Origin of the sequence: uncultured Aliiroseovarius sp. (assembly GCF_947497285.1) — a bacterium.
Lineage (GTDB): Bacteria > Pseudomonadota > Alphaproteobacteria > Rhodobacterales > Rhodobacteraceae > Aliiroseovarius.
In genome coordinates this window covers 112,299-168,913 of sequence record NZ_CANMFT010000002.1, presented here as the reverse complement: position 1 = coordinate 168,913, position 56,615 = coordinate 112,299, and the positions used below count along the sequence as shown (strand labels likewise).

At 60.0% G+C, this 56,615-nt stretch carries 51 protein-coding genes and 5 tRNA genes (2 of these 56 cut by a window edge); 28 read left to right on the top strand and 28 right to left on the bottom strand.

Annotated features, from left to right (window positions below; translation table 11 throughout):
* The 3 genes from rplI to Q0864_RS04275 form a co-directional block, all read left to right on the top strand.
* Window positions 1–342, top strand: partial view of a 50S ribosomal protein L9 gene (gene rplI, locus Q0864_RS04285; RefSeq protein ID WP_298566475.1) — the 3' portion only. It extends 288 nt beyond the left edge of the window; 342 of the gene's 630 nt are visible here — the last part of the coding sequence; its start codon lies off the left edge, out of view; it ends in the stop codon at window positions 340–342.
* A gap of 171 nt (window positions 343–513) precedes the next feature.
* The gene (locus Q0864_RS04280) at window positions 514–1,476 is read left to right on the top strand and encodes a zinc transporter ZntB (RefSeq protein WP_298566474.1); all 963 of its coding nucleotides are present in this window, start codon (window positions 514–516) and stop codon (window positions 1,474–1,476) included.
* A gap of 117 nt (window positions 1,477–1,593) precedes the next feature.
* Window positions 1,594–2,091, top strand: a complete 498-nt coding sequence (locus Q0864_RS04275; protein WP_298566472.1) for a lytic transglycosylase domain-containing protein — start codon at window positions 1,594–1,596, stop codon at window positions 2,089–2,091.
* 83 nt (window positions 2,092–2,174) lie between these two features.
* On the opposite strand, the gene tig is transcribed toward Q0864_RS04275, so the two are convergent.
* Entirely contained in the window at window positions 2,175–3,506 is a 1,332-nt protein-coding gene (tig, locus tag Q0864_RS04270) for a trigger factor (protein WP_298566470.1), read from the bottom strand.
* A 21-nt stretch (window positions 3,507–3,527) separates the two neighbouring features.
* Window positions 3,528–3,612: transfer RNA gene (locus tag Q0864_RS04265), tRNA-Leu, on the bottom strand.
* A gap of 270 nt (window positions 3,613–3,882) precedes the next feature.
* On the opposite strand from Q0864_RS04265, the gene Q0864_RS04260 reads away from it, so the two are divergent.
* Window positions 3,883–4,410: a Hint domain-containing protein gene (locus Q0864_RS04260; protein ID WP_298566469.1), complete on the top strand. Its 528-nt coding sequence runs from the start codon at window positions 3,883–3,885 to the stop codon at window positions 4,408–4,410.
* Here the strand turns inward: Q0864_RS04260 and Q0864_RS04255 are convergent.
* The gene (locus tag Q0864_RS04255) at window positions 4,391–6,034 is read right to left on the bottom strand and encodes an NAD(P)H-hydrate dehydratase (RefSeq protein ID WP_298566468.1); all 1,644 of its coding nucleotides are present in this window, start codon (window positions 6,032–6,034) and stop codon (window positions 4,391–4,393) included. The genes Q0864_RS04260 and Q0864_RS04255 overlap by 20 nt on opposite strands.
* Window positions 6,035–6,201: 167 nt before the next feature.
* On the opposite strand from Q0864_RS04255, the gene Q0864_RS04250 reads away from it, so the two are divergent.
* On the top strand, window positions 6,202–6,540 hold the full coding sequence (locus Q0864_RS04250; protein ID WP_248363468.1) for a P-II family nitrogen regulator: 339 nt from the start codon (window positions 6,202–6,204) through the stop codon (window positions 6,538–6,540).
* Window positions 6,541–6,579: 39 nt separating this feature from the next.
* Window positions 6,580–7,986 carry a type I glutamate--ammonia ligase gene (glnA, locus tag Q0864_RS04245; RefSeq protein ID WP_298566465.1) on the top strand — a complete coding sequence of 469 codons (1,407 nt, stop codon included), beginning with the start codon at window positions 6,580–6,582 and terminating at the stop codon, window positions 7,984–7,986.
* Between the two features lie 553 nt (window positions 7,987–8,539).
* Here glnA and Q0864_RS04240 read toward each other — a convergent pair.
* The 3 genes from Q0864_RS04240 to Q0864_RS04230 all read right to left on the bottom strand — a co-directional run bounded on the left by Q0864_RS04240 (window position 8,540) and on the right by Q0864_RS04230 (window position 10,803).
* Window positions 8,540–8,800, bottom strand: coding sequence for a hypothetical protein (locus Q0864_RS04240; RefSeq protein WP_298566464.1), 261 nt, complete (start codon window positions 8,798–8,800; stop codon window positions 8,540–8,542).
* A gap of 261 nt (window positions 8,801–9,061) precedes the next feature.
* Window positions 9,062–9,841 carry a DUF3445 domain-containing protein gene (locus tag Q0864_RS04235; RefSeq protein ID WP_298566463.1) on the bottom strand — a complete coding sequence of 260 codons (780 nt, stop codon included), beginning with the start codon at window positions 9,839–9,841 and terminating at the stop codon, window positions 9,062–9,064.
* 71 nt (window positions 9,842–9,912) lie between these two features.
* Window positions 9,913–10,803 (bottom strand): endonuclease/exonuclease/phosphatase family protein, encoded by an 891-nt coding sequence (locus Q0864_RS04230; protein ID WP_298566461.1) that lies wholly within the window; start codon window positions 10,801–10,803, stop codon window positions 9,913–9,915.
* Between the two features lie 126 nt (window positions 10,804–10,929).
* Between Q0864_RS04230 and Q0864_RS04225 the strand changes: the two genes are divergently transcribed.
* The 12 genes from Q0864_RS04225 to Q0864_RS04170 all read left to right on the top strand — a co-directional run bounded on the left by Q0864_RS04225 (window position 10,930) and on the right by Q0864_RS04170 (window position 22,674).
* Entirely contained in the window at window positions 10,930–12,144 is a 1,215-nt protein-coding gene (locus tag Q0864_RS04225) for a bifunctional alpha/beta hydrolase/OsmC family protein (RefSeq protein ID WP_298566459.1), read from the top strand.
* Between the two features lie 107 nt (window positions 12,145–12,251).
* Entirely contained in the window at window positions 12,252–13,301 is a 1,050-nt protein-coding gene (gene alr / locus Q0864_RS04220) for an alanine racemase (RefSeq protein WP_298566457.1), read from the top strand.
* Entirely contained in the window at window positions 13,298–14,083 is a 786-nt protein-coding gene (locus Q0864_RS04215) for an ABC transporter permease (RefSeq protein WP_298566455.1), read from the top strand. The genes alr and Q0864_RS04215 overlap by 4 nt, the downstream gene beginning before the upstream one ends.
* The gene (locus Q0864_RS04210; protein ID WP_298566453.1) at window positions 14,080–14,826 is read left to right on the top strand and encodes an ATP-binding cassette domain-containing protein; all 747 of its coding nucleotides are present in this window, start codon (window positions 14,080–14,082) and stop codon (window positions 14,824–14,826) included. Before Q0864_RS04215 ends, Q0864_RS04210 begins: the two co-directional genes overlap by 4 nt.
* 131 nt (window positions 14,827–14,957) lie before the next feature.
* Window positions 14,958–15,395: a paraquat-inducible protein A gene (locus Q0864_RS04205; RefSeq protein ID WP_298566451.1), complete on the top strand. Its 438-nt coding sequence runs from the start codon at window positions 14,958–14,960 to the stop codon at window positions 15,393–15,395.
* A 40-nt stretch (window positions 15,396–15,435) separates the two neighbouring features.
* Window positions 15,436–16,803, top strand: a complete 1,368-nt coding sequence (gene radA, locus Q0864_RS04200; RefSeq protein ID WP_298566449.1) for a DNA repair protein RadA — start codon at window positions 15,436–15,438, stop codon at window positions 16,801–16,803.
* Between the two features lie 52 nt (window positions 16,804–16,855).
* Window positions 16,856–17,419: a CvpA family protein gene (locus tag Q0864_RS04195; protein ID WP_298566447.1), complete on the top strand. Its 564-nt coding sequence runs from the start codon at window positions 16,856–16,858 to the stop codon at window positions 17,417–17,419.
* 216 nt (window positions 17,420–17,635) lie between these two features.
* Window positions 17,636–19,087, top strand: coding sequence for an amidophosphoribosyltransferase (gene purF / locus Q0864_RS04190; protein WP_298566787.1), 1,452 nt, complete (start codon window positions 17,636–17,638; stop codon window positions 19,085–19,087).
* Window positions 19,088–19,148: 61 nt separating this feature from the next.
* A complete protein-coding gene (locus Q0864_RS04185) occupies window positions 19,149–19,802 on the top strand; it encodes an SDR family oxidoreductase (RefSeq protein WP_298566445.1) in 654 nt (217 codons plus the stop codon).
* Window positions 19,803–19,916: 114 nt separating this feature from the next.
* Window positions 19,917–20,714, top strand: coding sequence for a 5'/3'-nucleotidase SurE (gene surE / locus Q0864_RS04180; protein WP_298566444.1), 798 nt, complete (start codon window positions 19,917–19,919; stop codon window positions 20,712–20,714).
* Window positions 20,711–21,364, top strand: a complete 654-nt coding sequence (locus tag Q0864_RS04175; protein WP_298566442.1) for a protein-L-isoaspartate(D-aspartate) O-methyltransferase — start codon at window positions 20,711–20,713, stop codon at window positions 21,362–21,364. The genes surE and Q0864_RS04175 overlap by 4 nt, the downstream gene beginning before the upstream one ends.
* Window positions 21,365–21,495: 131 nt before the next feature.
* Window positions 21,496–22,674: a LysM peptidoglycan-binding domain-containing protein gene (locus Q0864_RS04170; RefSeq protein WP_298566440.1), complete on the top strand. Its 1,179-nt coding sequence runs from the start codon at window positions 21,496–21,498 to the stop codon at window positions 22,672–22,674.
* Window positions 22,675–22,750: 76 nt separating this feature from the next.
* On the opposite strand, the gene Q0864_RS04165 is transcribed toward Q0864_RS04170, so the two are convergent.
* The 4 genes from Q0864_RS04165 to Q0864_RS04150 form a co-directional block, all read right to left on the bottom strand.
* On the bottom strand, window positions 22,751–24,709 hold the full coding sequence (locus Q0864_RS04165; RefSeq protein WP_298566438.1) for a bifunctional 2',3'-cyclic-nucleotide 2'-phosphodiesterase/3'-nucleotidase: 1,959 nt from the start codon (window positions 24,707–24,709) through the stop codon (window positions 22,751–22,753).
* 166 nt (window positions 24,710–24,875) lie between these two features.
* Window positions 24,876–26,333 (bottom strand): ribosome biogenesis GTPase Der, encoded by a 1,458-nt coding sequence (gene der / locus Q0864_RS04160; RefSeq protein ID WP_298566436.1) that lies wholly within the window; start codon window positions 26,331–26,333, stop codon window positions 24,876–24,878.
* Between the two features lie 48 nt (window positions 26,334–26,381).
* On the bottom strand, window positions 26,382–27,725 hold the full coding sequence (locus Q0864_RS04155) for a PQQ-like beta-propeller repeat protein (RefSeq protein ID WP_298566434.1): 1,344 nt from the start codon (window positions 27,723–27,725) through the stop codon (window positions 26,382–26,384).
* Between the two features lie 70 nt (window positions 27,726–27,795).
* Entirely contained in the window at window positions 27,796–28,431 is a 636-nt protein-coding gene (locus Q0864_RS04150; RefSeq protein WP_298566432.1) for a hypothetical protein, read from the bottom strand.
* 268 nt (window positions 28,432–28,699) lie between these two features.
* Here Q0864_RS04150 and Q0864_RS04145 point away from each other — a divergent pair, with 268 nt between their 5' ends.
* Both Q0864_RS04145 and Q0864_RS04140 read left to right on the top strand, forming a co-directional pair.
* Window positions 28,700–29,893 (top strand): efflux RND transporter periplasmic adaptor subunit, encoded by a 1,194-nt coding sequence (locus Q0864_RS04145; RefSeq protein WP_363317601.1) that lies wholly within the window; start codon window positions 28,700–28,702, stop codon window positions 29,891–29,893.
* Window positions 29,890–33,714: an efflux RND transporter permease subunit gene (locus Q0864_RS04140; RefSeq protein ID WP_298566428.1), complete on the top strand. Its 3,825-nt coding sequence runs from the start codon at window positions 29,890–29,892 to the stop codon at window positions 33,712–33,714. The genes Q0864_RS04145 and Q0864_RS04140 overlap by 4 nt, the downstream gene beginning before the upstream one ends.
* Before the next feature lie 106 nt (window positions 33,715–33,820).
* Here the strand turns inward: Q0864_RS04140 and Q0864_RS04135 are convergent, their stop codons facing one another.
* Window positions 33,821–35,650 carry an ABC transporter ATP-binding protein/permease gene (locus tag Q0864_RS04135; protein ID WP_298566426.1) on the bottom strand — a complete coding sequence of 610 codons (1,830 nt, stop codon included), beginning with the start codon at window positions 35,648–35,650 and terminating at the stop codon, window positions 33,821–33,823.
* Between the two features lie 93 nt (window positions 35,651–35,743).
* Between Q0864_RS04135 and Q0864_RS04130 the strand changes: the two genes are divergently transcribed.
* Window positions 35,744–36,067: a metalloregulator ArsR/SmtB family transcription factor gene (locus tag Q0864_RS04130; RefSeq protein ID WP_298566424.1), complete on the top strand. Its 324-nt coding sequence runs from the start codon at window positions 35,744–35,746 to the stop codon at window positions 36,065–36,067.
* A 45-nt stretch (window positions 36,068–36,112) separates the two neighbouring features.
* On the opposite strand, the gene Q0864_RS04125 is transcribed toward Q0864_RS04130, so the two are convergent.
* Entirely contained in the window at window positions 36,113–37,246 is a 1,134-nt protein-coding gene (locus Q0864_RS04125) for a LysM peptidoglycan-binding domain-containing protein (protein WP_298566422.1), read from the bottom strand.
* Between the two features lie 109 nt (window positions 37,247–37,355).
* Between Q0864_RS04125 and Q0864_RS04120 the strand changes: the two genes are divergently transcribed.
* Window positions 37,356–37,934, top strand: a complete 579-nt coding sequence (locus tag Q0864_RS04120) for a TIGR00730 family Rossman fold protein (protein WP_298566420.1) — start codon at window positions 37,356–37,358, stop codon at window positions 37,932–37,934.
* Here the strand turns inward: Q0864_RS04120 and rarD are convergent.
* The 6 genes from rarD to Q0864_RS04090 form a co-directional block, all read right to left on the bottom strand.
* Window positions 37,877–38,791: an EamA family transporter RarD gene (rarD, locus tag Q0864_RS04115; RefSeq protein WP_298566418.1), complete on the bottom strand. Its 915-nt coding sequence runs from the start codon at window positions 38,789–38,791 to the stop codon at window positions 37,877–37,879. The genes Q0864_RS04120 and rarD overlap by 58 nt on opposite strands.
* 122 nt (window positions 38,792–38,913) lie before the next feature.
* Window positions 38,914–39,513 carry a superoxide dismutase gene (locus tag Q0864_RS04110; RefSeq protein ID WP_298566417.1) on the bottom strand — a complete coding sequence of 200 codons (600 nt, stop codon included), beginning with the start codon at window positions 39,511–39,513 and terminating at the stop codon, window positions 38,914–38,916.
* Window positions 39,514–40,117: 604 nt separating this feature from the next.
* Window positions 40,118–40,675, bottom strand: a complete 558-nt coding sequence (locus Q0864_RS04105; protein ID WP_298566415.1) for a sarcosine oxidase subunit gamma family protein — start codon at window positions 40,673–40,675, stop codon at window positions 40,118–40,120.
* Window positions 40,668–43,685 carry a sarcosine oxidase subunit alpha family protein gene (locus Q0864_RS04100; protein WP_298566413.1) on the bottom strand — a complete coding sequence of 1,006 codons (3,018 nt, stop codon included), beginning with the start codon at window positions 43,683–43,685 and terminating at the stop codon, window positions 40,668–40,670. The genes Q0864_RS04105 and Q0864_RS04100 overlap by 8 nt, the downstream gene beginning before the upstream one ends.
* Window positions 43,682–44,005, bottom strand: a complete 324-nt coding sequence (locus Q0864_RS04095) for a sarcosine oxidase subunit delta (RefSeq protein ID WP_298566411.1) — start codon at window positions 44,003–44,005, stop codon at window positions 43,682–43,684. The genes Q0864_RS04100 and Q0864_RS04095 overlap by 4 nt, the downstream gene beginning before the upstream one ends.
* A 142-nt stretch (window positions 44,006–44,147) precedes the next feature.
* The gene (locus Q0864_RS04090) at window positions 44,148–45,395 is read right to left on the bottom strand and encodes a sarcosine oxidase subunit beta family protein (protein WP_298566409.1); all 1,248 of its coding nucleotides are present in this window, start codon (window positions 45,393–45,395) and stop codon (window positions 44,148–44,150) included.
* Window positions 45,396–45,607: 212 nt separating this feature from the next.
* Here Q0864_RS04090 and ccmI point away from each other — a divergent pair, with 212 nt between their 5' ends.
* From ccmI to Q0864_RS04070, 4 genes are all read left to right on the top strand, one after another.
* Window positions 45,608–46,897, top strand: a complete 1,290-nt coding sequence (gene ccmI, locus Q0864_RS04085) for a c-type cytochrome biogenesis protein CcmI (RefSeq protein ID WP_298566407.1) — start codon at window positions 45,608–45,610, stop codon at window positions 46,895–46,897.
* Window positions 46,894–47,358: a Holliday junction resolvase RuvX gene (ruvX, locus tag Q0864_RS04080; protein ID WP_298566405.1), complete on the top strand. Its 465-nt coding sequence runs from the start codon at window positions 46,894–46,896 to the stop codon at window positions 47,356–47,358. Before ccmI ends, ruvX begins: the two co-directional genes overlap by 4 nt.
* Window positions 47,358–47,591 carry a DUF1289 domain-containing protein gene (locus Q0864_RS04075; protein WP_298566403.1) on the top strand — a complete coding sequence of 78 codons (234 nt, stop codon included), beginning with the start codon at window positions 47,358–47,360 and terminating at the stop codon, window positions 47,589–47,591. The genes ruvX and Q0864_RS04075 overlap by 1 nt, the downstream gene beginning before the upstream one ends.
* 68 nt (window positions 47,592–47,659) lie before the next feature.
* Window positions 47,660–48,040 carry a hypothetical protein gene (locus tag Q0864_RS04070; protein WP_298566401.1) on the top strand — a complete coding sequence of 127 codons (381 nt, stop codon included), beginning with the start codon at window positions 47,660–47,662 and terminating at the stop codon, window positions 48,038–48,040.
* A 40-nt stretch (window positions 48,041–48,080) separates the two neighbouring features.
* Here Q0864_RS04070 and ispG read toward each other — a convergent pair whose 3' ends face one another.
* The 3 genes from ispG to hemA form a co-directional block, all read right to left on the bottom strand.
* Complete coding sequence (ispG, locus tag Q0864_RS04065; RefSeq protein ID WP_298566399.1) at window positions 48,081–49,205, bottom strand: flavodoxin-dependent (E)-4-hydroxy-3-methylbut-2-enyl-diphosphate synthase; 1,125 nt, start codon at window positions 49,203–49,205, stop codon at window positions 48,081–48,083.
* A gap of 117 nt (window positions 49,206–49,322) precedes the next feature.
* A complete protein-coding gene (locus Q0864_RS04060; protein ID WP_298566397.1) occupies window positions 49,323–50,627 on the bottom strand; it encodes a helix-turn-helix domain-containing protein in 1,305 nt (434 codons plus the stop codon).
* A 113-nt stretch (window positions 50,628–50,740) separates the two neighbouring features.
* Window positions 50,741–51,964, bottom strand: coding sequence for a 5-aminolevulinate synthase (gene hemA / locus Q0864_RS04055; RefSeq protein WP_298566395.1), 1,224 nt, complete (start codon window positions 51,962–51,964; stop codon window positions 50,741–50,743).
* A gap of 268 nt (window positions 51,965–52,232) precedes the next feature.
* On the opposite strand from hemA, the gene Q0864_RS04050 reads away from it, so the two are divergent.
* Window positions 52,233–53,609 carry a M20/M25/M40 family metallo-hydrolase gene (locus tag Q0864_RS04050; protein WP_298566393.1) on the top strand — a complete coding sequence of 459 codons (1,377 nt, stop codon included), beginning with the start codon at window positions 52,233–52,235 and terminating at the stop codon, window positions 53,607–53,609.
* 45 nt (window positions 53,610–53,654) lie between these two features.
* On the opposite strand, the gene Q0864_RS04045 is transcribed toward Q0864_RS04050, so the two are convergent.
* The 5 genes from Q0864_RS04045 to Q0864_RS04025 all read right to left on the bottom strand — a co-directional run bounded on the left by Q0864_RS04045 (window position 53,655) and on the right by Q0864_RS04025 (window position 55,096).
* Complete coding sequence (locus Q0864_RS04045) at window positions 53,655–53,888, bottom strand: RND transporter (RefSeq protein ID WP_298566391.1); 234 nt, start codon at window positions 53,886–53,888, stop codon at window positions 53,655–53,657.
* 83 nt (window positions 53,889–53,971) lie between these two features.
* A tRNA-Asp gene (locus Q0864_RS04040) sits at window positions 53,972–54,048 on the bottom strand.
* A 138-nt stretch (window positions 54,049–54,186) separates the two neighbouring features.
* Window positions 54,187–54,263 (bottom strand) — tRNA-Asp (locus Q0864_RS04035).
* An 81-nt stretch (window positions 54,264–54,344) separates the two neighbouring features.
* Window positions 54,345–54,941, bottom strand: coding sequence for a histidine phosphatase family protein (locus Q0864_RS04030; RefSeq protein ID WP_298566389.1), 597 nt, complete (start codon window positions 54,939–54,941; stop codon window positions 54,345–54,347).
* Window positions 54,942–55,020: 79 nt separating this feature from the next.
* Window positions 55,021–55,096, bottom strand: a tRNA-Val gene (locus tag Q0864_RS04025).
* Window positions 55,097–55,331: 235 nt separating this feature from the next.
* On the opposite strand from Q0864_RS04025, the gene Q0864_RS04020 reads away from it, so the two are divergent.
* The gene (locus Q0864_RS04020; RefSeq protein WP_298566387.1) at window positions 55,332–56,333 is read left to right on the top strand and encodes a GlxA family transcriptional regulator; all 1,002 of its coding nucleotides are present in this window, start codon (window positions 55,332–55,334) and stop codon (window positions 56,331–56,333) included.
* A 90-nt stretch (window positions 56,334–56,423) separates the two neighbouring features.
* On the opposite strand, the gene Q0864_RS04015 is transcribed toward Q0864_RS04020, so the two are convergent.
* Window positions 56,424–56,498, bottom strand: a tRNA-Val gene (locus Q0864_RS04015).
* Between the two features lie 20 nt (window positions 56,499–56,518).
* Window positions 56,519–56,615, bottom strand: partial view of an HU family DNA-binding protein gene (locus Q0864_RS04010; RefSeq protein WP_298566385.1) — the 3' end only. Its footprint extends 353 nt past the window's final position; 97 of the gene's 450 nt are visible here — the last part of the coding sequence; the start codon falls outside the window, past its right edge; its stop codon occupies window positions 56,519–56,521.

Below are 56,615 nucleotides of genomic sequence, written 5' to 3'. Positions count from 1 at the left end.
GACGCCGCTGACGTCACCACCGAAGCCGGTTTCACCGTCGACAAGAAGCAAGTCGCACTGAAAGCCCCGATCAAGGATCTGGGCCTGCACAGTGTGCACGTGGTTCTGCACCCCGAAGTCGAAGTCGAAATCGAATTGAACGTCGCACGTTCGATCGAAGAGGCCGAACTGCAAGCCTCGGGCAAGTCCATTCAGGAATTGGCTGCTGAAGCCGAAGCCGAAGCTGAATTCGAGATCGGTGAACTGTTCGACGACATCGGCGCCGCTGCGTCCGAAGACGACGATCTGGCTGAAGCTGTCGAAGAAGAAGCCGCGCCCGCAGAGGCTGAGAAAGAGGACTAATCCTCTTTTCATGCTAACACCGAAGGCCGCCCTGATTGGGGCGGCCTTTTGGTTTTCTAAGCGCCGCTCGTGTGTCGCGTCTTGACTGTCCTGCGTCTCAATCGAACAAATATCTTCGCAAGTCCACGAAGGCTTTTGCAATAGGGGTTGGTTCGGCAATAAGCTAGTTCTATGGACAGCAAATCTATCAAGCCCATCGCCGCATTTGCATTTGAAGGCAACTCACTACGGCCAATCGAAGATGATTGGCCCAGCATCGACGCTGTGCAGGGCTACCGTTGGTTGCACTTCGCTTTGGATGATCCGGCAACGGCGATATGGGTCAACGAACACCTGCCCGATATCGCCGCACGGGCATTGTTGCAAAGCGAAACCCGGCCCAGATGCGAACGCCTGCAGGGCGGCTTGATCCTGAACTTAAGAGGCGTCAACCTCAACCCACAATCCGATCCTGAAGATATGGTATCGCTTCGCATGTGGGTGACAGAAAGCGCAATCGTGTCGGCGCGGCTGCGCAAGGTCTGGGCCGTCGATGCCATTCGCGAAGCCGCCGAAGATGGTATCGCACCGGCAACGGTTGGGCAGTTTCTGGCAGAACTCACCAATGGGCTTACCAACCGGATCGAAGCTGTTTCTCTTGCGCTGGAAGACGAAACCGATGAGATGGAAGAGACCACCTCAGAAGGAAGCACGCTTGCCCCGGATCAGCTCGCCAAGCTGCGCCGCGCGGTGATAAAAATGCGCCGTTTCATCAACCCGCAACGCGACGCCATCGCGAATCTGGCTGCAATCGAAGGGTGGATCTTTGCGCCGGACGAACTGGCACAGTTGCGCGAAACCAGCAACAGAACACGGCGCATCGTAGAGGAACTTGACGCCACACGGGACCGCCTGACGACGATTCACGATCACGTCGACGCAAACCGGGCCCACGCCCTCAGCCGCAATAGCTATGTTTTGTCGGTCGTCGCGGCGATCTTTTTGCCGTTGGGGTTCCTAACGGGCCTGTTCGGCGTGAATGTCGCCGGAATGCCGGGAACCAGCGCACCGATGGCGTTCTGGCTTCTGGCCGGTGTTTCAGCGCTCTTGGGGATCGCTTTGTTCCTGATCTTCAAATTCGCCAAGTGGTTATAGCGGGCCGCCAAGGAAAGACAGGGATACGCCGCTGTTACCCTAACGCCAACCAGCACCCTTTCGCCCATTTCGAAACAGCCCCTACCCACGCGTTTCTGTCCGTCTTACAGTCGTCGCATGAAACATCACACGCGCCGTGCGCTCCTTTTTGCCGTCCCCGCCTTGGCGCTTTCTGCCTGCATGGGCCGTGACAGGTCTGAACGTGCCTCCAGCACCAATGCGGGTAAACGATTCAACCCACCCCTTTACCCCAACGAAACGCCTGAACTTCGCGCGCTTATTAACAAATGGGCGGACCACTATCAGATCCCGCGCGAGTTGGTGCACCGGCAAGCCGTGCGCGAAAGCACGCACCGTCCGTCAGCGCGCAATGGGCCATATTGGGGGCTGTTGCAGATCCTTCCACAGACGGCACGAACAATGGGGCATCGCGGCCCGGCCAAAGAGTTATTGAACCCGGACGTGAACCTGAAATACGCCGGCAAATACCTGCGCGGCGCCTATATCGTGTCAGGTGGCAATATCGACGGAGCGATGAAATGGTATGCGAGGGGCTACTACTACGAAGCCAAGCGTAAGGGGTTGTTGGTCGAAACGGGCTTGAGACCCGGCTAGATCTTTGCCCAGACCATCGATGCCCCAAAACAAAAAAAGGCCGCCCAATCAGGCGGCCTTTTCTTTGATCGGCGTGGCCGGTCTTATTCTTCTTCCAAAGCCTCAACAGCCTTTTGAAGATCGTCCTTGGACACTTCTTTTTCCGACACTTTGGCCAGTTCAAAAACATAGTCGATGACTTTGTCTTCAAACAGCGGCGCCTGGATTTGCTGACGCATCTGCGGGTTTTGCTGAACGAATTCAAAGAACTGACGTTCCTGACCGGGGTATTGGCGCGCTTGGTTCATGACCGCTTGGGTCATCTCGGCGTCGGACACTTCGATCTCGGCTTTTTGGCCCAGCTCGGCCAGCAAAAGGCCAAGGCGGACACGGCGACCAGCCAGTTTGACATGTTCCTCGGTCGGCTCGACTTCCGGGTGGTCATGACCTTGAACGTCCGGGTTTTCTTCATGCCACAATTGGTGGGCAATCTGTTTGGCTTCTGCATCGAGCAGCGACGGCGGCAGGTCGAAATCAACCAGCTTGTCCAACTCGTCCAGCAGGCCGCGCTTCATCACGGCACGCGCCGCACCCGAAAACTCGGCTTCCAGACGCTCGCCGATCTGACCCTTCAGGGCCGCCAGATCGTCCGCGCCAAACTTCTTGGCCAGCTCGTCGTTAAGCTCTGCGGCAACAGGCTCCTTGACCTCTTTCACTTTGCATTCAAAGACAGCGTCTTTGCCCGCAAGGTTCTCCGCACCGTATTCGGCCGGGAAGGCCACTTTCACGTCAAGCGCGTCGCCAGCTTTCACGCCAACCAGCTGCTCTTCAAAGCCCGGAATGAACGACCCTGAGCCCAGCACCAGCGGGTAATCTTCCGCCGCACCGCCGTCGAACGCTTCGCCGTCAACTTTACCAAGGAAGTCGATCACAACCTGATCGCCATCTTTGGCTTTCGAGCCCTTCTTGCGGTCTTTGAAATCCTGCGCGGTTTCAGCAAGGCTGCCCAACGCTTCTTCGATGTCCGCGTCACCAGCTTTGACGACCAACTTCTCAAGCTTGATCTTCTTCAGGTCGACCTCGGGAATATCGGGCAGAGCTTCATAGCTCATCTCGACCTCAACGTCGTCGCCTTCTTTCCAATCTTCGTTGGTCATCTTCACGTCGGGCTGCATCGCAGGGCGGTCGCCGCTGTCCTCGAAATGCTTGCTCATCGCGCCGTCAACGGCTTCTTGCATGGCTTCGCCCATCAGGCGTTGACCAAACTGCTTTTTCAGCAGAGCCATCGGCACTTTGCCTTTACGGAAGCCCTTCATTTCGACTTCGGGCTGCGCCTCGATCAGCTTTTCGTTGACTTTTGCGTCCAGATCAGAGGCCGGAACCACAATCTTATAGCCGCGTTTCAGACCTTCGTTCAGGGTCTCGGTGACCTGCATCATCTTGTCCTTTTCCATTTCTGGTGCGGGTGAAGGGACTCGAACCCCCACGCCTCGCGGCGCCAGAACCTAAATCTGGTGCGTCTACCAATTCCGCCACACCCGCAAAAAACCGTGGGCAGCCCGCGCCAAATCGGAGGGGCCGCCCAAATTCGCGCCCTTCTAGCACCGGTATGGACGGGATGCGAGAGGAAAAACGCCCGCTTTGGCCATTGATCAGCGGCAATTCGCGACGAAATGGCCACAGTGATTGCAGCGATCTGCCCCAAGACCCCGTTGCCCACCAGAAAACAGGTGATTTCGCCCACCAGCTTGCTAGCCTGCCGGTAATGAGCAGAGCCCAACAACCGGGCCACAGACGAAGGCAGGACGACCTATGACACCCATCTCCTTTTCAGGGGGCGCGGTGGCTGGATATGTGCGCAGCACATGTCCAACCGCTGGTATTGGCCCCGGCGCATTGGTGCGCACCTTGCACGGCAATCGCGCGATCGAAACACTCTCCCCCGGCGACCGCATCCTCACCTCTGATGGCACCCGCGCGCGTCTTGCCTCTGTCAGTCGCCATGTCGCCCCTGCCCGCAAGCTGTGTCGCATCTCGCCCAATGCGTTGGCCGCGGGGCGCGCGCGCACCGACCCCAACCCTGTTGTCCTATCAGATCAGCAGCATGTGATGGTGGACGGCTGGATGGCGCGGGCTATGTTTGGACACGACCGGGCGCTTGTGCCCGTCTCCGCCATCACAGACGGAGAACTGATCCGCCACATGGATCTGGACGCCGAACTGCCCCTGTTCCAGCTGCATTTTGATACACCGCAGTTGGTCCGCGTCGGAGGGCTGAACGTTCTTTCCTCACCCGCCCACCAGCCAGAGACCGAGACGCCTAAACACCCAGCTTTCTAAACACCTCTGGCAGGGCCTCTGGCAAATCCTCGGCAATCAACCCCGGCCCGAAGGTCAGCGCGCATTCCACATGCAGCCAAGCGGCGCTCTCAGCCGCTTGTATCGGGTTGAAACCACGGGCGAGCAGCCCGGTGATGAACCCCGCCAGCACGTCGCCAGATCCGGCTGTCGCCAACCAAGGCGCGGACCGCTCATAGGCGGCTGAGTTGATCGAACACCGCCCATCCGGCGCTGCAATCACCGTATCCGGCCCCTTGAACAGCACGACGCACCCTGCCCGTGCAGCGGCCTCGCGCGTCGCGTCGACCTTGGAATAGGCAGGTCCTTTGGTCTCGGGGGCGTTGAGCTTGTCAGATATATCCGGGAACAACCGCGCGAACTCGCCCGCATGGGGTGTCAGCACGCAGTTTTCATGCAGCATGCTGAAAAGCTCGGCTGGGCTGTCCGCATAAGCCGTCAACGCATCCGCATCCAGCACCGTCGCCCGCTTGGCCGCCAGCGCCACCGGCACCAACTTCCGCGCCCGCTCTTGCCCCAATCCGGGGCCAAGACAAAGTGTATTGAGCCGCTCGTCCGCCAAAACGGCCTCAAGCGTCGGGGCATCCCCAACAGGCGACAACATAATGGCATCCAACCGCGCTGCGTTTTCCTGAAGCGCGCCAGGTGTCGGCGCGACGGTCACAAGCCCTGCCCCGATACGCAACGAACCACGTGCCGCAAGACGCGCCGCGCCGCCTTTGCCAGAAGAGCCCGCAAGGATGAGGGCGTGGCCGTGGGAGTATTTGTGGGTGTTGCTCTGTTTGCCCAACGAATTAGGCCGCTCGACCAATTTGACGATCTCGCCCGGTGGAACCGCCGGGCAATCCCCGACCGCCCCCCCGGGCGGGGATTGCATCCCCCCCCGCGGCCGGGGACTGCCCTCAAGTCCGATCGATTTGACTACAACCTTGCCACAAGCAGCAGGTCCAAAAACGCGAACGTGCCCTACCTTCTTACTATGGAAAGAAACTGTGAGGTTTGCGATTATACAATCCTCAATCGGATCACTGTGAGTATACCCCGGGTAATATCCAGTATCTGATGAAAGACCGCTGGGAATATCGATGGCGACAACACGTCCAACACCAGCTTTCTTACGAAACTGCTTTGCTACAATGTTCAAATCGTCCTGCACGACCGGCAGATCGCCAAAATGACGCATCAGACCGGTTCCTAAAAGGGCATCTACATACAGAGCGACATCTTCCCGAGTCTCGTTTTGATCATTGAATACGCTTGTATCGGCGCTAGTACCCGACACGGAACCAATGGAGAGCCACCGTTCATAGTTCACCCGCGCATCCGGCGGTAACTTCTCGGCGTCCCCATACAGGAACACCCCCACCTCCCAGCCCCACTCTTTCAGAAGCCGCGCCACAACGAACCCGTCGCCACCGTTGTTCCCCGGCCCGCACAGCACCACCGCCTTGTGAGAGGTCTTCGCCAGCTCAGGCCATTCCTCGAAAATGGCTTCAACCACGCCCCTACCCGCGCGCTCCATCAGTTCCAGCCCGGTGACCTCGCCTGAGTCGATTGCAGCTTGCTCGATGGCCCTCATCTGGGCCGCTGTCAGCAATTCACTCATGGATCACCTTTCGTCACATGCTCAAATCTTGAACCAACTGCCTAAATTTTGTGCAGTTGCCCGGAAATCGGTCAGATGGGACCGCCCTGCGTCAGCCTATCCAATTGTCCCGCCCTTGGGAAAGTGGTCTTTGAGTCGCGACACGCATGAGCCAAATGGGGGATGCAATGAAAAAGATCGAAGCCATCATCAAGCCGTTCAAGCTGGATGAAGTGAAAGAAGCGCTTCAGGACATCGGGGTGCAAGGCCTTTCGGTGATCGAAGTGAAGGGGTTTGGCCGTCAGAAAGGCCACACAGAGCTTTATCGCGGCGCGGAATACGTCGTCGACTTCCTGCCCAAAGTGAAGATCGAAGTCGTTCTGCCCGCCGATCAGGTGGACGAAGCCATCGAGGCGATCGTCGAGGCTGCCAAGACAGATAAAATCGGTGACGGAAAAATCTTCGTCACCCCCGTAGAACAAGCGATCCGCATCCGCACCGGCGAAACCGGTTTGGACGCGGTTTGACACAGTCCCAGTTAAGATAAGAACCAGAGGATAAGAGACATGAGCGTTAAAGACGTACTCAAACAGATCAAGGAAGACGACATTGCCTATGTCGACATCCGTTTCACCGATGTGCGCGGCAAGCTGCAGCACGTGACCGTGGATTGCGACCTTGTCGACGAAGACTTCCTTGAAGAAGGCTTCATGTTCGACGGCTCGTCCATCGCGGGTTGGAAGTCGATCGAAAACTCAGACATGAAGCTGATGCCCGATCTGACCTGCACATACATCGACCCGTTCTATGCGGAAAAGACCCTGTGCATTCACTGCTCGATCGTCGAGCCGGACACCGGTGAAGCCTACGGTCGTGACCCGCGTGGCACCGCCCAGAAAGCCGAGGCTTACCTGAAAGCCTCTGGCATCGGCGACGTCGCCTATATGGGTCCGGAGGCCGAGTTCTTCCTGTTTGACGATGTCCGCTTCTCGAACACCATCAACAAGGTCTCGTTCGAAGTCGATGCGATTGATGCGTCGTGGAATTCGGACACCGAATATGAAATGGGCAACACTGGCCACCGCCCGGGCCTGAAAGGCGGCTATTTCCCGGTGAACCCGATTGACGACGCGCAAGACCTGCGGTCGGAAATGCTGACCACGATGAAACAGCTTGGCATGAAGACCGACAAGCACCACCACGAGGTCGCGTCGTGCCAGCACGAGCTTGGCTTGATCTTCGACACCCTGACCAAACAGGCCGATGAACTTCAGAAGTATAAGTATGTGATCCACAACGTGGCGCACGCCTACGGCAAAACGGCGACGTTCATGCCCAAACCGATTGCGGGCGACAACGGCACCGGGATGCACGTGAACATGTCGATCTGGAAAGACGGCAAGCCGCTATTCGCGGGCGACAAATATGCCGACCTCAGCCAGGAAGCGATCTGGTTCATCGGCGGCATCCTGAAGCACGCCAAGACGCTGAACGCTTTCACCAACCCGTCGACCAACAGCTACAAGCGCCTGATCCCCGGTTTTGAAGCCCCCGTCCTGCGCGCCTATTCGGCCCGTAACCGGTCGGGTTGCGTCCGCATCCCGTGGACGGAAAGCCCGAAAGCCAAGCGCGTGGAAGCCCGCTTCCCCGATCCGGCCGCAAACCCCTATCTGTGCTTTGCAGCGCTGCTGATGGCGGGCCTTGACGGCATCAAGAACAAGATCGACCCGGGCCCCGCACAGGACAAAAACCTCTATGACCTGCCGGCAGAAGAGCTGGAAGGCATCGACACAGTCTGTGCATCCCTGCGCGAAGCGCTGGACAGTCTTGCGGCGGATCACGACTTCCTTCTGGCCGGTGACGTGTTCACCAAGGATCAGATCCAAGGCTATATGGACCTGAAATGGGAAGAGGTTTACGTCTACGAACACACACCCCACCCAGTGGAATACCAGCTTTATTACAGCTGCTGATCCACGCGCGGCACTTCAATTGAAAGGGCGCCCATGCGGCGCCCTTTTTGCGTGCGCACCCCGGCACCCCACCACCCTGAATTGTGGCGACCACCGCCAAATCTTCTGCGAAAATGCCACAATCTTTCCCAACAAATCTCATGCTCTGTGTGCAGCTTGCGAGGTGTCAGGATTACTACGGGAAAGAAATGAACATGGGCTTGATGACATCACAAAGCGACTACCGCAGTTCTGCGAAAGAAACTCGCCAGGCCGAGCTTCGCTTGAACGATGCCTTCCGTCAGGTCGGGTCTAAAGACGCACCAAACAAGGGCGCTGCACAGACCGGACTTCGGCGGTGGATGCAAAGCATTTTGAAAACCAATCAGGCTCCGGCAAAATAAGCGGCTCTCACCGCGTTCGCCATACGATGCGCGAACCGCTCAAGACCCGCAGGTCAACTGCCACCGCGCGATTGGCTGCGCCAAAGCTGTGAAGGCTTGAACCACAAGACAACAAAAAACGGGCCAGTTCGCGACTGGCCCGTTTTTGGCATTCTAGAACAGTGTGTCGCCTAGCCTTTGCTGGCTTTGTAGGCATCCACCTGACGCTGACCTTCTTCGACGCAATAGGCGTTCGCTTCTTCGGTGGTCATTCCATCAGGCGCCGCAATCGCGCGATCCCACATCACGCGCTTGGGGGTGTAAAGCTGACAGGTCACAACACCTTCCGGCGTCTCAAGCTTGACGGGGATGGTTTCATAGCCGGCCCGATCAAAGCAACCTGACAAGATAGTTGCGGATGCAACCGCGAGAACGGAGATTTTGAGCTTCATCATCTACCCTACTTTCATTCAACAATAAAATGCACCTCGTTGCGAGGTGTCCGATCAGACCAACCCGTGCAAAACCACGCGCGTGACCGGATTTCGGGCGGATCATATTGCTGCTGTCAAAATCTACCATGAACAAAGCGGTCATCTCGACCCGAAGTTTAAAACCGATGCGAACAGGCAACGCACCGCTCTCATGAGGCGAATTTCGCCTACCTGCAGGAGAATATCAGCGCGCCAAAACCCATCGTTTGGCGAAAGCGCCTAGTTGTGCAGCCCCGGCACCTGGATGTTCAACTGCCTAAGTCGCGCATCTGACAGCACATATGTATGGATCGAGAACACGACTGCATCCGTCACCGGCAACCGCCGCATTCCTTGACGCTCAACACGCAGCCATTTTGGCCCCTCGCCCGACCCGTCGCGACGGTCCTCTTCGGTTCTGGGTTGATGAAGCTCCGGGTCGTCATAGAGCAGATGATTGGCGCGCCACATCGGGCGCTGGGTCCGTATGCCATCAAACAACCGCTGAACCCGTCGGGCGATGTCGTCCGTATACGCAGCGACCGGTTTGTGAATGCGCAGCATTGGTCGCATATATTTCTGCGCCAGCGACCAACTAGCCGGAAAACACAGGATGGCACCGGTCAGCACATGCTCGTCGCCTTGCTTTTGCATGATGACAAAGTCTTCCTGCACCAATGCCCCACAGGTCAGAAGGGGCGCGCGCTCGTCTATCTTGACCACCCGCCCGTCGGGACAGCGCACCTCGGTCCTTGAGACCTGAAACCCGTCCGTATTCGCGAGCTCGTCCAACACCGTTTCAAGAAGCTCGCGCGCCGCGGCCCGCGCATCAGATGACAGACGATGCACAGCGTCTTGATGGTCGCGCATAAGTGTAACCCGATAGGCCATCTGCGCCGCATAGGCATCGTCTTGGATCAACCATTCGCCCGGCGCGGTCGGGTTCAGACCCGGCAACCGGTTCAGGCGGGTGTCCTCCCACGGGCGTATGGGAAGGTCGTTCTGACAGATTTCCACCATCTGCGGCCTCGTTCTCATGCGCCCTGCAGCATCTGCGCGACAACACGCAAAGGCAAGCTCGACGCGCGCGCTTAGTTGAAAGGAAGCGCGAAGCGTGCAAACAGGCCATAGTGATCAGATCCGAGACGCGGCAACCGCTGGACGATCCCCTCTCCTTCGCTGACAAAAATATGATCAATCGGCACACGCATCCAGCCCTTCAGCTTGGTCAAAGTCACGTGGGGCGGCCCGATCCGCATCGTGTTGCTTGCCATGGCGACATTGCGCAGCGCGTCGCTCCAAGGCACCATGTTGAAATCACCACCAATCACCATCGGTCCCGACATTTTCGCAAGCCGGGGCAAAAGACGCGCCAGATGGGCGGGTTGGCTGTAGGGCCATGGCCAGTGCAGATGGATCGACACCACCCAGACCGGGCCTTTCGGGGTGGTGACCTGCATAGCGGCAAGCCCGTCAGCTTCGGCACAGAACCCAGACCCTTCGACAATCGGCCAACGCGACGCGACACCGACCCCGCCAACCGTGGCAAAGGGACAGAATTGACGCGCGCCATAGGTTGCCCCCAACGTGTCAAACAGCGCCATATTCGCCCCGCTCACCTCTTGCAGGGTCAGAAAATCCGGACGCCGCTTCATAACGTCGTCCCCCAGCAGCTTGGGATCTTCCACACGGAACCGCATGTTCTTTTGATACACGCTCAGGTCCATCTCGCTTGCGGCATTCAGAACACCGTTCATGCGCAAGATTGGACCCAGAGCAAGGGTTGCGACCGCAATTGCGAACACGGCCAGCTTGCGCGCCGAAACCAGCCAGAGCAGGACACCCAGCGCCAACAGACCAGCGGCCAGTTGCGGGCGAAACACCGCGAAACTGTCCCCTGCCGGGTGGTGGTGGCCAAGATAGCCCACACCGACCGCGAACAGCAGCACCACCAGCAAGATTTTCAGACCGCGCTCTATCATGCGCTCTTGATACGCCTTCCTTCGAAAAAGGGAACATTCCATCACCTGTGCGTGAGCAACGCTCCGCCGACCTTGTGAGGCTGCGCCAAGACACCCAATGTGCAACTCACATCGTCTGGAGGCCCAATGACCACTGAAAAATTCACCTTCACCGGCCATGGCGGCCATTCGTTGGCTGCGCGACTGGATCTGCCGGATGGCCCACATCTGGCCACCGCGCTGTTCGCGCATTGCTTCACATGCGGCAAGGACATCATTGCAGCCCGCCGGATCGCGGCCCGTCTGGCCGGGCTTGGCATCGCCGTTCTACGCTTTGATTTCACCGGTCTGGGCCATTCGGGCGGCGAATTTGAGAACACCCATTTCACCTCAAACGTCCGCGATATCGAACACGCGGCCAAGGCGCTGTCCGATCGCGGCATGTCGCCCAGCCTGTTGATCGGGCATTCGCTGGGTGGGGCTGCCGTCATCATGGCTGCGGCCAACCTGCCCAAGACCAAAGCGGTGGTCACGATCGGCGCCCCTGCAGACCCGGCCCATGTGGTGAAGACCTTCGAAGACGCCGTGCCCCGCATCCGGTCAGAGGGCGTGACCCAAGTCTCTGTGGGTGGGCGGCCCTTTCAGGTCGGGGTTGATTTTCTCGACGACGTGACCACAAGCAAGCTGGAGGAAACGCTCTCCTCGTTTCGGCCGGCGCTGCTGGTGCTTCATGCACCCCGCGACGCCATCGTGTCGATCGACAATGCCGCGCGCATCTTCACCGCAGCGAAGCATCCAAAAAGCTTTGTGACTCTGGATGACGCAGATCACCTGATCACGCGTCCGCAAGACGCGGAATACGTGGCCGAAGTGATCGCGGCATGGGCGGCAAGATATGTGCGCCTTGCAGCCCCTGCCCCCCCGCCGGGCGCGCCCGAAGGGGTCGTGCGCGCGACCGAGGCCGACCCCCGCGGGTTTTTGCAAGACATTCAGTCCGGCCCCAGCCATCACACACTGGCAGACGAACCCTTGGCCTATGGCGGAACCAACAAGGGCATGTCGCCCTATGGTTTCTTGGCAGCCGGCCTTGCCGCTTGCACCTCGATGACCATTCGTATGTATGCACGGCGCAAGGGCTGGGCGCTGGATCATGTCTGGGTCGATGTCAGCCACGAAAAAGTGCATGCACAGGACGCAGAAACAGGCACGCGCGACCGGATCGACAGGTTTCACCGCGCCATTCACCTTGATGGCACATTGGATGAAAAACAGCGGACCCGCTTGTTGGAGATCGCAGACCGCTGCCCGGTTCACCGCACATTGGAAGGGTCAAGCAAGGTCCAAACGACATTGGTGGACTGACTGCCAACGCGCGACCTCAACGACACGCGACGGGGAAATCCGCGTGGCACTGCTTGCGACAGGCTTTTTGCCTTGACCTGAGCCACACGCACGTCAAAAACCCCCTCATGAGTACGGGTAGACTAACGATTGATCTTGACGCCGTGGCCGCCAATTGGCGGGCGCTCGATGCAAAAAGCGACCAAGGTGTGCAAACAGCCGCCGTGGTCAAAGCCGATGCCTATGGGCTGGGCGTCGGAAAAGTTGCACGTGCCCTTGCTGCAGCCGGTGCGCGACGGTTCTTTGTTGCGGTGGCCGAAGAAGGCGCCGCGGTGCGCGAAGCGCTTGGCCCAGGGCCAGAGATCAGCGTTTTTGCCGGGCATATGTCTGGCGACACCGACATGATCCACGATCTGGGTCTCGTGCCGATGCTGAATTCCGTCGATCAGCTGACGCGCCATTTTGAAGCCCTGCCGGGCCATCCGTTCGGTGTGCAGCTTGATACCGGAATGAACCGCCTTGGCCTGGAACCGGCAGAATGGGCCGCCTTGCGGGAACTGGTTCTGGCACAGGGTCCGCGTCTTGTCATGAGCCACCTGGCTTGCGCGGATGAACCCACGCACCTGATGAACCGCCAACAGCTTGATGCGTTCCATGAAATGACCGACGACGTGGACGCGCCCCGCAGCCTCGCGGCGACCGGCGGCATTCTGATGGGGCCTGACTACCATTTCGACCTGACCCGACCCGGTATCGGTCTTTACGGTGGTTTGCCCTTCGACAAGGCCCAGCCCGTCGTCTCGCTCGACTTGCCTGTGGTGCAAATTCGCGACGTGGCTGCGGGCGAAAGTGTTGGGTATTCTAACACCTGGATCGCCGAACACCCGACCCGCGTGGCCACGGTCAGCGGCGGTTACGCAGACGGCCTCGCCCGGCACGTATCAAACAAGGCGGTCATGTTTCATCAAGACACGCCCTGCCCAATCCTTGGCCGCGTGTCCATGGACCTGATCTGCGTCGATGTCACCCACCTGAGCGAGACACCCAAGGCTCTGACCATACTGGGCGACCACCAAAGCGTTGATGATCTGGCTGACGTGGCGGGCACAATCGGTTATGAAGTCCTGACACAACTTGGCGCGCGTTATGCCCGCTATTACGCGCGAGGTCGCGGATGAAGCCGATCACATACCCTCTGGCGGCTCTTGGCCGTGCCACGCTGGGCTTTTTGGCCATGGTGGGGCGCGTCGCGATTTTCGCGGGCCAGTCGCTTAGCCATATCGTGCGCCCTCCCTATTATCCGCGCGAGTTTCTGAACGCGCTTTTGAATATTGGCTATTTCAGCCTGCCCGTGGTGGGCCTCACCGCGATCTTCACCGGCGCGGCGCTTGCCTTGCAAATCTACTCGGGCGGCCAGCGGTTCTCGGCCGAGGCCGTGGTGCCGCAGATCGTTGCCATCGGCATGGTGCGTGAACTTGGCCCAGTGCTGGTGGGCCTGATGATTGCCGCGCGTGTCACCTCCTCCATTGCGGCCGAGATTGCGACGATGAAAGTGACCGAGCAGATCGACGCCCTTGTCACCCTGTCCACGCACCCGATGAAATACCTGACTGCGCCCCGTGTGCTGGCCGCAATCCTTGTCGTGCCGGCCCTTGTGGGCATCGGCGATATCATCGGCATCATGGGCGGCTATATCGTGGGCACCAAGCAGTTGGGCTTCGCGCCCGGCGCTTATCTGACCAACACGTGGAACTTCCTTGAAACCGCTGACATCGTGTCGTCCCTTGTGAAAGGCGCGGTTTTCGGGTTCATTGCCGCTGTGATGGGCTGCTATCACGGAATGAATTCCGGACGCGGCGCACAGGGTGTGGGCCGGGCCACCAAAACCTCGGTCGAGGCCGCTGCCATCCTGATCCTTGCCGCCAACTTCCTTCTCACCAGCTTCTTCTTTACCTCATGATTGAATTATCAAACGTCCATAAGGGGTTCGGCCCCAAGCAAGTTCTGGCAGGTGTCAACCTGACCATTCCGCGTGGCGAAAGCATGGTGGTGATCGGCGGCTCAGGCACCGGGAAATCGGTGCTTCTGAAATGTATTCTTGGCTTGATGACACAAGACAGCGGCACCATCACGCTGGATGGCGAAGACACACTGAAAGCCGAACGCGACGCGTTTCTGGCCCGCTTCGGGATGCTGTTTCAGGGTGGCGCGCTGTTTGACAGCCTGCCCGTCTGGCAAAACGTCGCCTTCCGCCTGCTGCGCGGATCATTGGCCCGCCCGTGGCCCGAGGCACGCGAGATCGCGGTCGAAAAGCTGCGCCGTGTCGGCCTGACCCCGGATGTGGCCGACCTGTTCCCCGCTGAGCTTTCGGGCGGGATGCAAAAACGCGTCGGCCTTGCCCGCGCCATCGCCGCCGAGCCTGAGATTATCTTCTTTGACGAACCCACCACCGGCCTTGACCCCATCATGTCCGGCGTCATCAACGACCTGATCCGCGAGATCGTCGTCGAAATGGGCGCCACCGCCATGACCATCACCCACGACATGTCATCCGTGCGCGTGATCGCCGACAAGGTCGCGATGATACACGGGGGAAAGGTGCAGTGGACGGGACCGGTTGCGGATATGGACGCCTCGGGCGATCCCTACCTGACGCAGTTCATTTCGGGCAGTGCCGAGGGGCCGATTGAAGCGGTGCGGTAGGGAAAGACGCCCGGCAGGCCTGCCGGGCCGCGCCGACCCGCCCCCATGGGGCGGCGCGATTGCGCCACCCCGCGTGTCTTTGCACCCCTCTGTCGCTCTTTGAAACTCACCAACGCGGACGGCACTTCCCCATGCTCAAATACCTCAACCTTGCCCTCCTCATCGCCTTCCCCATCGCATGGTTCGCCCCGCTCATGCGCGCGGGTCTGAACCTGCCGCTCTTTGGCCTCACGGAAGTCAGCGTGATCTCGGGCCTGCAAGCCCTATGGGACACAGACGTGATCCTTGCGCTGCTCGTCACCTTCTTCGCGGTTTTTGCGCCCATCATGAAGGTGCTTGGCCTCGCGCTGATCCAGTTCGGCATGATGCGCCGCAAGATGCTGCCGATCTTCAACGTCTTGGGCAAATTGGCGATGGCAGACATCTTCCTGATCGCGCTTTACATCGTGATCGTGAAGGGTGTCGGCATGGCGAAGATTGAAACCGGCTGGGGCCTTTATCTGTTCACCACCTGCGTTCTGGCCTCCATCGCGATCAGCTTCACGGCGGCCAAACGTCAGCGGGCCTGACACCTCTTGCACACCCCTGCGCCGTCAGGCAAAAAGCCCCATGGCAAAAGCTCAAAAAACCTTCACTTGCAACGCCTGCGGCGCGTCCTCGTCCAAATGGTCGGGGCGGTGCGAGGCGTGTGGGGAATGGAATTCCATCGTTGAAGAGGTGCCGCTAAGTGCCGGACCTGCCTCAAAATCCTTGGGTAGCAAGCGCGGATCTCCAATCACTCTGACAAACCTGTCCACCGAAGAAGCCCCGCCCCCACGCACCGAATGCGGTATGGCAGAGCTTGACCGGGTGCTGGGCGGCGGTCTAGTGCCCGGATCGGCCATTCTGGTCGGCGGCGACCCCGGTATTGGCAAGTCCACCTTGCTTCTGCAAGCCGCCGCAAAGTTTGCGCACGCTGGCCTGCCCACGATCTATGTCTCGGGCGAGGAAGCGTCAGCGCAAGTGCGGATGCGCGCACAGCGTCTGGGTCTGACCGATGCCCCGGTCCGCCTGGCCGCCGAGACCAATCTGCGCGACATCATGACGACGCTGGACACCGAACGCCCGGCGCTGGCGATCATCGATTCCATTCAAACCATGTGGGCCGACCACGTGGACAGTGCACCGGGATCGGTCAGCCAGGTGCGCACCGCTGCGCATGAGCTGACAACCTTCGCCAAAAAACGCGGCATTTCGGTCGTTCTGGTCGGACACGTCACCAAAGACGGCCAAATCGCTGGCCCCCGCGTGGTCGAACATATGGTGGACACGGTGCTGTATTTCGAAGGCGAGCGCGGCCACCAGTTCCGCATCCTGCGCGCCGTCAAGAACCGCTTTGGCCCGGCTGATGAGATCGGCGTGTTCGAGATGACAGGCAAAGGCTTGGCCGAAGTTCTGAACCCCTCGGCCCTGTTCTTGTCCGACCGCGAAGACCCCGCCCCCGGCTCGGTTGTTTTTGCCGGTATCGAAGGCACGCGCCCTGTGCTGGTCGAATTTCAGGCCCTTGTCGCGCCCTCCTCCCTCAGCCAGCCGCGCCGGTCGGTTCTGGGCTGGGACAGCGGGCGCCTGGCGATGATCTTGGCCGTGCTGGAAGCGCGTTGCGGCATCCCGTTTGCCGGGCTTGACGTCTATCTTAACGTCGCAGGCGGCATGAAGATTTCCGAACCGGCTGCCGACCTTGCTGTGGCGGCGGCGCTACTTTCCGCGCGCGAGGACGCCGCAATCCCGAAAGAGACTGTGGTTTTTGGCGAAATCAGTCTATCAGGGGCGTTGCGCCCCGTGGGACAGACCGAAAATCGGTTGAAAGAAGCGCAAAAACTTGGTTTTACCGCCGCAATCGCGCCCACGCGCAGCAAGATCGGCTCGGGCTCCGGGTTGAAGATACAAAAGATGGCGGACCTGACCGGGTTCGTTGGTGAGATTTTCGGGGCCGGTTAGCCCCTCGATAAAGGACGGTTACGGACTATTTCCCGGACCGAAGTGAGACGACATGGAAGGCTTTACCTTGATTGACGGGATCGTTGCGGCGGTCATCCTGATTTCGGCCATTCTGGCCTATTCGCGTGGGTTCGTGCGCGAAGGCATGTCCATCCTCGGGTGGATCGCGGCGGCCGTTCTGGCCTATATCTTTGCGCCGCGCGCCCTGCCTCTGGTCAAGGAAATCCCGGTCCTGAAGGACTTCATCGCCGACAGTTGCGAATTGTCGATGATCGCAGCCTTCGCAGGTGTGTTTGCACTGGCGCTGGTGATCGTGTCGATCTTCACACCGCTCTTTTCCTCTGCCGTGCAACGATCGGCACTTGGCGGTTTGGATCAAAGCCTTGGTTTCGTTTTCGGCGTTCTGCGCGGGCTTTTGTTGGTCGCCATTGCGTTGGTCGTTTATGATCGGATCGTCACCACGGACACCATTCCGATGGTTGATGACAGCCGCACCGCCAAGATCTTTGCGCGCGCGCAAGATAAGATCAACGAACAGATCCCCGAGGATGCGCCGGGCTGGATCGTCGGTAAATACGAAGAGCTGGTTGGCGCCTGCGCAGGACCTGCACAGTAACCAACGCAGGCTTGCCGCGACGGAACGAAAAACGCGCCTGACCCGGCGCGTTTTTTTGCGTTTGGCCGCATAACCAGCCACGCAGCGTTGCCGAAAACCATCACAGTTGCCAGATAGTTTCGTGACAGATCGTGGACTGTCGATTAAGACGGGGCCAACGCCACGGAATCGGAGTTCGCTGCCATGTCCGACACCTCGCCCAACGACACGCCTTCCATGCCGCCTGCGCATCCTTTTGACGATGATAAGTTGAAAGAAGAATGCGGCGTATTTGGCGTCGTTGGCATGGTGGATGCCGCAAATTTTGTGGCTCTTGGCCTGCACGCGCTGCAACACCGTGGACAGGAGGCGGGCGGTATCGTCTGCCATGACGCCGAACAAGGCTTCAATTCTGCGCGGCGATTTGGCTATGTGCGCGACAACTTCACCAAAGCCAGCTTGATGGAGACCCTGCCCGGACCGATCGCCATCGGTCACGTGCGCTATTCCACCGCTGGGTCCAAAGGGGCCGTCATCCGCGATGTGCAGCCCTTCTTTGGCGAGTTTTCCATGGGTGGCGCGGCGATTGCACATAACGGCAATATCACCAATGCCAATGCCCTGCGCCGCGAGCTGATTGAGCGCGGCTCGATCTTTCAAAGCTCGTCGGATAGCGAATGCATCATCCACCTTATGGCGCGATCACTTCAGCGCAGCATCCCCGAACGGATGGAAGATGCCCTGCGACGCGTCGAAGGTGCGTTCTCGGTGGTCGCCATGACCCGCACCAAGCTGATTGGTGTGCGCGATCCGCACGGCGTGCGCCCACTGGTGCTGGGCCGACTGGGCGATGGCTGGGTTTTGTCGTCTGAGACTTGCGCGCTTGATATCATCGGGGCCGAGTTTATCCGTGAAATTGCACCGGGCGAAATGGTCGTGATCAGCGCGAGCGGCGTTGAAAGCAGTTTCCCCTTCCGTCCGAAACCCTCGAAGTTTTGCATCTTCGAACATGTTTATTTCTCGCGTCCCGATAGCAGCTATGACGGTCGGTCCGTCTATGAAACCCGCCGCCAGATCGGTGTCGAACTTGCCCGCGAAAATCCGGTGGAGGCCGACATCGTCTGCCCCGTCCCCGACAGCGGCACGCCAGCGGCCATCGGCTACAGTCAGGAAAGCGGCATCCCCTATGCGATGGGGATCATTCGCAATCAGTATATGGGCCGCACCTTTATCGAGCCGACCGAGCAGATCCGCAACATGGGTGTGCGCCTGAAGCTCAACGTGAACCGCGCGCTGATCAAGGGAAAGCGGGTGGTGTTGGTCGACGACAGCGTGGTGCGTGGCACGACGACGCGCAAGATCAAGGACATGATGCTGGATGCCGGTGCCGCCGAGGTTCATTTCCGCATCGCCAGCCCCCCCACCGCTTGGCCCTGCTTTTACGGGGTGGATACGCCCGAGCGTGAAAAGCTGCTGGCAGCCACGATGACCGAAGACGAGATGCGACAGCACCTCAATGTCAACAGCCTGAAATTCATTTCGCTGGACGGCCTGTATCGCGCAGTTGGCGAGGCGAAGGGCCGCGACAAGGCTTGCCCGCAATACTGCGATGCCTGTTTTTCCGGTGAATATCCGGTTACGCCTTCTGACAAGGTCGAAAGTGGGTTCAAGCTTCAAGCGGCAGAGTGACGCCTTAACCCGCGACCAGCTTTGCCCTGCCCTACAAACACATGGATGAAATGACGCCGTCATGACAGACACACAGAAAATTGCATTGGTCACTGGTGCCTCGCGCGGTCTTGGTGCGGCATTGGCGCTGGAACTGTCCAAGACCCACCACGTCGTGGCGGTGGCCCGGACCACCGGCGCGCTCGAGGAACTGGACGACAAGATCAAAGCCGCAGGCGGCGCGGCCACGCTGGCCCCGATGGACATCACCAACAAGGATGCGATGGCGCATCTGTGCCGCTCGATCCATGATCGTTGGGGCCCGATTGATGTCTGGGCGCATACGGCGATCTATGGACCCGCGCTGATGCCCACGCCGGATCTGGACGACAAGGGTTGGACACAGGCGCTGAACACCAATGTCGAAGCGACGCGCAACCTGATTTTCATGGTCAACGCCCTGATGACCGATGACAGCACCGCCCTGTTCTTTGCCGACGACCACGCTGGGCAGAAATTCTTTGCCGGGTACGGGGCCACGAAGGCTGCTCAGATGGCCCTGGTGCGCAGTTGGGCGGCTGAGAACACCAAGCTTGGTCCACGCATTGTCATTGCCGAACCCGAACCGCTTGCCACAACCATGCGCACGCGGTTTTTTCCCGGTGAAGACCGCAGCAAACTGGCCGCGGCCGAGGACGAGGCACGCCGCATTTTGTCCGATGCCGAGCTGACCTAGGCGATCTTGCCCGACAAGCCTTTCGCCAAACGGCGCGCTGTGCTTGCCGCGCGCGCCAAGCTGTCTTATTGAGAAAACAAGACCGCAACTCGCCAAGGGCGGAAGGGCCAGACCATGCGCATTCTCATCACCAATGACGACGGGATCAACGCGCCAGGCCTGAAGGTGGCCGAAGCCATCGCGCAAGAGGTCGCGTTGGAGCTTGCAGGCGAAAAGGCTGAAATATGGACCGTCGCACCTGCGTTCGAACAATCAGGTGTCGGTCACTGCATTTCCTACACCCATCCGTTCATGATTGCCGAACACGCCCCGCGCCGCTTTGCCGCCGAAGGCAGCCCCGCCGATTGCGTCATCGCCGCGATTTATGACGTGATGCCAGACCGTCCCGATCTGGTGATTTCCGGCGTGAACCGAGGCAACAACTCGGCTGAAAACGCGCTCTACTCTGGCACCCTCGGGGCCGCGATGGAAGCCGCCCTACAGGGCCTTCCGGCCATTGCCCTGTCGCAATACATGGGCAAGGGCACGATGGGGTTGGATAACATTTTTGACGCTGCCGCTGCATGCGGTGGCGACATCGTGCGCCGCTTGCTCGCCGACGCGCCGTGGGAACACGGGGCAGATTACCGACTGTTTTATAACGTAAACTTCCCCCCCGTCGGGGCAGATCAGGTGAAAGGCGTCAAGGCTGCCCCGCAAGGCTGGCGCAATGATGCCTTCTTCAAAATCGAAGCCCAGAACAGCCCGTCAGGCCGCAAATTTCTCTGGATCAAGGGGGGCCCACAGGCCAACCGGTCCGCGCCGGGCATGGATGTGACGCACAACCTTGATGGCTATGTCTCCGTGACGCCGATGCGCGCCGATCTGACCGCGCATGATCAACTGGAAGCACTGGGGTCGCTGTTCACATGAACGAAACAAGCGCGAACGACGCGGAACGCAAGATGCAGTTTCTGTTCGCCCTTCGCTCGAAGGGGGTGACGAACCCGCGCGTGCTGTCTGCGATGGAAGAAATCGACCGAGGCCCCTTCGTGCGCGGCCTGTTTGCCGAACGCGCCTATGAAGATATGCCGCTGCCGATCGCCTGCGGGCAGACCATTTCGCAGCCCTCGGTTGTCGGTCTGATGACCCAGGCCGCCAAAATCACCCCGCGTGACAAGGTGCTCGAAGTGGGCACCGGGTCTGGCTACCAGGCGGCCATCCTGTCGCGTCTGGCGCGGCGCGTCTATACCATCGACCGACACCAAAGACTGGTGCGCGAAGCCCGCGACCTTTTCGAAGCGATGGATCTGCACAACATCACCGCGATCACCGGCGATGGATCACGCGGCTTGCCGGATCAAGCGCCCTTTGACCGCATTATCGTGACCGCCGCTGCCGAGGACCCTCCCGGTCCCCTCTTGGCGCAGCTTGCTATTGGCGGTATCATGATCGTGCCGGTGGGCCAGTCCGACACCGTGCAAAGCCTGATAAAGGTCACGCGCGACGAAGATGGTTTTCAGTATGAGGAACTTCTGCCGGTGCGGTTCGTGCCCCTTTTAGAAGGGCTGGGGCAGGAATAGCGGACCCGAACCAAGATACGTGCCGGATGAACCGGACCTGCGGGGACCAAACCCCGCACCCTAGTGACAAGGCCCGCAAAGGGTCGCAACCAGAGCCTGAAAACAGGCCAATGGATTGAGGAAGACGAGCAATGCCACTCCACTGCACGACCGAATTGCGTGCGCCCCGCGCCAAGCGGGGGCGCCATCTGCGCTCTGCCGCCCTGATCGGGCTTTTGGCCGGGCTGACGGCCTGCGACAATAATTTCGACATGGATCTGCGACGGTTTGCCGATGGCGGGTTTTCGACCACGCAAGCCGCGCAAAGTGTTCAGACGGCAAGCCGGCCCAAGGCCGACGCGCGCGGTGTGATTTCTTATCCCGGCTATCAGGTCGCCGTGGCGCGGCGTGGCGATACCGTGGCGCAGGTTGCAGGCCGCATCGGGATGGCGCCCGCTGAACTTGGCCGTTACAACGGACTGCCAATCGACGCCTCCTTGCGCGACGGAGAGGTGCTGGCCCTGCCACGCCGTGTCGCTGAACCTGCAACTGGTGTGATCCAGCCCTCAGATAGCATCGACATCACAACTTTGGCGGGCGACGCCATTGATCGCGCAGATACCAAACCTGCTGCTGCAGCTTCCGGCAAAGTGGCATCTGGCGAAGAACCCACACGCCACCGTGTGAAACGCGGTGAAACCGCTTATTCCATTGCCCGCCTATACGGCGTGTCGGTCCGCGCGCTTGCGGATTGGAACGGCCTGGGGTCAAGCCTGGACGTGCGCGAAGGGCAGCATCTGCTGATCCCGGTCAAGGTGGACACGCCTGCGGCGCAGACCCGCATCAGCCAGCCGGGCTCTGGGTCATCGACCCCGACACCGCCATCTGCGACAAAACCGCTGCCAAAAGTCGACGCGACGCCGGCAAAGGTTGAAACACCGGCCTCGCCCAAGCTGTCGGACACCAGAACGCAAGCCAGCACATCGCGCATGTCACTGCCCGTCGCTGGCAAGGTGACCAGCCTGTTTGACGCTGAAAAGGCGGGCTATATCCTTGTCTCGGCCAAACCGGGTGACCCGGTGAAAGCCGCCGCCAACGGCACGGTCCGGCTTGTCTCGAAAGATGTCGAAGGGGAAGAGATCGTGGTCATCGACCATGGCAACGGCACCCAAAGCGCCTATAGCTTCATCGAAGGCATCAAGGTGAAGAAGGGTCAAAAGATCAAACGCGGTCAACAGATCGCGGTTGCATCGAAGAACCAGTATAACGCCGTGCAATTTCTGGTCTTCAAAGGCACGGAACCCGTCGACCCTATGCCCTACCTGAATTAACCGGCATTCATGGTGTTTGCTGAAAACAAAAGGGCCACCCGCGAAGGTGGCCCTTTTGGTGTGATATGACACATGATCACAGCGAAATGCGGAACAGTGCAAACCCAGTGTCTGACATTCCGGCCTCTTCGATGGTTACGCCATCAACGTTGCTGGCATGGGGCGATGCAGCAGGGCCCGTTTCAAACAACACGCTGGTGTCGGGCAGTGGTGCAAAGGTCCAGTTGGCATCGGCACGCGGGTTGATGGTGCCCTTTTCAACGATGTAGCGCACGATCACATCGCGGTTGGTGTCCGGGCCCTCGAACACCGTCGTATCGCCACCCGCACCTGGGAAATGGCCTCCGCCACCGGCCCGGTAGTTGTTGGTGGCGACAATGAACTCCTGTTCATCTTCAATGGGTTGACCATCGAAGCTAAGGTTCACGATGCGGTGTGCGTCGGGTGCGATCACCTCGCCGTCCTTGTTATAGCGCGGTGGCTGGGACAGATCGATCTGGTATGTCACACCGTCGATCACGTCGAAATTATAGGACGGCATTTCGGGGTTCAGCAAAATTGCGTCCTGTGATCCCGGCGCAATCTGGTTGAACATCACCGCCGAACGCTCCAGCCATTCGCGCACTGTTGCCCCGTTGATCCGAACCGCCCGCACCGTGTTGGGATACAGGTAAAGATCGGACACATTCTTGATCGCCACATCCCCGACGGCCACGTCGGTGTAGTAGTCAGGCCCCCCGCGTCCGCCAGCCTTGAAGGGCGCAGCCGCAGACAGGATCGGAAGACCTTCGTGTTCGGTCCCCTTCATCATCTGTTCGATATACCACCGCTGGGCATTCGACACGATTTGCACGGACGGGTCATCGGCGACCAGCGCAAAATAGGAATGTAGTGGTGCATCGGTCTTGCCGACCGCACGGCGGACATATTCCAAAGTCTCGTCATGTTCCTTTTGAACCGATGCCAGCACAGCAGCACTGCTTTCCACCAAGGGCGTGATCGAGCGGTCTTCGTTGCGCTTGTAGATCGGTCGTGCCTCGCTGGAATGCGACACCACCCGCCATGCGCCGCCGTCATGTTCCAGCATCAGGTCGATCAACCCCATATGCGACCCCCAAAAGCCGCCCATCGTGCCGGGGATGCCCATGATCGTTCCGGCCTCGACATCCACCCCCTCATGATCGGCATAGGTCGAAGACGGGAACACAAGGTGCGAGTGGCCGGTCAGGATCGCGTCGATGCCTTCGACCGCGGCCAGCGGGACGGAGGCGTTTTCCATCCCATCTGTGTGCTCGGCCGCGCCGATGCCCGAATGGGACAAGGCGATGATCAGATCCGCACCCTCTTCGCGCATTTGCGGCACATAGGCGCGCGCAGCCTCGATGATATCGCGCGCCATAACATTGCCTTCCAGATGGCGCCGGTCCCAATTCATGACCTGCGGCGGCACAAAACCGATGAAACCGATGCGAATAGGTTGCACTGTTCCACCCCCATTGGTGATTTCGCGGTCCACGATCACATACGGGGGAAGCAGAGTTTCATCTTCGCGCGGGGTCGCGCCCATTTTCTTCGCAATATTTGCACACACCACCGGGAACCCAGCGCCGGCAAGGGACTTTGACAAAAACTCCAACCCATAGTTAAATTCGTGATTGCCCAGGGTCGAGGCATCAAACCCCAGCGTGTTCATGGCGTTGATCACCGGATGGGTGTCGCCCTCCTTCATGCCCCGCTCATAGGCGATATAGTCGCCCATCGGGTTGCCCTGCAGGAAATCTCCATTGTCCAATAGCAACGAATTCGTCGCCTCGGCACGGATATCACCGATTAGCGACGCGGTGCGCGCCAACCCGACCGTGTCGGTTTCACGGTCCGCGTAATAGTCGTAGGGGAAGACATGCACGTGCAGGTCCGTGGTTTCCATGATCCGCAGATGCGCCTGATTGGGTGACGCGCGCAAGGAATAAGGGTGCAGGGCGATGAACCCAGCCGTGCCGGCAAGAAAGCCGCGACGTGATAGGGTAAGAGACATGGAAACCTCCGGGTCAAGATGTGAACGGAAACGGGCTAGGCGTTCATCATGACAGTGAAAGGCTTGGTTTGGCAAATTTAACCGAGCTGCAAAGCAACGCCCTGCCGATCAGTCAGACCAGCAGAGCGCGTTTCGAGCTTCATTCGATGGCCGGTTGCGCCACATTCTAGTCGTCTGCGCGACCCTTTCCGAGGTGCTTGCGCAACCGCGATGGCGTCGATTTTTTGCGGTCCTTATAGGGGTTCTTGTCCCCCTGCCCGCGCATCGTCAGCCGAATCGGCGTGCCCGGCATGTCGAAGTCTTCCCGCAGTCCATTCACCAGATAGCGGCTGTAGCTTTCCGGCAGCTTGTCAGGATGCGAACACATCACAACAAACCCCGGCGGGCGCGTTTTGACCTGTGTCATATAGCGCAACTTGATACGGCGGCCACCCGGAGCAGGCGGCGGATGCGCCGAAACCATTTCGGCCAGCCAGCCGTTCAATTGCGCTGTTTTCACGCGGCGGTTCCAAACGGTATGGGCGCGCATCACGGCCTCTTGCAGCCGCTCCATGCCCCTGCCCGTCTTGGCCGAGATCGTGATCAGGGGGGCGCCCCGAAGCTGTGGCAGCAGTCGGTTGAACGCTTCCTTCAACTCTTTCAGCTTCGCCTGTTTCTCAGGTTCCGCATCCCACTTGTTCACCGCGACGACCACAGCGCGGCCTTCGCGTTCGGCCAGGTCAGCGATGCGCAGATCCTGTTGCTCGAAGGGAATGGCCGCGTCCAGCAAGACCACGACCACCTCGGCGAACTTCACCGCCCGCAATCCATCCGAGACGGACAGTTTCTCTAGCTTTTCCTGAACCTTGGCGCGTTTGCGCATCCCGGCCGTGTCAAATATCCGCGTGGGCACGCCGCCCCAGTCAAACCGCAGCGAAATCGCATCGCGGGTGATGCCGGCCTCTGGCCCGGTCAGCAGTCGTTCCTCGCCGATCAGCTTGTTGATCAGCGTCGATTTGCCTGCATTGGGGCGACCGATCACAGCCACCTGAAGGGGCTTGTCGATGGTCGGGACACGCGGGCCTTCGTCTGCGTCCTCATCGAAATCCACATCTGTTTCAGGGGCCAGCTCAGCCGCTCGCGCTTCGAATTTCTCCGAAAGTGGGCGCAGAACATCCATCAGCTCGCCCATGCCTTCGCCATGTTCACCCGACAGGCGGATTGGCTCGCCCAGCCCAAGCGAGAACGCCTCGAGATAACCGGCTTCGCCCGCTTTGCCTTCGGATTTGTTGGCCGCCAGGATGACATGTGCATTCTTGCGGCGCAGAATGTCTGCAAACACCTCGTCCGATGGCAAAACACCTACCCGCGCATCAATGAGAAACAGACAGGCATCTGCCATTTCCACGGCGCGTTCGGTCAGCCGACGCATACGGCCCTGAAGGCTTTCGTCAGTGGCTTCTTCAAGCCCGGCGCTGTCGATCACGGTGAAATTCAGATCCCCCAGCCGCGCCTCGCCTTCGCGCAGGTCGCGGGTCACACCGGGCTGATCATCGACCAACGCAAGGCGCTTGCCGACCAGTCGGTTGAACAGGGTGGATTTGCCCACATTCGGGCGCCCCACAATGGCAAGGGTGAAGCTCATTTCGCTCTCCGGGTCACGTCAAGCGCCCCGCTTACACGGTTTTTTCGGTTAGCGCAAAGCCAGAAGTTTACCGTCACGCGAGACCAGGTATGCGGTGCCGTTCACAACCACCGGACGCGTTGCCGCTCCGCCGGGAATGGCGACCTGACTGACCATGGCCCCGTCCACCGGGTTAAACCCGCGCATGACCCCATCCGAGGACGCGACCCACAGCTTTCCGCCCGCCAGAACCGGGCCGAAATTGGCATAGATCGCTTTGCGGCGACGTGTTTTGGATTTGGTGTAATAGGGCAGCGGAACGCCCCAGATGCGTTCGCCTGTGGCGGCATCCAACCGAACCAGTTGCGCTTCGTCCGAAACAAGGAACACAGATCCACCGGCCACCCAAACGGGGCCGGTCGCGCCTTCCTTGGCGGTCCAAAGGCGTTCGCCTGACATGTTGAGGGCAAGTGTGCGTCCAACCGGGTTGCCGGTGTAGATCACGCCGTTTTTAACGACGGGCTCGCCGGTGATGTCGGTGACGATCGAATAGCCCCGACCCGCACGTTCACCGGAGACGAAATTCGACCACGTGCGCAGCCCGCCTTGCTTGAGGGCGGCGACCACCTCGCCAGAGGCGAAGGGCAGAAGCACGATGCGGTCGGTCACGGCGGGCGACGAGACACCTACCACACCTTCAAGGCTGGGGGTGCCGGAAAGCCGCCACTTGACCCGGCCCGTGCCCGTTTCAATCGCCCAGGCGGTGTTGTCACGGCTGACCACATAGACAAGCCCGCCTGACACGGCAGGCGCGCCCGAGCCAGACGCATCCATCTTCTGTTGCCACCTGATCTTGCCCGTTGCGGCGTCTAGCGCGCTGACAAGGCCAAAGCCCGAGGTTACATAGACGGTGCCGTCCGCATAGGCCAAGCCACCACCGGATGCGTCGTCTGACCGGTCAGAGGCAGGGGTCAGGTCGCGCGCCCAGACCGACGCGCCTGAAGTCGAGGTCGCGACGACTTGCGCGCGGCTATCAAGCGTGAAGATGCGCCCACCGGCCACGACAGGTTCGGCGGTGATCCGATGTTTTCGGTTATTGCCCTGCCCGATCGGGGCGGCAAACCGCAACTGCGGTGCGGACGACAGGGCCGGGTGCTGCACCTGATGCGTCACGCTGCCGCCCAAATGGGTCCAGCTGGCGTGGTTGACCTGCGCGGGCAGCGCGATGGGGCGGGGTCCGTCCTGACGGTCATCCGCCTTGGCCGCCGCAGCTGCTGCGGCATCGGCGCCCAACGTCTGCGGGTTTGGACTGCGCAACTCTTCGCGGTCCCCCGGCAGAATGTATTCCCGCTGGGAACAGGCCACCAAAAGACCAAGCGAGACCAAGATTGCGGCGCTCTGTGTCAATTTCACGATGTGTCCCCCGAGATACCCGATAATTCTTTCTTGGCGCAGCCGGGGTGTTGAGCCCCAGCGGTGCAGGTCAGGATGCCTCCAACGACCCACCCAGCGCCACAATCAACTGAGACGCACGTCGACGCAAGGCCCCAGACGCTTCGTCATCGACCAAAAGCGCCCGAAGGCGCGCAAGGGCTGCTTCCACGTCGCCCGCTTCGACCTCGACCAATGCCAACTGTTCTTCGGCCAACACACGGAACGGCGCGCCTGCCATGGCCAGCGGTTCAAGCCGTGTGCGGCGATCGTCTGGCGACAGGCCGCTTTCGGTCATGGACACCAGCTTGAGCTGGGCCAGATCGCGATACAGCGGATCAATATCGCCATTGTCGGCGACGTCGCGAAGGGTCTGCGCGCCCTCCGCCCCGTCCACGGACGCCAACAGGGCAATGACCGCAGCCGCATCACCGCTGGCGTCAATGGCGGCCAGCCCTTCGGCCCGCGCCACTGCGTCATCTTGTTCTTCCGCGGCTAGTATGGCGTCGCCCAAGGCTTGCGCCGCAGCGCGTTCGCTGGCTTTGCGCCATTCGTTATAGGCCGCGCCCCCCACCAGCAAAACAACCAAGGAGACGGCGATCCAGCCATAACGGCGCATCATCGCAAACAACTTGTCGCGGCGGACCTCTTCGGTCACTTCATCAATAAAAGTGTCGGTCTCGCTCACGACTTTGCCTCCGGCGTGTTGTTGTTGGTTCCTTTTGCCTCAAAGGTGCCCGGTTGCCAAGAGGGCAAGGCGGCGGGGCGTAAAGCTATGGGTTTTTGGGTCAGGAAAGGCGGGGGCAGATTTACTTGATCCGTTAAGAAAAGCGCACCAGCGCGCTTGTGACGCTGGTAAACTAACCTTATCTTCCACAGCAAAGCTTTATTGAACAGGACTTGTTATGCGCCTTTTGCCGATTCTAACTGCTTTGCTCGTAATCGCAGGCCTGTTCATGCTGGTATTTCAGCGGGACAGTTTGAAAACTGCAGCGGGGGTCAGCGAAAGCGCCGCAACAGTCGAAACGGATCAAGCAACATCTGCCACAGCTGAAACCGAAGCCGCACAAGGCGGGGTGTCGGTGGTTGTCTTGAAAAGCGCAGCGCGCACCATTGATATGCCAGTGCTTCTGCGTGGCAAGACCGAGGCAAACCGGCGCGTTGAACTGCGGGCCGAAACCTCGGGCAAGGTGATTTCGACCAAGCTTGGCAAGGGTGCCGAGGTCGCAACGGACGATGTGCTTTGCCGCCTTGACCCCGGCACGCGCGAAGCCAGCCTTGCCGAAGCGCGCGCCCGGCTGGCGGAAGCGCGCGCCCGCGCACCAGAGGCCGACGCCCGCGTGATCGAAGCGCAGGCCCGGTTGGACGAAGCGTTGATCAATCTGAATGCGGCTGAAAAACTGTCGGCAGGCGGGTTCGCCTCGGACACGCGTGTGGCCAGCGAAAGGGCCTCGGTTGAAGGTGCGCGCGCCGGTTTTATCGCCGCACAATCCGGCGCCGCCAGCTCGTCCGCCCAGATCCAATCCGCCGAAGCGGCCGTCGCCGCCGCCGAACGCGAGATTGCGCGGCTTGAGATACGAGCGCCCTTCCCCGGCATTTTGGAAACCGACAGTGCTGAATTGGGCACTTTGCTGCAACCGGGCGCAACCTGCGCCACGGTCGTTCAATATGATCCCGTCCGCGTCGTGGGCTATGTCTCGGAATTGCAGGTGGACAAACTGACGCCCGGTCTTGAAGCGACGGTGCGTCTGGCCTCGGGTCGCGACCTGACCGGCGCGGTATCCTTTGTTGCAGACACTGCGGACCCTGTCACACGGACCTTCCGTGTCGATGTCGAGGTCGCCCAGCTGCCTGACGCCGCCCTTGTGCGCGCGGGTCAGACGGCCGAAGTCGTCATCACCGGCAATGGGCTGGAGGCTCATTTGCTGCCACAAAGCGCTCTGACACTGGACGATGACGGGCAACTAGGGGTTCGGATCGTCAACCCCGATGGCACCGCGGGCTTCGCGATTGTGACGATGATCCGAGACAGCGTCGAAGGGGTCTGGGTGTCTGGTCTGGACGCCAACGCCGAAGTGATCGTCATTGGCCAGCACTATGTCATTGATGGTGTCGCGCTCAACATCACCTATCAGGAGCCCGGCACATGATAGGGATCGTTGACTGGGCCGCCAATCGGGCCCGGATGGTCATAGCTTTCGTGATCCTGTCGGTGCTTGCCGGCACGATCGCCTATGTCAGCCTGCCCAAGGAAGGAGAGCCGGATATCGAAATCCCGGCTCTTTTCGTCTCGGTCCCCTTCCCCGGCATTTCCGCCGCCGATGCAGAACAGCTTCTGGTCCGGCCGATGGAAACCGAATTGGCCGATATCGACGGGCTGAAAACCATGTCCGCGACAGCCGCCGAAGGGTATGCCGGTGTCGCGCTGGAATTCGAGTTCGGCTGGGACAAGACCATCGTCATGGCCGACGTGCGCGACGCGATGAATTCTGCTGAAGGCAAGTTTCCCTCGGGGTTCGACAGCTATTCCGTAAACGAAATCAACTTTTCCGAATTCCCGATCATCATCGTCAACCTGACCGGCAATGTGCCCGAACGCACGCTGGTGCGGCTTGCGCGTGATCTGCAGGATACGCTGGAAGGGCTGGATGCGGTGTTGGAGGCGTCGCTCTCTGGATATCGCGACGAGATGCTTGAGGTCGAAATCGACCCGCTGAAGCTTGAGGCCTACAACGTAACGGCCAACGAGCTGATCAATGTTGTGCAAAGCAACAATCAGCTGATTGCTGCGGGCGATATCAAGACCCCAACCGGATCAACCGCCGTCAAAATCCCATCCTCCTTCGACGAGGTGCAGGATGTGTATAACTTGCCCGTCAAGGTGAACGACGACAGTGTCATCACGCTTGGTGATCTGGCAACGATCCGTCTGACCTTTGAGGATCGAGAGGGCACCGCGCGGTTCAATGGCGACACAACCGTGGCGCTTCAGGTGGTCAAGCGCAAAGGCTACAACCTGATCGACACCGCCGCCGAGGTGCGCAAAATTGTTGCGGAAACGCGCGATTCCTGGCCAGAAGATCTGCGTCAGGCGGTCTGGATCGGCACCTCCAACGACCAGAGCTTTGTTGTCGACAGTATGGTGCGCCAGCTCGAAGGCTCGGTCATCACGGCGATTGCACTGGTTATGATCGTGGTGCTTGGGGCGCTTGGCACGCGCCCTGCGCTGTTGGTCGGTTTCGCTATCCCCACCTCGTTTTTGTTGACCTTCGCGCTGTTTGGCGCCCTTGGGGTTACCATCTCGAATATCGTGATGTTCGGGCTCATTCTTGCCGTCGGGATGCTGGTCGATGGCGCCATTGTGGTTGTCGAATATGCCGACAAGAAAATTCGCGACGGGGTTGGGCCTATGGCGGCCTATACGGCGGCAGCCAAACGGATGTTCTGGCCCATCGTCAGTTCAACGGCCACCACCCTGTGTGCGTTCCTTCCCATGCTGTTCTGGCCCGGCATTCCGGGCGAGTTCATGGGCTGGTTGCCCAAGACGTTGATCTATGTGCTGTCCGCCTCGCTTCTGGTCGCGCTTGTTTATCTTCCGGTGGTGGGCGGCGTTTCGGGCCGGATCAGTCGCATGTTTGCGACCCTATCAACTGCGCTGCGCGGCTTTCCGATCTGGGTGCGGCTCGCGCTGGTGGTGCCTTCGGCCTACGTGCTGTACCTGTCGGCCTTCCAGCTCTTGAACCCCGGTTACCTGTTTGGCGGCACAGCGCCCTTTGACGGGGCGATGGCGATCCTGCCCGGCGCACTGATGTTTCTTGTTGGCACCTCGGCCACCTCGATCACGCTTGGCTCGATCTCGCGCCAGCGGGCGGCCAAGAAGATCAAGGGCGGGTATCGGCGCACATGGTTCGGCCACCTCATACACTTCATTTCAGGCAACCCGGTCATGCCGCTGGTCACCATCGCGCTGGTGGTTGGCTTTGTGGCAACGACCTTCATGTTCTATGGCCGCAACAATCTGGGCGTCGAGTTCTTTGCCGATAGCGAGCCGGAACAGGCGATCGTTTATGTCCGTGCGCGTGGCAATCTGAGCCTTCAGGAAAAAGACGCCATGGTGCGTCAGGCAGAAGAAATCGCCCTGTCCACCAAGGGCATCGAAAGCGTCTTTGCCTTCGCGGGGGCCGGCGGGCTGAACCAGAACACCGGCGGGGCGCAAGGTCCGCGCGACACGGTCGGCCAGCTTCAGATCGAGCTTGTGGCTTGGGATGATCGGCCCTCGATCGAGAAGCAAATCAAGCTTTTGGGCCTGATCCCCTTCACCACGACCGAGATTGACCCGGATTTTGACGGCGACGCGGTGATGGCCCGGTTGGAGGAACGGCTTGCAACCATTCCGGGGGTGCGGTCCGAGGTGCTGAACCTCAATCGTGGTCCGGCCTCGGCCAAGCCCGTTCACATGCGCCTGAAAGGTCAGGATTGGAAGACACTTGAGGCCGCCGCCAACGCTGTGATCGCCAAGTTCAACGACACGCCCGGTCTGGTGGCTGTCGAAGACACCTTGCCCCTGCCTGGCGTTGACTGGCAGCTTCAGGTCGATGTCGAAGAGGCTGGCCGCTATGGCACCAACGTGGCGACCGTGGGTGGCATGGTGCAGCTGATCACCAACGGGATCTTGCTGGATACGATGCGGGTCGACAGCTCGGACGAGGAAATCGAAATCCGTGTTCGTCTGCCCGAACAGGACCGGGTGCTGTCCACGCTAGACGCGCTGAAACTGCGCACTGCTACCGGCCTTGTGCCGCTGTCCAACTTCGTCACGCGCAAACCGGTGCCCAGCCTTGCCCAGATCGACCGTGTCGATCAAAGCCGCTATTACGATGTGAAAGCGGGCGTGGTTCCCGACCTCGTGCGCCTGACAGATGACGCGGGTGCGGACCGATATGTCACCCTTGCCCAGGCCGACCAGATCATGGCTGATGATGCCGGCAAGGATCTGACCCGCACGCCCGTGACGCCAAATGATCGCATTGCCGCGCTGACCGAATGGGTCGAAGCCGCAGGGTTGCCCGCAGGCGTCAGCTATGAATGGACTGGCGATCAGGAAGACCAGTCCGAAAGTCAGGCCTTTCTGGGCCAGGCCTTCCTCGGCGCGCTTGGCCTGATGTTCATCATCCTTCTGGCGCAGTTCAACAGCGTCTACAACTCGGTGTTGGTGTTGCTTGCGGTTGTGCTGTCGACCACCGGTGTTCTGGTGGGGATGATGGTGATGCAACAGCCGTTTTCGATCATCATGACAGGGACAGGCATTGTGGCGCTGGCGGGGATCGTGGTGAACAACAACATCGTGCTGATCGACACTTATCAGGACTATTCGCGCTACATGCCGAAGCTCGAAGCCATCACCCGCACCGCCGAGGCGCGCATCCGCCCCGTCCTTTTGACCACGATCACGACCATGGCGGGGCTTGCACCGATGATGTTCGGCCTGTCGCTGGACTTCTTCAACGGGGGCTATTCCATCGACGCGCCCACGGCGTTGTGGTGGAAACAACTGGCAACGGCAGTCGTGTTCGGGCTTGGCATCGCAACGGTGTTGACGCTGGTCTTCACCCCTTCGATGTTGGCGCTGCGGGTCTGGGTGTCAGCGGGCGCCTATCGGTCCACCAATGCGTTGCGCGCACTGGCCCGCCGATCGGGACAAACTGCGCGCGATGTCGCGCTTGAAAAGGCTGCCAAAAAGCAGCCTGTGAGAGAGGTCGTCTGGGTCGCCACAAGCGAGCTTGACGATGCCGAACACGACGACACCGATGACACACCCGTCAGTCTTGAAGACCTGCAGCGGGTCCTGAACACCGCGCAGGCAACGCTGGATGACCTGAACGTGAAACACGCGAAGCGCGAGGGTGACGCGGACATCGATGATGCAGCGCCAGAAGACGGCGACGAAAGCTCGATGAAAGCGGCCGAGTAACCGGTCACGCGATCAGCACGTGAAAAAAAGGGGCGCCCGGCTGTCAAAGCGGGCGTTCCTTTATCATTCTCCGGGTCCACTGGCGCCTGTTGTGCGTGGCACTTGTTCAGGCGGCAGCGATATCGCTCTTTTCTTCTTCGCTGGCCTGACGCGCCCACATCGCGGCATAGCGGCCGCCGTGATCCAAAAGCGCGTCGTGGCTGCCACGCTCGACCACCTCGCCGGCTTCCAGCACGATGATTTCATTGGCATCAACAATGGTGGACAGGCGGTGTGCAATGGTGATCACCGTGCGCCCCTCGCCCATTTCGCGCAGGCTTTCCTGAATATCCCGTTCGGTCTGGGTGTCCAGCGCCGATGTGGCTTCGTCCAACAGCAGGATCGGCGGGTTCTTCAACAGCGTGCGTGCGATGCCCACCCGCTGTTTTTCACCGCCCGACAACTTCAACCCGCGTTCGCCGACCTGTGTTTCATAGCCGTCAGGCAAGCTCATGATGAAATCGTGTATTTTGGCCGCCTTCGCAGCCCCTTCGACCTCGTCGCGCGAGGCTTCTGGCCGACCATAGGCAATGTTGTAATAGACGCTGTCGTTAAACAGCACCGTGTCCTGCGGCACGACCCCAATGACACCGTGAAGACTGTCTTGGGTCACGTCGCGCACGTCCTGCCCGTCAATCTTCAGGCTGCCGCCGCTGACGTCATAAAACCGGAACAACAACCGACCGATGGTAGATTTGCCAGACCCTGAGGGGCCGACAATGGCAACCGTCTTGCCCGCCGGCACGTCGATCGAGACACCTTTCAGGATCGGCCGCTTGGCGTCGTAGCCAAATTTCAGATCTTCAAATTGCAAGGCACCACCCGTGACCTTGATATCGGGTGCATCCGGTTTGTCCGTCACTTCGGCTGGTTGCTCAAGCAAGTCGAACATCTCGCCCATATCGACCAGCGATTGGCGGATCTCGCGGTAGACCGTGCCAAGAAAGTTCAAGGGCATGGTGATCTGGATCATATAGGCATTGACCATGACGAAATCGCCCACGGTCAGGTCGCCCGCCTGCACACCAATGGCGGCCAGAACCATGACACCGACAAGCCCCAGCGTGATCAAGAAGGCCTGCCCGAAATTCAGGAACGCCAGCGAATACGAGGTCTTGAGCGCGGCAACCTCATACCCAGCCATTGCCACATCATAGCGCGCGGCTTCGCGTTTTTCGGCCCCGAAATACTTCACGGTCTCGAAGTTCAGCAGGCTGTCGATGGCCTTTTGGTTGGCGTCGGTGTCCTGGTCGTTCATCTCCTTGCGAATGCGCACACGCCATTCGGTCACTTTGAAGGTGAACCAGACATACGCACCGATCGTGCCCACAACGACCGCCAGATACCACACATCAAAGACAAAAAAGAGGATGGCCGAGATCAGCGCAAGTTCCAGCACCAGTGGCCCCATGGAAAAGAGCATGAAGCGCAACAGGAACTCGACGCCCTTCACCCCGCGTTCGATGATCCGCGACAACCCGCCCGTCTTGCGCGTGATGTGATAGCGCATCGACAGGCGGTGAATGTGGGTGAAGGTTTCCAGCGCCAGTTGACGTAATGCGCGCTGGCCCACACGGGCAAACACCGCATCGCGCAGCTGTTGGAACCCGTTGGTCATCATCCGCGCCATACCATAGGCCAGCGTCAGCCCAATCGCGCCCGCCCCAAGCATCCACGCTTCGTTGGTCGCCTCGCCGCTCAGCGCATCGACCGCGCCTTTGTAAAGAAACGGTGTCAGCACCGAAATCACCTTGGATGCCAGCAGCATCACAAGCGCAATGACCACGCGCCGTTTTACCCAGGGCTGATCTTCGGGCCAAAGATACGGCGCGACGCGCTTGATCGTGCGCCAGCCATCTTTTGGCGTTTCTGTCGATGTGATACGGGAGGGAGCCATTCGAAACCTTATTCTCGCAGGCCCACTTAAGGAACGCGCGCAAGGGGTTCTCTGGGGCTTGTGTTATTTCAATATTTCACCGATATTTGAAATATGGAGCAGAGTCGAGTCCTCAAATCCCTGTCCGCGATGGCACATGACACACGGTTGGAGATCGTGCGTCTTCTTGTGCCGCGGGGTGAGGAAGGACTGCCCGCAGGGTCGATCGCGGATGCGCTTGGTGTCTCGGCCTCAGGGCTTTCCTTTCACCTGTCGCAGCTGGAGGCCGCGGGGTTGGTGACATCGCGCAGGGTCTCACGCCAGGTGATTTACGCCACCGACCGCGCCGCCCTTGGTGGTGTCATTGCCTATCTGCTGAACGATTGCTGCGCCCGCGACCCGGATATTTGCGCCTGCACGGACCGCGTCACGCCATAGCGACCGGATCGCAGCGCATTAGATGCGTGTTGCGGTGGCGAGGCGCTAGTTGGCGTCCGGAATTTTAAAGACCTGTCCGGGATAGATCAGGTCGGGATTGCGGATCTGGTCGCGGTTGGCTTCGAACACCCGCACATATAGCGGACCATCACCCAAATGGTCGCGCGCAATGGCCCAAAGGGTAAACCCCGGTTGCACCGTGACCGCCTGAACGCGGGCCGCCGCGTCCGCCACCTGTGCGGTGGCCTCCGCCAACTGTTCAGGCTCTTCGCGTTTGAATGGTGTCTCTGTGCGCGACAGAACCGTGCCATCGTCTGACAACTCATCGACCCTGAGTGTATAGACGCCGCCCTCGACCTCGGGCAGCGGCAAACGCCATTGGCCATCTTCGGCGATCTTGGCCGTTTGAACGGGGGTGTTATCCAGGTAGACGCGCACATTGCCGCCGCCCTGCCCGCGCCCGGACAGCGCGACCTCTCCGGCTTCGTCATAGGAAATGGCGTCGATGACCACGTTGTCCACCGCAGGTCGCCCGGTGCCATCCTGCAAGACGGCAATGCCCTGATCGTCGGCCAATAGAACGCGTGGGGCAGCGGCTTGTTCGCCTGTTTCCACTGTCGGGGCAGTGGCGTCGCCTGTTTCGGGCGCAGGCCCCGCGTCGGCAACTTGGTCGTCTGCCGTCGCAGAGGCAGCAGGTTCAATCAACACCGTCTGCGCCATCGCCCCGCCTTCGATAACGGCACCGGTTTCATCCAAAGCGTCAAGCCCCAGCGTGCCCGGCGTGTCCGCGGGCATGTCCAGCAAGGTCACGAAGTTTCCATCAGCATCGACAATCACCGTTTCAAGCGGCGCACCGTTGATCGTCAACTGAAGTGTGCTGCCCGGAGTGCCATGCCCTGCCACGACGGCGCGACCCTCGGGGTCCACGCGCACCACATCAAAGCCCGCCAATCCAGCGGGTGGCGTCGCGTCTGCCGCGTCGGGCGTGGTGGCGTCCTGCGTGATCGCGACCTGCCCACCGGGCGTTGTGTCAGTGGTTTGATCAGCGGTCGTGTCAGCCATCGGCGCCGGGTCTGGACGCATCACATATCCCAAGACCGCAAGGCCAAGCACGATTGCCACCCCGCCTGCAATCAAAAGCCCTTTCGAGGGGCCGGTGCCGCCTGTTTCTGCTGTCATATGCTTCCTCTGCTGGCGATCTTTGCGTCGCACTGCCTTGTTGAAGTCTATCAATCCCGCTAACACCGGTCAAAAGCTCATTCTCACCACTGCACCAAAGGGATGCTCCATGCCCATTCTACCTGCTTCTGTCTGCGTCTACTGTGGCTCACGATTTGGCGCTGATCCGGCTTTCACCGAGGCTGCGCGCGACCTCGGGTCCGCACTTGCCGAAAACAAATGGCGGCTGGTCTATGGTGCGGGCGATGTCGGGCTGATGGGCACGGTCGCAGCGGCAGCCAAGGCGCAGGGCGCGACAACCTTCGGGGTGATCCCCCAGCACCTGCTACAGCGCGAAGTGGGCAAGCGCGACCTGACCACCTTCATCGTGACCGAGAACATGCACGAGCGAAAGAAGGTTATGTTCATGAATTCAGACGCCGTCGTGGTCTTGCCCGGCGGCGCCGGATCACTGGATGAATTCTTTGAAGTGCTGACTTGGCGCCAGCTTGGGCTGCATGACAAGCCGATCCTGCTGCTGAACGTCAACGGGTTCTGGGACCCGCTGATCGGATTGGTGGACCACGTGATCGACCAAGGCTACGCCGAGGCCAGCTTGCGTGATTTCATCACCGTTGCAGACACAGTGGATCAGGCCGTCGCGGCCTTGCGCGATGCTCTGTCGCGACGGATGGCATCTGCAGAATAGATCGCAAGCGCCAACCAGATCATTGGGAAGGCAATCATATGCCACGGGGTTATCACCTCGCCCAGAACAACCACGGCACAGGTGAATTGCAAGCTCGGGTTCAGATATTGCACCAGCCCCACCGTCGACAAGGCCAACCGGCGCGAGGCATAGCTGAACATCACCAACGGCCCTGCCGTGATCAGACCGGATGTGACAAGCAACACGCTGTCCCATAGATGCTGGCCGAAAACGGCGCCGTTGCGGCCCACGATCCCCTCCCAGCCGGCCAAATGCGTGCCCAGCAGCCAGATGATGGCCAAGGGGGCCAGCAACAAAACCTCGGCGGTTACAGACACGATCGGACCCGAGGCGACGACCTTTTTGACCGCGCCATAGACGGCAAATGTCCCCCCCAAAAGCAGCGAGAGCCATGGCGTGACACCCAAACCGAACGTCAGCGTCAACACCGCCAAAACCCCGAGCCCCAAGGCCATCGCCTTGGCGCGGGTGATGGTTTCCCCAAACAGCAGGCGCCCCAAAGCGACCATCACCAGGGGGAAAATGAAATACCCAAGGCTGCTTTGCACCACCATGCCGATCTGCACCGACAAGATGAAGCCGCCCCAATTGACCGAGATGACGAAAGCCGAAACCGCGATCAGCAGCAGCGATCGGCCATGCAACAGCTTTGGGACTTCGCCCAACCGGCCCTGCACGCCCAAGAGCAACCCGAACAGTGCCAGCGACCACAAGGTTCGGTGGCTGAGAAGCTCAAGCGGCGGCACGTGTTCCAGCATCTTGTAGAACAACGGAGACGTGCCCCAGACGACGCAGGCGGCTATTATTGCCGCAATCCCTTTTGTGGTGTCGCTCATGGCGCGCTCCTGCTGCGTATCGGACTGTCATGGCACAGAAAAAGCGGCCACCCAAGGGGTGACCGCCATGACATTCTGTGATGCGTCGTGCAACCGGATCTTCGGTTGCGTGCCGCAATGCCTTACAGGCGCGAGGCCACGTTTTCCCAGTTCACAAGATTGTTCAGGAAGTTGTCCAGATACGCCGGACGCTTGTTGCGGAAGTCGATATAGTAGGAATGCTCCCACACGTCGCAGCCCAACAGAGCGGTCTGGCCGAAGCAGAGCGGGTTCACACCGTTTTCGGTCTTGGTGACCTTCAGCCCGCCATCGGTGTCTTTCACCAACCACGCCCAGCCCGAGCCGAACTGGCCTGCACCGGCTGCGGCGAACTGCGACTTGAATTCGTCGACCGAGCCAAAGCTGTCTTTGATCGCTTTTTCAAGCTCACCCGGCATCGCGGTCTTGCCCGGACCCATCATTTCCCAGAACTGGTTGTGGTTCCAAAGCTGGCTGATGTTGTTGAAAATACCGTTCTGAGCAACAGCCGACTTGTCGTAAGTGCCGGTGATGATGTCTTCCAGCGACTTGTTTTCCCACTCGGTCCCGGCAATCAGTTTGTTGCCATTGTCGACATAGGCTTTGTGGTGCAGGTCATGGTGGAATTCCATCGTTTCCGCCGACATGCCGAATTCGGCCAGTGCGTCATGTGCGTAAGGAAGATCGGGAAGTTCAAAAGCCATTTTGGCCTCCTGTTCGTGCGTGTTTCCGTTACGTCTTAGATGGGGCAGCGGGCGGGGGAAGGTCAAGGGGCAACCCAGAGAACCGGCTATATTCGTATCGACCGGCGTCGTGCGAATGAACCCGTGCTGCCAATTTCGCGTTCACTTCGTTCGGCAAATGCCCTGCCCCAAATAGGCGTTCGAATACCCGCGAGGTTTCGACCGAATTACCAGTTTCAGGGACGGCTTCAGGATCGTCGCCCGAAAACTGAGCGCTGGCGTATATTGCCGGTCACCTCTTTGGGTGTTTGTCAGGCGCGTTATGTCCCACGTCATGGTAACCCGTTTGGAATTCTCTACAACAACACGGGCCTGCATTGGCGCCCCTACAAAATACTTGATCAGGGGGTCCCAAACGTCCGCTGAAGGCGCTCCAACTTCATGTTCAACCAGCAGCCGCGTCGGCAGCCAGTCCCCCGTTCCGCTGGGCGTGATGTCACAATTGTAGATTGTGGCCGTCGCGGTGGCCGGCGTTAGAAGTATGAGGAAGAGGGCGAGAATACGCATTCCCGCACTCTAGCATCTCAACCATTGGTTGCAAATTGCTTTCGAGCCGGCGCAGTTCTTAAACGCCGACTTCTCCGCCAGACATCGCTGCATCCTTCAAGATATCAAACGCGTATTGTGCCACCGACCTGAAACAAATCAGTTCCGCCGTTTTCTCGTCGGTCAGGTAGAACGCAGCCGGGATTTGCGCGATCCGGGTGCGCCGAATTTGGCCGGGCACCATGGCGGCTGTGTCGGCAGGGCTGAGCTTGGCCAGCACCTCGCGCACAGCGTCTCCGGTCACGCGGTAGACCGCACGCGCGTCAGACACGTTCACAACCAGCGCGTGCTCTTTCGCCAGCGATTTGCTGGCGGCCGCGACAAAGTCTGCCGCCTTGGCGTGATCCACGATCAGCAACAACTCATCAGGAGACATCCAGCCCGCGCGCCCTTTTGCACCTTCGGTAATCTCGCCCTGCCCCGGCATGGCAGCCCCCGTTGCGGCCTTGACCGCCTTGGCAACGCCCGCAGACGACAGATCGCCGCGCAGGGTGATCATGCCGACCAATCCGGCCTCTTCGACCTTGCAATAGCCATCAAACGACGCGCCTTGCAGTGCGGATACAGCATTAGACATTCTGCTTCTCCCCGTCCTTGTCATAGAAGACCGGATCACAAATCCGCGCCTTAATCACCGTGCTAGACCCATCGACCGTCGGGAAATCCAAGACTTCGCCCATGCGGTCGGGACCGTGTTTCACAAGCCCCATCGCGATGCCCTTTTTCAACGTCGGCGAATAATAGGTAGAGGTCACGCGCCCAATCATGTTGCGCTGGCCGTATTCGTTGTTGCCTTCCGCGACCGCGTAAGCCCCATCCGGCAGGACCGAACCGTCCAGCGTTTCCAAGCCGACCAGCTTCCAGCGATCCGGGTCTGTCATATGGCTACGAAGCTGAGCGCGCTTGCCAAGAAAGTCCTCTTTCTTCTTCGAGATCGCCCAGTTCAGCCCAAGATCCTGCGGAATCACGGTACCGTCGGTTTCGTCGCCAATCATGATAAAGCCCTTCTCGGCCCGCATGATGTGCAGACATTCAGTGCCGTAAGGCATGACGCCGAATTCCTCACCGGCTTCCAGCAGCTTGTCCCAGAAGGCGCGGCCCTGGCTGGCGGGTACGGCGATCTCGTATGACAGCTCGCCCGAGAACGAGATGCGATAGACGCGGGCGTCGAAGTCGCCGATCTTACCGTCTTTCCACTGCATGAAGGGCAGCGTTTCCTTGGACACATCCATCCCGCCCAGCTTTTCCAACAGCTTGCGCGCGTTGGGGCCGACCACGGCGACCTGCGCCAGTTGCTCGGTGATGTTCGCGACGTAGACTTTCCAGTCCCACCATTCGGTTTGCAGCCATTCCTCCATCCACGCATAGATGCGGTCGGCCCCGCCCGAGGTCGTGTGGCAGAGCCACGTATCCTCGTCGATCCGGGCGACAACACCATCGTCCGACAGGAACCCGTTTTCCGAGCACATCAGACCATAGCGGCATTTGCCCACGGCAAGGTTCGACATCATGTTGGTATACATCATGTCCAGAAACTTGCCCGCGTCCGGACCTTTGACGATCAGCTTGCCCAGCGTCGAGGCATCGAGCAGGCCCAGCTTTTCGCGGGTGTTCAGAACTTCGCGATGCACGGCCTGTTCGTTGGTCTCGCCCGGTTTGGCATAGCAATATGGGCGACGCCAATGGCCGACAGGTTCCATGTAGGCGCCCGCGTCTTCGTGCCACTGATGCATCGGCGTGCGACGGATCGGCTGGAAGATCTCGTGACGCGCTTCACCTGCAATCGCGCCGAAGCTGATCGGCGTGTAAGGCGGGCGGAAAGTGGTGGTGCCGGTCGCCGGAATGGGTTGACCCAATGCATCAGAAAGAACCGCCAAGCCATTGATATTAGATAGTTTCCCTTGATCCGTCGCCATGCCCAACGTGGTGTAACGCTTAGTGTGCTCGACGCTTTCATATCCCTCACGGGCAGCAAGCTGCACATCCGACACCTTCACGTCGTTCTGGTAATCCAGCCACATTTTCATGCGTTTCTGATGGCCCGCACCCTGCGGCATGATCCAGACAGGAGCCATTGGCTGTGTCGCCTCGGGGTCTGCCTTGGGGCCAGCCTTGCGCACGGCCTTGCCGCCTGCGGCTTTCGCCGCTTGCTTGCCCGCTTCATAGGCGTCCGACAGCACATCCGCCAATCCCATAGCACCCGACGCGGCACCAGCGGTGACCACGAAAGGCTGACCGTCATGGCCCGTGGGCGCGCGGTCAGGATCGGGACGGAAATGCGACTGCGCCTCGTCCCAGATCAGTTTGCCGCCGCAATGCGACCACAGGTGCACGACAGGCGACCAGCCGCCCGACATGGCGACCGCGTCGCAAGCGATATCTTCGACCGCCGAACCCTCGCCTGACTGCGAACAGATCGACACGCCCGTGACGCGCTTGCCGCCGTTCACCTTGGCAATTGCTTTGCCGACCTCGACACGAATGCCAGCGGCGCGGGCAGCCTCTGCCAGCGGACCGGTGGCTTGGTCGCGTGCGTCCAGAATGACCGGCACGTCCAGCCCGGCCTCTTTCAACACAAGTGCCGTGCGGTAGGCGTCGTCATTGTTGGTCACAACCACGGTGCGGTCGCCCACCGACACGCCCCAATTCACGGCGTAATCACGCACGGCAGCGGCCAGCATGACACCCGGGATGTCGTTGCCCGCAAAGGACAACGGGCGTTCGATCGACCCCGTCGCGGTGACGATCTGCTGTGCACGGATGCGCCACAGGCGATGGCGCGGGCGGTCATCGCCCGGCGTGTGATCCGCCACACGTTCATAGCCAAGCGCATAGCCGTGATCATAAACGCCCGAGCCCATCATGCGGGTGCGCAGGGTGACGCTGTCCATCCCTTCCAGCTCGGCCAGAGTGGCATTGATCCAATCTTCAGGCGATAGCCCGTCAATCTCGCCGCCATCAACCGGCGCACGGCCGCCCCAATGGTGCGTCTGCTCCATCACCAGCACTTTCGCGCCCGACCGACCTGCAGCCAGAGCGGCGGCCAGACCGGCGACACCGCCGCCGACCACCAGCACATCAGTGTGGTGATAGAAATGCTCGTAACGATCCAGGTCAGCCTCGGTCGGGACTTTGCCCAGACCAGCGGATTTGCGGATGATCGGTTCGAACACGTGTTTCCATGCGGGCGCGGGCGCCATGAAGGTTTTGTAATAGAACCCCGCCGGCAGGAAACGCGCGGCATAGTTGTTGATCACGCCCACATCGAACTCAAGGCTCGGCCAGTGGTTTTGCGAGGTGCAGGTCAGGCCGTCAAACAGCTCGGTCGTGGTGACGCGCTGGTTGGGTTCAAAGCGCCCGCCCTGCCCCATGTTGACCAGCGCATTGGGCTCTTCCGCGCCGCTGGCGACAATGCCGCGCGGGCGGTGGTATTTGAACGACCGGCCCACCAGCATCTGGTCTTCGCCCAGAAGGGCCGCGGCCAGCGTGTCGCCCTCATACCCCTTCATGCGTTTACCGTTGAAGGTGAAATTCTTCGGTTTGGTGCGGTCGATCAGACGGCCGCCCTTTGCCAGACGGGTGCTCATTTATAGCCCTCCCATTCGGGATGTTTCTTTATAACCGCGTTGATGATCGCTTTGGGCGGCTCATAGGTCTGGGCGGAATAGGTGCCGTAAACCTCGAGCGTCATGGTATTGCGCGCCGCGTGGAACCACTTGCCGCAACCCGACACGTGCCGCCAGCGTTCAAAGTGAACGCCTTTGGGGTTCGCGCGGTGGAACAGATAGGTCTGAAAATCTTCATCGGACGAGCCGGGACCGAAACGCTTCAGATGCGCCTCGCCGCCGCCATGCAGGTCCGTTTCATCGGCCACCACGCCGCAATAGGGGCATTCAAGGATCAGCATGGCTGCATTCCTTTCAAGATAAACAGAGGATCGCGCCCGGCCCGAGGGTGGGCGTATTCACGCCCGCCCTGTGGGGCGGGTCGGGCGTGATCCGTCGCGGCAAGCGCGACGGTGGTATTCTTTTGATACAGATCAGAGGCCATCAGTGCGCCACCCCCGCAGCCACGCTTTCATCGATGAAGCGTCCTTCGGTGAAGCGGTTCAGGCCGAATGCTCCGGCAAGCGCACCGGGTTCGCCCTTGGCGACGGTCTCGGCCATGGCCCAGCCCGATCCGGGGATCGATTTGAAGCCACCGGTGCCCCAACCACAGTTGATGAAGCAGTTGCCCAGTGGCGTCTTGCCGATGATGGGCGAGCGGTCGCCGGTCACGTCTACGATGCCGCCCCATTGGCGCAGCATTTTCAGGCGCGAGATGATCGGGAAGGTCTCGACCAGTGCGCGCACGGTTTCTTCCACGTGGTGGAACGATCCGCGCTGGGTGTAGTTGTTGAACCCGTCGGTGCCGCCGCCAATCACAAGCTCGCCTTTGTCGGACTGAGACATGTAGCCGTGAACGGTGTTGGCCATCACGACCACGTCGATGCAGGGTTTGATCGGCTCGGACACCAGCGCTTGCAGCGCGACGCTTTCCATCGGCAAACGGAAGCCCGCCATATCGGCCAGATGGCTTGCGTTGCCCGCCACAAGCATGGCCAGCTTGTCGCAATCAATCTGACCATGCGTGGTGTCGACACCTGTGACAACGCCATTTGCCTGACGCACGCCGGTCACTTCGCATTTCTGGATGATGTCCATGCCCATGTCGGAACACGCACGTGCATAGCCCCACGCCACCGCATCGTGACGGGCGGTGCCTGCGCGGGCCTGCCACAACGCGCCCAGAACGGGATAGCGCGGGCCGTCGATGTTCATGATCGGCACCAGTTCCTTCACGCGCTGGGGCGAGATGAACTCGGTCGTGACACCTTGCAGCGCGTTGGCATGCGCCGTGCGCTCGTATCCGCGCACTTCGCTTTCGGTCTGGGCCAGCATCATGACGCCACGGGGCGAGAACATGACGTTATAGTTCAGGTCCTGGCTCATCGTCTCGTAAAGCGAACGCGCCTTTTCATAGATCGCGGCCGAGGGATCTTGCAGATAGTTCGACCGGATGATCGTGGTGTTACGACCCGTATTGCCGCCGCCCAGCCAGCCCTTTTCGATGATCGCCACATTGGTGATCCCAAAATTCTTGCCCAGATAAAACGCCGTGGCCAACCCGTGGCCGCCCGCGCCCACGATGACCACATCGTATTTCTTCTTCGGCTTGGGCGACGCCCACGCGCGCTCCCATCCCTGGTGATAGCGCGCAGCCTCGCGCGCAATGGCAAATGCAGAATAACGTCGCATGCGATTCCCCTGTTGGGTTCCCGGTTCCTGTTAATTTTTACGCCCAAGCGCCGGTAAAAGAAGTCGAACCAGCGTCATTTGGAAAGAAAAAGACGACATGGCATGAAAAAGCGCGCCACACGCGCGAACGTGATTGTCGCACTTGACCATTGGGGGTTTTGCACCGGTGCTTTGCCCTTTACATGGGGGGAAACGCAATTCGCGGAGGGAACATGGTTTTCTGGCTGATCGTAGGGGCGATGACGCTCGTCACAATTCTTGTCTTGGCGCAAAAGATGCTCCGGCAGGGGCATACGTCGTCTGGTGCTGAACCGACGGGCGATCGCAAACAGAGTTCCGATATGAAGGTCTATCGCGACCAGTTGAAGGAACTGGAGCGCGACGTGGCGCGCGGCACCCTGTCCTCACAAGAGGCCGACCGCGCGCGCGTCGAGATTTCGCGCCGCTTGCTTGAGGCTGACCGCATCGCACAAGCGAAAGAGGCTCCGGTAAATGCGCCGGCGACGACCAACCGCGTGATGATGGGGGTGGTCGCCGTCATCATTGCCGCCAGTGCCTTTGGGCTTTACTGGCAACTGGGCACACCGGGGTATCAGGACCTTGGCCGCGCCAAACGGATCGCCCTTAGCCAGGAGATGCGTGAAAGTCGCCCCAGTCAGGCAGAGGTCGAAGCCGACATGCCCGCGTGGCCCGGACCACCGCCCGAAGCGCCCGCCGATTACCTTGAATTGATCGAAGGGCTGCGCCAATCCGTGGCACAGCGCCCCGATGATCCGCGTGGTCTGGACCTTTTGGCACAGCACGAAGCGGCGCTTGGCAACATGATCGCCGCCCGCAAAGCCATGGGGCAACTGATTGAGGTAAAAGGTGAAACCGCAACCGCGGACGACTTTGTCCGGCAAGCGGACCTGATGGTGAACGCAACCGGCGGCTTCATCTCGCCCGAAGCCGAGGCGATGTTGAAAGCGGCATTGGAACGCGAGCCCCGTCATCAGTTGGCCCGCTATTACACAGGTCTTTTGTTCGCCCAGAACGGACGACCTGACATGGCCTTTCGCCTGTGGCGCGGATTGCTGGAAGAAGGGCCTGAAACGGCGATCTGGTGGACCTCGGTCCGGTCGCAGATTGGCAGCCTGGCCGCCCATGCCGGCGAAGATTACAGCCCGCCTGAGGCACCCACGCGCCCGAGCGCCCCGACCGCCCCGAGCGCCATGCCCGGCTTGTCTGGTCCAACTGCCGAAGATATCGAAGCGGCAAAGGACATGGACGCAGAAGATCGCACGGCGATGATCCAAAGCATGATCGAACAATTGTCCGAGCGCCTCGCCACCGAAGGCGGCAGCCCCGAAGAATGGGCGCGTCTGATCAGCGTTCTTGGCGTTGTCGGCAACACCGAACGGGCCACAGCGATCTGGGGCGAAGCGCAAAGCCTCTTTGCGGATTATCCCGACGCCTTGGCAACCGTGCGCGCGGCAGCTGAACAGGCTGGGGTCGCCAAGTGATCTTTGACACGATCGAGGCGTTCGCACCCACCTTGCCCCCGATGGCGGCTTTGGGTGGGCTGGACCTTGGCACCAAAACGATTGGCGTCGCGGTCTCTGACAGTTTCCGGCAGGTGGCGACGCCGCTGGAAACGATCAAACGGACGAAGTTCTCGGTCGATGCGGCGCACCTGCTGAAGATCATCACCGACCGCCAGCTTGGAGGCTTGGTTCTCGGCCTGCCGCGCAATATGGACGGAAGCGAAGGTCCGCGCTGCCAGTCCACCCGAGCTTTCGCGCGCAATCTGGAAAAGCTGACGGATATTCCGATCACCTTTTGGGATGAACGCCTGTCGACCGTCGCCGCCGAGCGCGCCCTGCTGGAGGCGGATACGTCCCGAAAGCGTCGCGCCGAGGTGATCGACCACGTTGCCGCCGGGTATATCCTGCAAGGTGTGTTGGACCGAATGAGGCACCTGTGATGGCAAATGAACTGTGGAAGCGGGACGAAGTCGAAAGCCCTTGCGTCAAGATCTGCGTCGTCCACCCCACGGCCCGGATCTGCACCGGATGCCTGCGGTCGATCGAGGAAATCGGCATTTGGTCGCGCTTGTCACCGGCAGCGCGGCGCGCGGTCATGGCTGACCTGCCAGCGCGCAAAGAGCTGTTGACCAAACGCCGTGGGGGTCGCAAGGCTCGCCTCGCGAAAGAGTGACCGTGCTCACCTCTTCGTGACGTGACCCGGTCGCGCCGACCGCGCAGGCTGGGGTAAAAGGACTGCCGATGACCCGTCCCTTCGCCACCACCGCGCGCTTCTTGGCCTCTTTCATGCTTGCTAGCCCGGCCCTCGCCACAGACTGGCAGACCCGAACGGATGATGTTTTGCTCAGCCCTGCCGAGCTTTCCCAACACCTGACGGGCAACACATTGATCTATTACGATCAGGGTCGTTCGGCCTTCTATCCTGATGGGCGCTATGTCTATACCTATGGCGGCGGTGGCACGTGGCTGGGCCAATATGTGCTTGGCAACGACAGCACTGCTTGCGTTACATTTGTTACTGGCGTGTCACGTTGCGATCTATATGTGATGAACGACAACGCGCTGGTGGTCATCACCGAAGACGGCTTGCGGTTCCCGATCCAATCCGTGGCGCGCAACTAAGCCGGTCTGTGATTGGCAGGGCGGTAAAGGGGCAAGCCCCTTACGCACTGACCTCACTGCTTTCCGTTTCGATTTCCGCCGCGCGCTTTTCGACCAGCGCCACGATGTGATCCACCATTTTCTCGTTGTCCAGCTTGTGGTCCTGCTTGCCCGCCACATAGACCATGCCCGACCCCGCACCACCTCCGGTAAAGCCGACATCGGTCATCAAGGCTTCGCCCGGACCGTTCACAACGCAGCCGATGATCGACAGGCTCATAGGGGTGTGAATATGAGCAAGGCGTTCTTCCAACGTGGCCACTGTCTTGATCACGTCAAACCCCTGACGGGCGCAGCTGGGGCACGAGATAATGTTGACGCCCCGGTGGCGCAGACCAAGGGACTTCAGAATCTCGAAGCCGACTTTGACCTCTTCCACCGGATCTGCCGACAGGCTGACGCGGATCGTGTCACCGATGCCCGCCCACAAGAGCGTGCCAAGCCCGACGGCGCTTTTGATGGTGCCCGACACAAAGCCTCCGGCCTCGGTGATGCCTAGGTGGATCGGGGCATCTGTGGCCTCTGCGATGCCGTGATAGGCGGCGGCGGACAGGAACACGTCAGACGCCTTCACGCTGATTTTGTAGTCGCGAAAGTCGTTGTCTTCGAGGATGCGGATATGCTCCAGACCACTTTCCACCATCGCCTCTGGGCAAGGTTCGCCATATTTTTCAAGCAGATGCCGTTCCAACGACCCGGCGTTCACGCCGATCCGGATCGAACAGCCATGGTCTTTCGCGGCCTTGATCACCTCGCGCACACGGCCTTCATCACCGATATTGCCGGGGTTGATGCGCAGACACGCAGCGCCGGCTTCGGCGGCCTCGATGGCGCGCTTATAGTGGAAATGAATGTCTGCAACGATCGGAACCGGGCTTTCAGCCGTGATCTCCTTCAGCGCCTTTGTCGACCCGACATCGGGGCAGGAAATACGGACGATGTCCGCGCCTGCTTCTGCGGCCGCGATGACCTGACCAAGCGTCGCCTTTACATCAGAGCTATCAGTGTTGGTCATGGTCTGCACCGCGATCGGCGCGTCGCCGCCAACAGGGACATTGCCCACCATCACCTGACGTGATTTGCGGCGTTCGATATCCCGCCAAGGACGGATTGGATTGTGGGACATGGGGACCACCCTTCAGCCTGTTGTCTTGGCGCTAGGAATAACGTGCACGCGCAGCGTCCACAAGCACCCCTGCGTCGTGGCGATATCGAAGTTTCGTTCGTAGGTTAGCTGGTGAGACTACTGGCTGGGCTGAAGCTCGGCCACATAGGTCGCGAGGTCCGAATCCTGAGCCAGATCAGCCAGTGCAAAGGCATCTGTCAGCGCCTCTTGTGACAAGGCGACATTCTTGACGACGGATGGCCCGTCACCCGATGGCCCGTAGGCCGTTCCGTTCACGGCAAAATAGACCGATCCCGCGTTACCGGTGCGCATGACAGGCGCCTGCTCGGTCTTGGGCAGAACATAGTGCTCACCGGCATCAAGGATCTTCTCGAAAATCACGGTGCCGTCGGCAGACTGGATGCGCACCCATGACGGACGCACCGCGAAGACCGCCACTTCGGCCGCATCGTCGCCCAGCACCTTCACCGCACGCGGTGTGGAGGCAGCGTTGCCATCAGCCTCCAACGCGGCGACCGCAATATCGTCAAGCCCCATGTTCCCTGGCAATGACGACGCAATGCCAGATCCGATGCCTTGCCCGATGCCCGGCTGCTCTGGCGCTGAACCAAATGTCGGTGTCGCCACGCTGGCCAACACGCCAACACTGGACGGATCAAGCGTCGAGATCGGCGCATCACGATGGGTCAGCACCGGCACATCCAGCGCCTGAGGGCGATAGAGCCGGTCCAATGCCTCGGCAGACGGCGGAGAAGTCAGACCAACACCTGCATCCGCCAACCGTTCAGTGCCGTCGCTTTCACCAAGCACAGAGGGGCCAGACCCCACATCAGGCAGCTCGGACAGCACGCCGGGCGTTTGTTCGATCGGGGCGAAATCGACCCGTTGAATTTCTTGCAGGACCGACCAGCCCCCAAAGCCCAAGACGCCGACCAAGGCCGCCAACACAGCGACCGATCCGACGGCACCCGGTTCAATCCCGGCAAATACGCTTTCGGTTTGAGGCACCCATTTGGCATTAGGATTGGCCAGGGGGTCGCCCTTGTGGTCGGCCCGTTTGGCCGCTTTCGCCGCCTTGTCAGTTTGGCTTGAAGCACTTGGGGCAAGTCCGTGCGCGGTGGTGAAACCGCTTTCGGCGCAAAAGGTCTTATAGGCCCATTCCGGATCCATCCCCAAATAACGCGCATAAGACCGGACATAGCCGGCAATGAAACCCTGCGTCTCGAACGCCGAGGTATCCGCGTTTTCGATGGCGGCGATGTAGGTGGCTTTGATCTTCAGTTCGCGCTGCACATCAAGCAGCGATTTGCCGAGCGTCGCACGCTCGCCACGCATGACGTCGCCCAAGCGAAGGTCAAAGGAATCGAAGCCTGTCGGCTTCTCTTCTTCCTCGACCCGAGACGTGGTCCAACGCCCGATCATCCAGCTGCTCCTACTGCCTCTCTTGTCCCGAAAAAAGGCAACGATTCGAATCCATCGCCTTCCCTAGTGGTAACCTAACACAACTCCACAATATGTGCAGTCGACGATTGAGGTTACGCGGACAGTTCGGCGCGATTTAGCTCACAATGCGACCAAAGTTGGTCAAGTGCATTGATAAGCGCATCCATTTCCTTCGGACCATGCACCGGCGACGGCGTAAACCGAAGCCGTTCAGTGCCGCGCGGCACGGTGGGGAAATTGATCGGCTGGACGTAAATTCCGAAGTTTTCCAACAACATATCTGACAGTTGCTTGGTGTGGACCGGATCGCCAACGATCAGCGGCACGATGTGCGAACCGTGGTCGATAATCGGCAAGCCAAGCGCCTTCAGGCGGGTTTTCAAAATCTTTGCTTGCGTCTGGTGCGCGTCGCGCAACGCCTGATCCGTCTTCAGATGCTTGACTGACGCCGCCGCTCCTGCTGCAACCGCAGGCGGAACCGATGTCGTGAAGATGAAGCCCGGCGCGTAAGAGCGCACGGCGTCACACATTTTCGCCGACGCCGCGATATAGCCACCCATCACGCCATAAGCCTTGGCCAGCGTGCCGTTGATAATGTCAATCCGGTGGGCAAGGTTGTCGCGTTCCGTCACGCCAGCACCGCGCGGGCCATACATACCGACCGCGTGCACTTCATCGATATAGGTCAGCGCGCCGAACTCGTCGGCCAAATCACACAGCGCCTCAATCGGGCCGAAATCACCATCCATCGAATAGACGCTTTCAAACGCAATCAGCTTGGGCGCGGCGGGATCGTCGGCCTCCAGAAGCTCGCGAAGGTGCGCCAGGTCGTTGTGGCGGAAAATACGTTTTGCCCCACCATTGCGGCGCACACCTTCGATCATCGAGGCATGGTTCAATGCATCAGAGTAGATGATCAGGCCGGGAAACAGTTTCGGCAATGTCGACAGGGTTGCGTCATTGGCGATGTAGGCCGAGGTGAAGATCAGTGCGTCTTCCTTCTGGTGAAGGTCCGCGATCTCGGCCTCTAGCCGTTTGTGATAGACGGTCGTGCCAGAAATGTTGCGTGTGCCGCCCGAACCGGCGCCGGTGGCTTCAATCGCTTCGTGCATGGCATCGCGCACAGCGGGGTGCTGGCCCATACCCAGATAGTCGTTGCCGCACCAAACGGTGACGGGCGCTTCGGTGCCATCGGGCTTGTTCCAAGTGGCGTGGGGGAATTGGCCTTGGCAACGCTCAATCTCGATGAATGTGCGATAGCGGCCTTCGTCGTGCAGGCGCTGCAGCGCTGCGTCGAGCTCGTGATTATAGTCCAAGGTTCCCTCCTGGCCGGTCTGATCCTGTTCGTTCGCTCAACATACAGGGTATCACCTCACAAACATATTCAAAAATTAGATATGTTTTTCCCTGATCGTCGCTGCTTGCCGTGTTAACGGTTTGCACGCGGGTTTTACATTGATCCAGCGCAAACGGAACCCTTTTTGGGATTTCCGCGACACTACGCCTCCGTTGTCACACCGGCTGGACAGCGGCGACCGGGCTGGTAGGCTCGACGCCAACAACCACCAAATTGGAGCCTTTCCCATGTCGCTCGACCCTGTTCTGGACCGTATTGATGCGGACCTTCCTGACGCCATCGACCGCCTTCTGGCGCTGTTGCGCATCCCGTCCATTTCGACGGACCCAGCATATGCCGTGGAATGCCAGAAGGCTGCCGATTGGTTGGTGGGCGACCTGAAAACCATTGGATTTCAAGTAGATAAACGCCAAACGCCGGGCCACCCGATGGTCGTGGCGCATGCAGATGGCCCTGCAGATGCGCCGCATCTGATGTTCTATGGGCATTATGACGTGCAGCCCGTTGACCCGCTGGAGCTGTGGGACTCGCCGCCGTTTGAGCCCGCCCTTGAAGACACGCCAGCGGGCAAGGTGATCCGAGGTCGCGGATCGTCTGATGACAAGGGCCAATTGATGACCTTTGTCGAAGCCTGTCGGGCGTGGATCGCCGTCCACGGCAGCCTGCCCGCGCGCATTTCGCTGTTTTTCGAAGGCGAAGAAGAATCAGGTTCGCCCTCGCTGATCCCCTTCATGGAGGACAACAAAGACGAGCTGACCACCGATATCGCGCTGATCTGCGACACCGGTCTGTTCGAATCAAAGACCCCCGCGATCATCACCCAATTGCGCGGCATGACCTGCGAAGATTTCACCATCACCGGCCCCGACCGCGACCTGCATTCGGGCATGTATGGCGGTGTGGCGATGAACCCGATCCGTATTCTGACCCGTGCTCTGGCCGATCTGCATGACGACACAGGTCGCATCACCCTGCCCGGCTTTTATGACGGGGTTGAGGAGCTGTCAGACGAGATGCGCGCCCAATGGCAGGGGCTGGGCTTTGATCACGCGGCCTTCCTTGGCGATGTTGGTTTGAAACACCCGGCGGGCGAACAAGACCGTATGCCGATCGAGATGCTGTGGTCGCGCCCCACCTGCGATGTGAACGGCATCTGGGGAGGCTATACCGGTGACGGGTTCAAGACCGTGCTGCCCAGCAAAGCCTCGGCCAAGGTCAGTTTCCGACTGGTGGGCAAGCAAGACCCCGACGCAATCCGCAAGACCTTCCGCGCCTATCTGGAAGACCGCTTGCCCGAGGGCTTCACGGTTGAATATCGCACCGAAAAAGGATCGCCCGCCGCGCAGGTCTCAACGGAAAATCCGATGTTCGAACAAGCCCGCAAGGCGCTGAGTGACGAATGGGGCATCCCTGCTGCCTTTGCGGGTTGCGGTGGGTCGATCCCGATTGCGGGCTATTTCAAGGACATCCTTGGTGTGGACGCGATGCTGATCGGGTTTGCAAAGGATGACGACAACATCCACAGCCCGAACGAGAAATACGATCTGGAAAGCTTCCACAAAGGCATCCGTAGCTGGGCGCGCATTCTGGCGGAGCTGTCCTAAGCCACCCAGTTAAGGTGCCCGCAACAGCCGCGAAAACCGCTACGGTCAGCCCTCTTCCCCGGGCTGATCGCCACCGCGCATCCTGACAAGCTTCACTACCAGCACCACCCACGGCGTGCCGTGCATCAAAAGATCAAACATGTCTATGGGTCGCACCAACGTGCCGCTGAACAGCATCACAAGCTTTTCCCAGACATGCGGGGGGGTGAATGGGGCAAGTCCGATGGTCGCACAAAAGATAAGCACCGTCAGAAGTGGGATGTCATCAATGACAGACATGCGCGGACCTCACCTTTCTCTTGGCCATGAACGGCTGCCACATCAAACTAACTGCACTGCAAACAGCCGAAAATGTGGTGAAGTGGCGCGGTTGACGGGGCTCGAACCCGCGACCCCCGGCGTGACAGGCCGGTACTCTAACCAGCTGAGCTACAACCGCGCGTGGCGGCTTGGATACAGCGCGCATGGGCAGGCGTCAATGGGGAAATCACGTGGTCCGACCCGCGCAATTGCACCTTCAACGGCAGGTTCAAAACGAAAAAACCCCGCCTGAGGCGGGGTGTCTTTCGGGCAGCGGTGGCGCGGTTGACGGGGCTCGAACCCGCGACCCCCGGCGTGACAGGCCGGTACTCTAACCATCTGAGCTACAACCGCTCACTGCCAGCCTTTCGGCTTGTTCGGGCGTTCTAGGCCGCAGGCCGGGGGGCGTCAAGCGGCCAATAGAGATTTTACAAATTATTTTTCGATCAGCTGATGGCCGTGATCGGGGCACAGGTGAAAGATGACCCCCTGCCCGCCCGGAAGGGCCAGCATGCCCTCGTCTGTCAGCCCCAACCAGCGCGCCCGCAGCACGCGCGAAAAGATGCCATGCGTAAACACGATGGCTGGTCCGGTAAGGTCACCCAAGAAGCTGTCAGCGCGCGACTGCAAGTCCGTCAAGCTCTCTCCGCCGGGCGACTTGAAGTTCCATTCCAGCGGGTTGTCTTCGCCAAAAGTCGCCTGTTGCGGCCAGTTTTGGCGTATTTCATCCAAGGTCAGCCCCTCCCATGCGCCAAAAGAGGTTTCGCACAGCCGGTCATCAACCGTCACCGGCCACCCCAGCGGCGCCATGGCGATCTGAGCGGTCGAATGCGCCCGACCCTGCGGCGATGTAACGGCCGTCATATCGCGACGATCTTTCACCCGCTTTAGCAGCATGGTCCCCATGCGCCGCGCCTGTTCCGTGCCCGTGGCCGTCAGACGAGAATCCAGCCGCCCCTGATGGCGCCCTTCCACGTTCCATAGGGTCTGACCGTGGCGGATGACGAAGAGTTCGGGATAGGTCGTCGACATAAGCAGGCGCCTCGCAAGGTCTGCGACACATGCCATCCAGCATGCTCTTTTCGCAACCGTATTCATACAGACAGGAAAGTGGTGGGTGATGAGAGACTCGAACTCCCGACATCTTCGGTGTAAACGAAGCGCTCTACCAACTGAGCTAATCACCCTTCCAAGGCCTGCTAATAGCGTCCTCATAATGCTGAATGCAAGAGGCGGATTGCGGAAATCCCGAAAAAAGTTCATGCAGCGCCGCTGCGGCGATCACACTGGCCAGGCGTGGGCTGAACCCAACTGAAATCCTTCCCGCTCACAAGCGCATGAGCACGCGGTTTGGATGTTGTCAGTTGAACATTGGCCGATGTGTCATATGGTGTCACACACCCAAACTGCAAGGAAGTGAGCATGACCGGCCCCGTCATTCCCAAAGGTATCGCGCGTGTCGAAATCGACGCGCCGGAAACGCCGGAAACCATCGTGTTCGTTTTGCTTCACAACCTTTCGATGCTGGCCTTCACCTCGGCCATAGAAGCGTTGCGCATTGCCAACCAGTTGACCGGAAAGACCTTGTATCGCTGGACCACCATGTCTGAAGACGGCAAAAGCGTGCGCTGTTCGAACGGGATCGAGATCGGCATCGACTGCGCGTTGGGGGATACGCCCAGCAACAGCCGGATTTTCATTTGCTCAGGGGTCCAGCCAGACTTGTCGACCAGCGCCAAAGTGGCGGATTGGACGCGCAAACAATGGCGCCTTGGGCGAACTGTCGGCGCGCTGTGCACGGGTGCCTACACACTGGCGCGCGCGGGCATTCTGGCAGGGCATAAATTCACCCTGCATTGGGAAAACATCGCACCCTTTCGCGAACATTTCCCCGATCTGACCCCGGTCGAGCAACTGTATACGATCGACAACAGGGTGATGACCTGCGGAGGCGGGGCGGCGGCCACCGATCTGTTTTTAAAGCTGATCTATGAAACGCATGGCCCGGTTTTGTCGCAAGCGGTTCTGAACATGTGCCTGCACAGCGTGCAACGGTCTGAAACCGACCGGCAACAAAGCTCGACCTCGGCCTCGATCGGGGTGCGCAACGAAAAGCTGGTGCGTATCATCGCCCATTTCGAAGAGCATCTGGAAGACCACGTCAATCTGGACATCGCGACCGAAGAGCTGGGCGTCTCGCGGCGGCAAATGGAGCGTCTGTTTCGCCATCACCTGAACACCACCCCAAAGAAATACCTGCAGGACCTGCGACTGCAACGGGGGCGGATTTTGCTGGCGGAAACGGATATGCCTGTGGTCGATGTGGCTGCGGCCTGCGGCTATGACAGCGCAGCCTACTTTTCGAAACGCTTTCGCGAAGCCTTCGGCATGTCGCCGCACAAATTCTCGGCGGGTGGCGGCTGAACACGCGTGCTTCCGACAAATCGCGGCGCCTGAAAAACCTGTTCTCAGACGATCAGGGAAACGCTGTCTTTGCTGACCTCAAAAAGAAAATGGTGGGTGATAAGAGATTTGAACTCCTGACATCTTCGATGTGAACGAAGCGCTCTACCACTGAGCTAATCACCCAAGCCATCGGGGTTTTAGCTTCACTCCGAAGTGGGTGCAAGGGGGTCTGTGGCCACCGCAGAGGGCTTTTTGCGCCGCAACTTGCAAATGACGATATTTGCATTCGGCAGCTCTTTT

What these genes read in the sequence shown, in the direction of transcription:
- Q0864_RS04280 (WP_298566474.1), top strand. Translation starts at nt 514, where the DNA reads ATGGACAGCAAATCTATCAAGCCCATCGCCGCATTTGCATTTGAAGGC.
- Q0864_RS04275 (WP_298566472.1), top strand. Translation starts at nt 1,594, where the DNA reads ATGAAACATCACACGCGCCGTGCGCTCCTTTTTGCCGTCCCCGCCTTG.
- tig (WP_298566470.1), bottom strand. Translation starts at nt 3,506, where the DNA reads ATGCAGGTCACCGAGACCCTGAACGAAGGTCTGAAACGCGGCTATAAG.
- Q0864_RS04260 (WP_298566469.1), top strand. Translation starts at nt 3,883, where the DNA reads ATGACACCCATCTCCTTTTCAGGGGGCGCGGTGGCTGGATATGTGCGC.
- Q0864_RS04255 (WP_298566468.1), bottom strand. Translation starts at nt 6,034, where the DNA reads ATGAGTGAATTGCTGACAGCGGCCCAGATGAGGGCCATCGAGCAAGCT.
- Q0864_RS04250 (WP_248363468.1), top strand. Translation starts at nt 6,202, where the DNA reads ATGAAAAAGATCGAAGCCATCATCAAGCCGTTCAAGCTGGATGAAGTG.
- glnA (WP_298566465.1), top strand. Translation starts at nt 6,580, where the DNA reads ATGAGCGTTAAAGACGTACTCAAACAGATCAAGGAAGACGACATTGCC.
- Q0864_RS04240 (WP_298566464.1), bottom strand. Translation starts at nt 8,800, where the DNA reads ATGAAGCTCAAAATCTCCGTTCTCGCGGTTGCATCCGCAACTATCTTG.
- Q0864_RS04235 (WP_298566463.1), bottom strand. Translation starts at nt 9,841, where the DNA reads ATGGTGGAAATCTGTCAGAACGACCTTCCCATACGCCCGTGGGAGGAC.
- Q0864_RS04230 (WP_298566461.1), bottom strand. Translation starts at nt 10,803, where the DNA reads ATGATAGAGCGCGGTCTGAAAATCTTGCTGGTGGTGCTGCTGTTCGCG.
- Q0864_RS04225 (WP_298566459.1), top strand. Translation starts at nt 10,930, where the DNA reads ATGACCACTGAAAAATTCACCTTCACCGGCCATGGCGGCCATTCGTTG.
- alr (WP_298566457.1), top strand. Translation starts at nt 12,252, where the DNA reads ATGAGTACGGGTAGACTAACGATTGATCTTGACGCCGTGGCCGCCAAT.
- Q0864_RS04215 (WP_298566455.1), top strand. Translation starts at nt 13,298, where the DNA reads ATGAAGCCGATCACATACCCTCTGGCGGCTCTTGGCCGTGCCACGCTG.
- Q0864_RS04210 (WP_298566453.1), top strand. Translation starts at nt 14,080, where the DNA reads ATGATTGAATTATCAAACGTCCATAAGGGGTTCGGCCCCAAGCAAGTT.
- Q0864_RS04205 (WP_298566451.1), top strand. Translation starts at nt 14,958, where the DNA reads ATGCTCAAATACCTCAACCTTGCCCTCCTCATCGCCTTCCCCATCGCA.
- radA (WP_298566449.1), top strand. Translation starts at nt 15,436, where the DNA reads ATGGCAAAAGCTCAAAAAACCTTCACTTGCAACGCCTGCGGCGCGTCC.
- Q0864_RS04195 (WP_298566447.1), top strand. Translation starts at nt 16,856, where the DNA reads ATGGAAGGCTTTACCTTGATTGACGGGATCGTTGCGGCGGTCATCCTG.
- purF (WP_298566787.1), top strand. Translation starts at nt 17,636, where the DNA reads ATGCCGCCTGCGCATCCTTTTGACGATGATAAGTTGAAAGAAGAATGC.
- Q0864_RS04185 (WP_298566445.1), top strand. Translation starts at nt 19,149, where the DNA reads ATGACAGACACACAGAAAATTGCATTGGTCACTGGTGCCTCGCGCGGT.
- surE (WP_298566444.1), top strand. Translation starts at nt 19,917, where the DNA reads ATGCGCATTCTCATCACCAATGACGACGGGATCAACGCGCCAGGCCTG.
- Q0864_RS04175 (WP_298566442.1), top strand. Translation starts at nt 20,711, where the DNA reads ATGAACGAAACAAGCGCGAACGACGCGGAACGCAAGATGCAGTTTCTG.
- Q0864_RS04170 (WP_298566440.1), top strand. Translation starts at nt 21,496, where the DNA reads ATGCCACTCCACTGCACGACCGAATTGCGTGCGCCCCGCGCCAAGCGG.
- Q0864_RS04165 (WP_298566438.1), bottom strand. Translation starts at nt 24,709, where the DNA reads ATGTCTCTTACCCTATCACGTCGCGGCTTTCTTGCCGGCACGGCTGGG.
- der (WP_298566436.1), bottom strand. Translation starts at nt 26,333, where the DNA reads ATGAGCTTCACCCTTGCCATTGTGGGGCGCCCGAATGTGGGCAAATCC.
- Q0864_RS04145 (WP_363317601.1), top strand. Translation starts at nt 28,700, where the DNA reads ATGCTGGTATTTCAGCGGGACAGTTTGAAAACTGCAGCGGGGGTCAGC.
- Q0864_RS04140 (WP_298566428.1), top strand. Translation starts at nt 29,890, where the DNA reads ATGATAGGGATCGTTGACTGGGCCGCCAATCGGGCCCGGATGGTCATA.
- Q0864_RS04135 (WP_298566426.1), bottom strand. Translation starts at nt 35,650, where the DNA reads ATGGCTCCCTCCCGTATCACATCGACAGAAACGCCAAAAGATGGCTGG.
- Q0864_RS04130 (WP_298566424.1), top strand. Translation starts at nt 35,744, where the DNA reads ATGGAGCAGAGTCGAGTCCTCAAATCCCTGTCCGCGATGGCACATGAC.
- Q0864_RS04125 (WP_298566422.1), bottom strand. Translation starts at nt 37,246, where the DNA reads ATGACAGCAGAAACAGGCGGCACCGGCCCCTCGAAAGGGCTTTTGATT.
- Q0864_RS04120 (WP_298566420.1), top strand. Translation starts at nt 37,356, where the DNA reads ATGCCCATTCTACCTGCTTCTGTCTGCGTCTACTGTGGCTCACGATTT.
- rarD (WP_298566418.1), bottom strand. Translation starts at nt 38,791, where the DNA reads ATGAGCGACACCACAAAAGGGATTGCGGCAATAATAGCCGCCTGCGTC.
- Q0864_RS04110 (WP_298566417.1), bottom strand. Translation starts at nt 39,513, where the DNA reads ATGGCTTTTGAACTTCCCGATCTTCCTTACGCACATGACGCACTGGCC.
- Q0864_RS04105 (WP_298566415.1), bottom strand. Translation starts at nt 40,675, where the DNA reads ATGTCTAATGCTGTATCCGCACTGCAAGGCGCGTCGTTTGATGGCTAT.
- Q0864_RS04100 (WP_298566413.1), bottom strand. Translation starts at nt 43,685, where the DNA reads ATGAGCACCCGTCTGGCAAAGGGCGGCCGTCTGATCGACCGCACCAAA.
- Q0864_RS04095 (WP_298566411.1), bottom strand. Translation starts at nt 44,005, where the DNA reads ATGCTGATCCTTGAATGCCCCTATTGCGGCGTGGTGGCCGATGAAACG.
- Q0864_RS04090 (WP_298566409.1), bottom strand. Translation starts at nt 45,395, where the DNA reads ATGCGACGTTATTCTGCATTTGCCATTGCGCGCGAGGCTGCGCGCTAT.
- ccmI (WP_298566407.1), top strand. Translation starts at nt 45,608, where the DNA reads ATGGTTTTCTGGCTGATCGTAGGGGCGATGACGCTCGTCACAATTCTT.
- Q0864_RS04075 (WP_298566403.1), top strand. Translation starts at nt 47,358, where the DNA reads ATGGCAAATGAACTGTGGAAGCGGGACGAAGTCGAAAGCCCTTGCGTC.
- Q0864_RS04070 (WP_298566401.1), top strand. Translation starts at nt 47,660, where the DNA reads ATGACCCGTCCCTTCGCCACCACCGCGCGCTTCTTGGCCTCTTTCATG.
- ispG (WP_298566399.1), bottom strand. Translation starts at nt 49,205, where the DNA reads ATGTCCCACAATCCAATCCGTCCTTGGCGGGATATCGAACGCCGCAAA.
- Q0864_RS04060 (WP_298566397.1), bottom strand. Translation starts at nt 50,627, where the DNA reads ATGATCGGGCGTTGGACCACGTCTCGGGTCGAGGAAGAAGAGAAGCCG.
- Q0864_RS04050 (WP_298566393.1), top strand. Translation starts at nt 52,233, where the DNA reads ATGTCGCTCGACCCTGTTCTGGACCGTATTGATGCGGACCTTCCTGAC.
- Q0864_RS04045 (WP_298566391.1), bottom strand. Translation starts at nt 53,888, where the DNA reads ATGTCTGTCATTGATGACATCCCACTTCTGACGGTGCTTATCTTTTGT.
- Q0864_RS04030 (WP_298566389.1), bottom strand. Translation starts at nt 54,941, where the DNA reads ATGTCGACGACCTATCCCGAACTCTTCGTCATCCGCCACGGTCAGACC.
- Q0864_RS04020 (WP_298566387.1), top strand. Translation starts at nt 55,332, where the DNA reads ATGACCGGCCCCGTCATTCCCAAAGGTATCGCGCGTGTCGAAATCGAC.